This is a genomic window from Bacillus sp. 196mf (assembly GCF_003217275.1).
In the GTDB taxonomy this organism is placed as follows: domain Bacteria; phylum Bacillota; class Bacilli; order Bacillales; family Bacillaceae_G; genus Bacillus_A; species Bacillus_A thuringiensis_S.
Genome location: NZ_QJTG01000015.1, coordinates 57,672 through 115,342, shown reverse-complemented (window position 1 = coordinate 115,342; position 57,671 = coordinate 57,672). Strand labels below are relative to the sequence as shown.

Sequence of the window (57,671 nt, the reverse complement as noted above, 5' to 3'; positions counted from 1 at the left end):
TTGAAAGTAGGTAAGATGTGTGATAGAGTTTCGAAATGTTTCCAAAATGTATCCGAATGGCACAAAGGGATTGAATAATATAAATTTAAAGATTCAAAAAGGTGAGTTTATTGTAATGGTCGGATTATCCGGAGCTGGAAAATCTACACTTCTCAGATCCGTAAATCGTCTTCATGAGATTACCGAAGGAGAAATCATTATTGAAGGTGAGTCTATTACTTCTGCGAAAGGAAAAGGATTAAGGCGTATGCGCCGGGATATCGGTATGATCTTCCAAAGTTTTAACCTTGTAAAGCGATCAACAGTATTAAAAAATGTATTAGCTGGTCGTGTTGGATATCATTCCACATTACGTACAACGTTAGGTTTGTTTCCGAAAGAAGATGTGGAGCTCGCATTTCAAGCGTTAAAAAGAGTGAATATTTTAGAAAAAGCATATGCGCGTGCTGATGAATTATCAGGAGGACAACAGCAACGTGTATCGATAGCTAGAGCATTGGCGCAAGAAGCAAAAATCATATTGGCAGATGAGCCTGTTGCATCGTTAGATCCACTTATGACAAAGCAAGTGCTAGATGATTTGAAAAAAATTAATGAAGATTTTGGAATCACGACAATTGTAAATTTACATTCTATTGATTTGGCTAGACAATATGCGACACGCATTATCGGATTACATGCAGGAGAAATTGTTTTTGACGGTTTAGTAGAAGAAGCAACGGATGAAAAATTTGCTGAAATTTATGGGGACGTTGCTCAGAAAAGCGAATTATTAGAGGTGGCAGTAAAATGAATGACGTGACGATATATTCAAATGAAATACCGAAGCCGCCGAGTAAATTGAAACATATGTTAACGTTTATTTTAGTTATTTTAATGCTGTGGAGTAGTAGTGTACAAGTAGATGCATCATTTTCAAAACTGGTAGACGGTTTTCCCAATATGGTAGATCTATTGAAAGAAATGGTGCCACCTGATTGGAGTTATTTTCAAGTTATTACAACAGCGATGTTAGATACAATACGTATGGCGATTATCGGGACGACCTTAGGAGCGATTTTAGCTATTCCACTTGCATTGTTTGCAGCAAGTAATGTGTTTACTAACACATTTTTATACAGTCTAGCTCGAATGATTTTAAATTTTATACGAACAATACCAGATTTATTATTGGCGGCTATTTTCGTAGCGATTTTTGGAATTGGGCCACTTCCAGGTATTTTGGCTCTTACTTTTTTTTCAATTGGACTTGTAGCGAAATTGTTGTATGAATCAATTGAATCAATTGACCCTGGCCCACTAGAAGCGATGACAGCTGTAGGGGCTACTAAGGTACAATGGATTGTTTATGGAGTCATTCCACAAGTAAAAGCACACTTTGTTTCCTATGTACTATATACATTTGAGGTGAATGTACGTGCAGCGGCTGTCCTAGGTTTAGTAGGAGCAGGTGGTATTGGACTATATTATGATCGTACACTTGGATTTTTACAATATCAACAAACTGCTTCTATAATTATCTATACCCTTATTGTTGTTTTGTTAATTGACTACATTAGTACATTGTTGCGGGAGAAACTATAATGAATAGAACGACGATGATTGTGCCAAAACCGAAGAAACCGAGTATATATCGCTGGATTATTTTAATAGCACTTACAGTTGTATATGTATGGGCCTTTTCAGGAGTACCATTAGAAGGGATAAAGGACACAGCAGGTGAAATCACGAAAGCAATTATGACAGGGATATTAAATCCAGACTGGTCGTATGTATCTTTGCCAGATGGTGAAGATTTATTACATGGATTAATTGATACGTTGGCAATTGCGATATTAGGTACATTTATTTCTGCATTTTTATCTGTTCCGTTTGCCTTTTGGGCGGCAATGAATATGAGTAGTGGAAAATTAACTTCAGGATCTGGGAAATTTGTACTTAGTTTTGTTCGTACGTTTCCTGAATTAGTTATGGCTCTTTTATTTATAAAAGCTGTTGGTCCAGGCTCTTTTGCAGGAGTATTAGCTTTAGGATTACATTCTATTGGAATGTTAGGGAAACTATATTCAGAAGGAATTGAAAACATAGATAAAGGACCGACGGAAGCGTTGCTAGCAACAGGAGCAAACCGTTTTCAAATACTTTGGTATGCAGTGTTACCAGATTTTCTATCGTATACGTTATACAGATTTGAAATTAATGTACGATCCGCTGCGATTTTAGGGGTTATTGGAGCGGGAGGGATTGGTACACCTTTAATTTTTGCGCTGAGTTCACGGAATTGGTCTCGTGTTGGTATTATTTTATTAGGTATTATTTTAATGGTAATTATAATTGATTTGATTTCAAGTTCGATTCGGAAACGGATTGTTTAACTTATTTGAAAAGCATCGAAGTTAGATGCTTTTTTATGTTTTTAAAAACGTATTTAAAAAAGTAAGAATAGAAGGAAATTGTATAAATATACAGATAATTCTCTGTCTTTTTAAAATAAAAATAATGAAAAAGTATGTCATATTGAATGCCCATACATTCCCGGAAACATTGATTTTTTTATAAAAAATCAAAAAAATATCAACATATTTGTCGATACATGTTGTATAATCTTGCGTGGGAAGCTATCATATAAATGTATAAAACGTTTACTAATATAAGCGAAGGGAAGAATAGCATGTCACATTCAATCGAACAACTTTCTATCAACACGATTCGCACATTATCCATCGATGCGATTGAAAAAGCAAACTCTGGTCACCCAGGAATGCCAATGGGTGCAGCACCAATGGCTTATACATTATGGACTCAATTTATGAAACACAATCCAAATAACCCAACGTGGTTTAACCGTGATCGTTTCGTATTATCTGCAGGTCATGGTTCAATGTTATTATACAGCCTACTTCACCTATCTGGTTATGATGTAACAATGGATGACTTAAAGAACTTCCGTCAATGGGGAAGCAAAACTCCAGGACATCCTGAGTACGGTCATACAGCTGGTGTAGATGCAACGACTGGTCCACTTGGACAAGGTATTGCAACTGCTGTAGGTATGGCAATGGCTGAAAGACATTTAGCTGCTAAATATAACCGTGATGCGTATAATGTAGTAGATCATTATACATACGCTATTTGTGGTGATGGAGATTTAATGGAAGGCGTTTCTGCTGAAGCATCTTCATTAGCTGCTCATTTACAATTAGGTCGCCTTGTTGTGCTTTATGATTCAAACGATATTTCATTAGATGGCGATTTAAATCGTTCATTCTCTGAAAGTGTAGAAGATCGTTACAAAGCATACGGATGGCAAGTAATCCGTGTTGAGGATGGAAACGATATTGAAGCAATCGCGAAAGCAATTGAAGAAGCGAAAGCTGACGAAAAACGCCCAACGCTAATTGAAGTAAGAACGACAATTGGTTTCGGTTCTCCAAACAAATCAGGAAAATCAGCTTCACATGGTTCTCCACTTGGTGTAGAAGAAACAAAATTAACGAAAGAAGCATATGCTTGGACTGCTGAGCAAGATTTCCACGTAGCAGAAGAGGTATACGACAACTTCCGTAAAACAGTACAAGATGTTGGTGAAACTACGCAAGCAGAGTGGAACACTATGCTAGGTGAATATGCACAAGCATACCCAGAATTAGCAAACGAATTCCAAGCAGCAATGAATGGTCAACTTCCAGAAGGTTGGGAGCAAAACTTACCAACTTATGAATTAGGATCAAAAGCAGCAACTCGTAATTCTTCTGGTGCTGTAATTAATGCAATTGCAGAGTCTGTACCATCATTCTTCGGTGGATCTGCTGACCTTGCTGGTTCTAACAAAACATACATGAATAACGAAAAAGACTTTACAAGAGATGATTACAGCGGTAAAAACATTTGGTACGGTGTACGTGAGTTCGCAATGGGTGCAGCAATGAACGGTATTGCATTACATGGCGGTTTAAAAACTTACGGTGGTACGTTCTTCGTATTCTCTGATTACTTACGTCCAGCAATTCGCCTTGCAGCATTAATGCAATTGCCAGTAACGTATGTATTCACACATGACAGTATCGCTGTTGGTGAAGATGGTCCAACACATGAACCAGTCGAGCAATTAGCAGCGCTTCGTGCAATGCCGAACGTTTCTGTTATCCGTCCAGCTGATGGTAACGAATCTGTTGCAGCTTGGAGACTGGCTTTAGAATCTACAAACAAACCAACTGCTTTAGTATTAACTCGTCAAGACCTTCCAACATTAGAAGGTGCAAAAGATGATACGTATGAAAAAGTAGCAAAAGGTGCATATGTAGTTTCTGCAAGCAAGAAAGAAACGGCTGATGTTATCTTACTTGCAACTGGATCTGAAGTAAGCCTAGCTGTTGAAGCTCAAAAAGCATTAGCAGCAGACGGTGTTGACGCAGCTGTTGTCAGCATGCCATCTATGGATCGTTTTGAAGCTCAAACTGCAGAGTACAAAGAATCTGTATTACCAAAAGCAGTAACAAAACGTTTCGCAATCGAAATGGGTGCTACATTCGGATGGCACCGTTACGTAGGTCTTGAAGGAGATGTGTTAGGTATCGATACATTCGGTGCTTCTGCTCCTGGTGAGAAGATTATGGAAGAGTATGGATTTACTGTAGAGAACGTTGTTCGTAAAGTAAAAGAAATGCTTTAATGATTTCAGAAAAATCTCTCCGGCATGGAGAGATTTTTCTATGTAAATGAGTTTTTTCGACAGAAAATGTTTTTTATCTCTCCGCAGTCAGACAATCATTGCAAATTTTCTTATATATAATGAAGAGAAAAGGTTGTCCAGATTGGGAGGGGAAAAATGAAAACGTATGAATTGTATTTAATTCAAGAGGATATTGCGAAATCTTATTTTGGTCGTGAATATTTGTTTTTTGATTTATTTGCTCGATTTTCAGAATCTGGGTCCCTTTCGGAGAAAAAAGTGTTATATAAACAAATGATGTATATAACAAAACCATTGCAAGTAATGAAAATTCATCATAAATTAGAACAAGCTTTGCGCGTTCTTGGTAAATATGATAGAACACATCATACACATACACTTTATACGGGAGCGGAGTACGGTGAAATAATGGTGAAACCGCACTATATTCGTATGAATACCTCTGGAAATGTCTCTATGGAAACGACTTTCTTTGAGGTGTTAAGAAAGTGTGAATTAACATTTTTAGCTATGGATTATGAAAATACAAAGTACGGATGGCTGAATCCTCTAAAACAAGTACGAACATATGTGTAAAAATGTCGAATTGTATCTTGTCTTATTGAAAAGGTTTTAGTACACTGTAAGGTAGACAACATGAAGGAGGAAAATATATGCCAATTTGGTTAGGTATTCTAGTGGGCGTAGTAGCACTAGTAGCAGGCGTGGCGTTAGGATTTTTCATTGCCCGCAAATACATGATGAATTACTTACAAAAAAATCCACCAATTAACGAACAAATGTTAAAAATGATGATGATGCAAATGGGACAAAAACCTTCCCAAAAGAAAATCAATCAAATGATGAGCGCAATGAACAAGCAACAAATGAAATAAGCGCTAAAAGACACTCGCTAAGAGTGTCTTTCTTTTTGTTAGTTACAGTTTTTAAAACTTTTAAAAATTCTGTATTTTTGATAAACTGAAAACATCGCTCATTTTAAGGGAGGAGGAAAAAAATGAAAGTGTTTATGAATTTAGCGTGGTTTTTTAAACAAGAAAAACGAGCATACATAATCGGAATTATTTTATTATTCGGCGTTGCACTTTTAGAACTTGTAGCACCAAAAGTAATTGGAATCGTTGTAGATGAAATTAATGATGGAACATTGACGACCAATAAGTTACTAAATTTGGTTGTACTATTAGTAATTGTAGGTATTACGATGTACATATTACGTTACATATGGCGTATTATGATTTTCGGGTCTTCGTTAAAATTAGCTCGCCAATTACGAAAAAATTTATATGAACATTTTACAAAGATGAGTCCATCTTTCTATCAGTCAAATCGAACAGGTGATTTAATGGCACATGCGACCAATGATATTCAAGCGATCCAGCAAACTGCTGGAGCGGGTGTTTTAACGCTTGTTGATTCATTAGCTGTTGGGGGATGCGTACTCGTAGCGATGGGTTTTACAATTAGTTGGAAGTTAACATTGTTAAGTTTAATTCCGATGCCGATTGTAGCCATTTCGACAAATTATTATGGAACGTTATTACATAAAAGGTTTCATAAAGCACAGCAATCGTTTTCGGAAATTAATGATAAAGTGCAAGAGAGTATGAGTGGAATGAAAGTGATTCGATCGCTTGGACAAGAGAAAGAAGATTTGCAGGCGTTTCGAAAAAAATCAGAAGATGTTGTGCATAAAAATGTGTTAGTTGCACGTATTGATTCGTTATTTGATCCGACAATCGCTCTTATCGTTGGATTTTCTTTTTTAATTGCAGTATGTTACGGATCGGTATTAGTTGTAAGAGGTGAATTAACAGTAGGTGATCTCGTTACATTTACGACATATTTAGGTACCCTCGTTTGGCCAATGTTAGCGTTTGGATGGTTGTTCAATATTATGGAGCGTGGGCGTGCTTCATATGACCGTGTAGAAAAAATTCTTTCACAAAAATCAGATGTAGTAAATAGAGAAAATGCTGTACATACGATAGCGAGCGGTAATGTTTCGTTTGCCGTTGATTCATTTTCGTATAAGAAAAATGAACTGTTACATTTAAACGATATTCACTTTGATTTGAAGAAGGGCGAAACGCTAGGAGTTGTAGGACGTACAGGTGCAGGGAAAACGACTTTATTAAAATGTTTAATCCGTGAGTATGATCATTTTAATGGTGAATTAAAAGTTGGGGAGCGAGATATTCGAGATTTAACACTTCATGGTGTCCGTTCTGCTATTTCATATGTGCCACAAGATCATTTTTTATTTTCAGCAAGTATTGGTGAGAATATCGCCTTTGGAAAGGCGGATGCTACATATAATGAAATTACCCAAGCTGCAGATATTGCTTGTATTCATAATGATATCCTCCAATTTTCAGAAGGATATGAAACAGTAGTAGGGGAAAGAGGCGTTTCGTTATCTGGTGGTCAAAAACAGCGAATCTCTATTGCTCGTGCTTTATTAACAAATGCTGAAATTTTAATTTTGGATGATTGTTTATCAGCGGTAGATGCAAAAACAGAAGAGACAATTTTAAGTGCCTTAAAGAGGGAAAGAGCAGGGAAAACGACGATTATTACTGCACACCGATTAAGTGCAATTCAGCATGCCAATCTTATTCTTGTTGTTGATGAAGGTCGAATTGTACAAAGAGGTACACATGAGGAATTAATGAAGGAAAACGGCTGGTATAAAGAAATGTATGAAAGTCAGCAATTAGAAGCTTTAGTTGAGAAAGGAGGCGTATGATGGTAGAGAAGAAGCGAAGTGATTTAAGTAGATTGCTTTCTTATATGAAGCCATATAAAGGGTTGCTATCTTTAGCGTTTATCTTTTTAGTTGGTGCGACAGTAACGGAAATGATGGGGCCTTTTTTAATTAAACAATTCCTCGATGAACACCTAGTACCGCGGGATTTTGAACGATCAGCACTCGTTACTTTATTTGTAATTTACATAGTTGCTCATTTATTAAAAGTATTATTTACGTATTTAAATCTATTGTACTTTCAGAACATTGCTTTTAAGATTGTTCAAGATATGCGAGTTGAAGTATATGAACATGTTCAAAAGCTGTCATTAAGTTTCTTTGATCGTACGCCAATTGGTACGCTCGTATCTCGTATAACGAATGATACGGAAGCGATTAAAGATTTTTATGTCAGTGTATTATCAACATTTGTGAAAAATGTAGTCTTTTTAGTAGGTATTTTAATAGCGATGTTTTTATTAGATGTAAAATTAGCGTTATTTTCTCTCGTATTAATTCCGATAATGTTCGCGATTATGGTATTATATCGCCGGAAAAGTGCAGCTTTTTATTTAGAAGTACGTAATCAACTAAGCGTGTTAAATGCAAAATTGAACGAGTCCATACAAGGAATGAATATTGTTCAAGTGTTCAGACAAGAAAAACGTATGAGAAAAGAGTTTGAAGAAGTGAATAATAAACATTATAGTGCAGGGCGACGTACTTTGAAGTTAGACGCATTACTTTTACGACCAGCTACGGATTTAGTACATATTGTAGCTATTGCGTTAGTACTAGGTTTATTTGGGATTGATGCTTTAAAGAGCCCTGTTGAAGTAGGAGTTTTATATGCTTTTGTTAACTATATACATCGTTTCTTCCAACCTGTAAATGAGATGATGATGAAATTGTCCTTTTTCCAACAGGCACTTGTTTCGTCATCACGTGTATTTCATTTAATGGACGAGAAAGATTTAGCACCGGTTCAAAAAGGCAATGAGAATCCTCAAGTTGTGGATGGAGATATTGAATTTAAAAATGTTACTTTTTCGTATGATGGAAAGCGTGACGTTTTAAAAAATGTATCATTTCACGTGAAACAAGGGCAAACGGTTGCTTTTGTTGGGCATACTGGTAGCGGAAAAAGTACGATTATGAATTTGTTAATGCGATTTTATAATCTTAAGTCAGGAAATATTGTAATAGACGGTGTAGATTTAGAAAAATTTGAAGAACGAGAAATTAGAAAGAAAATAGGACTCGTATTGCAAGATGCATTTTTATTTGCTGGAAATGTAAAGCAAAATATTCGTATGTATAATGAAGAAATTACGGATGAAGAAGTAAAAGAAGCTGCTCGATTTGTGCAAGCGAATACGTTTATTGAAAAGTTACCAGAGCAGTATGAAACAGAAGTAGTAGAAAGAGGTGCAGCATTTTCAAGCGGTCAACGACAATTAATTGCTTTTGCTAGAACTATAGCAACGAATCCGAAAGTATTAGTATTAGATGAAGCAACAGCTAATATCGATACAGAAACAGAAGAGGCTATTCAAACAGCGTTGCAACAAATGCGAAAAGGTAGAACGACGATAGCCATTGCGCATAGGTTATCTACAATTCAAGATGCAGATCAAATTTTTGTGATGCATGATGGAGAGATAGTAGAAAGAGGAACACATCAAGAATTACTAAGTGAGCAAGGTTTGTATTATAATATGTACTTGTTACAAAATAAAGGGAGTTTGCAAAAGGCCTTGTAAATACAAGGTCTTTTTTATTTTGTATACAAAATATATTTACTCTTTGTTTCTATAGCATAAATGTCGTGTCCTCTTATGAAACTTGTACATATTGTATGTATACGAAGTAAAAAAATTGATAGGAGATTTTATATGCAAAACAGATCGAGTTCAAATGTTACGTTTATTGATGTGTCTCATTGGGAAGGGAATATTGATTGGAATGCAGTGAAGGCATCTGGAATTCCAGCAGCGTATGCAAAAGCGACAGAAGGTGTAAATTACATTGATCCTACTTTTACTAAAAATGTACAAGCAGCCCGAAGTGCGAATGTATTAATTGGTGCATACCATTTTGCACGTCCAGAACAAAATGATGCAATTTCAGAGGCGAAATATTTTGTGAGTATATTACAAAGTAACCAGACAGACTTAATGCCAGTTCTGGATTTAGAATCACCAAAAGATCCGAGTAATAGTAATTTAACTGGTAGCGCTATATCGAATTGGGCAAGAAGCTTCATAAATTATGTGAAACAGGCTACTGGAAAAGATGTAATGTTATATACAGGAGTTTGGTATATTAATGAGTTCGGAATTAGCGGATTAAGTGATATTCCACTTTGGATTGCTAAATACTCGAGTACACCGCCTGCTGATGCTGGTGGATGGACAGCGTGGACAGCGTGGCAGTACACAGATTCTGGACAAATTTCAGGCGTAGGAAATTGTGATGTATCAGCTGCAGTTTCATTAGAAGCTTTAAAAGGGAATGGAGCAAGTGGTGGAGGGAATGTTTCTCCGCCTAATAATGCAACTCCAGTGTACGGGGTTGCTATAATTAATGGAGATAATGTGAATTTGAGAAGTGGACCATCTTTGCAGTCTAGTGTAATTCACCAATTGAATCGTGGCGAAACATATGAAGTTTGGGGAGAACAAGATGGATGGCTTTGTTTAGGGACAAATCAGTGGGTATATAATGATCCGAGTTATATTCAGTATAAACATTATGTGGCGACTATTACTGGTGATAATGTAAATTTACGTGACGCTCCATCATTAAAAGGAAATGTTATAAGACAGTTACATCATGGTGAATCGTATCGAGTATGGAGTAAGCAAGATGGATGGCTTTGCTTAGGGACAAATCAATGGATATACTACGATCCAAGTTATATTCAGTATGGTGTACAATAGAGTGAAAATAAAAGGTGCCCCGTCAGAGGTGCCTTTTATTAAAAATATACAACTTTTACAAAGTCTATATCGAAACCATAGTATACTATAGTAGATATATTTTAAAAAAATAATAGAAAATGAAATAAAGGGGTAAAAATATGAATTATGTGCTAATAGGTGCGGTTTTAATATTATTAGCTGTAGTATTTGTGCTGTTTTATAAAAATAAACAGTTAGAATCAGAGAGTCAGCAAGTAGAATTTGAAAAGAAACAAGCAATTGAAACGTATGAAAACGAAATTGCAGCTACGGTGATAGAGCATAAAGAACAACAAAATAATTTAAAAAATATGGAACAGAAAAAATACAATGATTTACAAGTAAGTGTAAATAGAGAAATTGAAAATATGCGTATGATGAAAAATCAATTAGCTATGCAACATAGTAAAGAACGTAGTGAAATACAAAATAAACATAATAACGAAATACATATGTTTCAAAAATTAATTGCAAATTTACGAGAATATACTAAAAACGGCGCTGAAATGAATACGTACGAAACATTACATTATATGAAGCGAGGATTCATAGAGCAAGGCATCATATTAGATGCTGAAATTGAAATCATGCCGAATGTTTTTATTAAAAATAATAGTGAAATAAACGATAATCGAATCCATCATCTCATCTTGTGCAAAACTGGTATTTATCTACTTGAGACGAAAGAATGGGAAGAGAAATTAATTCATGGTTTAACGAAAGAAAATGCTGGTATATATTCATTTATGATTGATGAAATGGGTAAGTATCAACAAGAAGTTGAAAAAGAAGAGACATTTGAATATATAGTAGGTAAAGATTCGTCAACTATACAAGTGAAAAATGAAGGAAATCCAGTATATAAGGCGAAGAAACTATCTCAAATTTTATACAATTGTTTGAAAGAAATGCAGGCTAATAGTATAAAAGAAAAGGTAAAACCAGTTGTATATTTTTATAATGAAAATGGAAAAGAAATAATAGATCTTTCTAGTGAGGAAACACCTAGATTAAAAGATCGGGAGCAAATTGTAACGTTCTTCAGAAATGAAATCTTAGCAGGGAAAGTAGTATATACAGTGCAAGAATTAGAACAGATTCGAGAAATGATTAGCCGGATGAATTATATAGTGAGTTAAAAGGGGAGATCTTTCTGAACGCTATGCTACGTAGCATTTTGTATGTATATTTTTGTTTGTATATAGTAATGTACATTGTATTTATATTCGTCATTGATATGGTCCATATACCCTTAAGTGTAAGGAGCATTTTTGTAGTATTCATACCATTTGTTTTATTAGTCATGATTCAAAGGGCTATTTTATATGTTTCTAAAAATCGTAATGAAGAAAAGAAGCAAATGTTGGGGGTTTTAATAGTAGCACTCATACCATTAATAGTGTGCACTGTACAACTAAGTGTAAATGAATATACATCAAAGTTTAATCAAAATAGATGGTTAAATCATGCAGATAAGCGGGTACATATGGTAGATGATCTATTACAAAAATATAAATTAATAGGGAAATCAAATGAAGAAATTATCCAATTGTTAGGAGCTCCAACGGAAACGAGAAGTGGGGAAGAAGGAGTTACCACTTTGTATTATCTTGGGACTGAACGTGGCTTTATTCCAATAGATAGCGAACAGCTTGTTTTCCAATTTGATAGAGATGGAAAAGTCATGGAATATACGGTGCATAAAGATTAAAGAAACGTAGAGGGAAGCTATATGTTATAGCTTCTTTTTTATTTTTCAATATGTCACGGAAGGGGGAGAAGGTTTTTGAGTGGAATAAGGAATGAAAGCGGAGGTGATGCATATATATAGATGCATTGGGTGATTATTAGTCCGATTGGTGAGGGGTAATAATTAATAAGTACGAACAAAAACCCCACTCATTAAAGTTTCACTTTATCATATTGTATAAATGAAAAGGAGGTAAGACGGTGAAAGCAATCCCGACTGATGTCCTGAGTAAAGAATTGATGGAAAGAGAAGGAGTTATCTCTATTACAGTAAAGGAATTTGAAAAGATAGAAGTAGCTGGAGTGGTGGTCGCTGGTCCAGCAGTTATTTTGATTAATCAAGATTAAGTACATATCATTGAAATAAAAAGCATCCATCTAGGATGCTTTTTATTTGTATGTAAGCATAAATATGATGGATAATTGTGTTACTGGAGGGGAAAGTCTGTGGCAATAATTATAACAATGTTAGTAATGGGTATTTTATTAGGATTTGTTGGAGCTGGAGGAGCTGGGTTTATTATCGCGATACTCACTTTAGTATTCCAAATTCCTATTCATGTTGCTCTTGCAACATCTTTAACTGCAATGGCATTTACGACATTATCAGGTGTTGTAAGTCATTACCGTGAAGGCAATGTTGCACTTATTATAGGCGGGATTGTTGGGGGATTTGGCGCAATTGGCTCTTATATTGGTTCTAAATTTGGTTCACTTATACCAGCACATCTTCTTCATTGGTTTACAGCTGGGATGTTATTTTTATCGGCAATTTTTATGTTTATTAAATTAATTATGTTCCAAAACAAAGAGAAGTCGTCTTTATATAAACATAAAGAGTTTTCCGTGAACTACTTGTTGAAATGTGTATGCCTTGGATTAGTTACTGGAATGATGGCTGGTTCATTTGGGATTGGTTCTGCACCGTTTATTCAACTTGGATTAATGGTTCTATTGGGACTTACGATTCAGCAATCTGTAGGGACAACAATGCTTGTTATATTACCGATTGCAATTGGAGGCGGGATAGGATATAGTTCGGAAGGATATTTAGATTATATATTGTTATTGCAAGTATTGATTGGGACCATGTTAGGGGCATACATTGGCGCGAAGTTTACAAATTATGCACCGCGAACGCTTTTGAGGTTTTCGATGATTATGACACCGGTTTTAGCTGGGTGTATGCTATTGATGGAATAAAGTGAAATTATAATCAGTAGGGGGTTACTGCTTACAAATAGCGGGATAAAATTAATATAGCAAACTATTAATATATTTTACGAATGAATTATATAGGTAATTCATATTTCCCATATAAAAGGATTTGTTTTAATATTATGAGTGTAAAGTTCGAGTATTCGAAGTACTACTTGAATTATATCCCTATCCCTTTTCTAAAAATGCGAACAAGTTTTGCCCTATTCTATTCAATAGTTAATTGCATAGAAATATATTGTTCGATGACCATTATGGAACGTACATAATGGGAAAATCCCGATCCTTAAAGAGGATGCCCCTAATCTTCATGTGAAAATATGATCGGATATGAAAGCTGCCCAATTTATGGTCAGCTTTCTTTTTGTTCGAAAATTATTTCTTCTTTAATTTCTGTTTGCAATAATACAGTTTTTCCGAAGCGACGTTTGCATTCCGCGCGCACTTTTTCAAGGGCTAGTAGCTGAGTAGTGGCGGGAACTGTGACAATAGCTTGGCGAGGTTTTCGATTTTCTTCACAAAAGACACATTCCACAACATAATTAGAAATCATATTTTCATCCTTCCATTTTTAATTTCTAAGAAGGGATTGTCTATGAAGTTGATGTAACTTTTCGTCATTGTTTTATTATTTTCCTCTTTTTTTCAAGGGGAAAATAATAAAGAAGGCGAATTTTAGTAGGGGAGGGATGTTTATGGAGAGATGGATAGGTAGTGCAGCGGTATGTGTAAATGAAAAAAATGAAGTTTTAATGGTACTGCAGGGAAAAGAGGGAGAAGAAAAAAGGTGGTCTGTCCCAAGTGGAGGACTTGAAAAGGGAGAGACACTAGAAGAATGTTGTATCAGGGAAGTTTGGGAAGAAACAGGTTACAATGTGGAAGTTGTAAATAAAATATATGAAAAAGAGGGTATTACATACGGTGTTCCAGTGTATGTCCATTATTATTTTGTTAAACAAATAGGCGGTAATATGAAAATCCAAGATCCTGATGAGTTAATACATGAAATTGCTTGGAAAGGGATACATGAAGTTGAACAATTGTGTTTAGCTTTTCCAGAGGATTATGAATTGCTGTACCAATATATAAATAAAGAAGCAAGTATGTAAATACTTGCTTCTTTAATGTATCCAAGACAAGAAAAGCGGAACGATAACTAAACTAGCGCCTGCTGTTAAAAGCATGGATAAACTTGCAATTGTTCCTTCCACAGGACCGATTTCGAATGCTTTTGATGTACCGGTTCCATTTGCGCTCGTTCCTAACATAATACCTTTTGCGATTGCTGTTTTAATACGGCAAATACGTATGAGAGAAGGACCGAGCAATGCTCCTGTTAAGGCAGTTAAAACGACAAATACAGCAGTTAATTGTGACATACCACCAATCATTTCTGAAATAGCCATTGCGATTGGTGTTGTTACGATATGTGGCGCTAAACTATGTTCTAGTGATGAATCAATTTGAAAATAATTTGCTAGTAGTGCTGAAGTAATGACTGATAAAAACGAACCGACAATGACATTAAGTAAGATAGCCATTCCATGTTTCTTTAATAAATCAAAGTATTTATAGATTGGCCATGCAAAAGCAACTGTTGCGGGTTTTAATAATTCAGTTAACCAGTGACCACCAGATTCATATGTTTCATAAGGTGTATCTAATCCGAGCAATAAAGAAATTAAAATAATGGGACAGACGAGAAGAGGAGAAAGTAGACTCCAATTCCATCGTTGATACATTTTTTTTGATAGCCAATATGTGAATAGTGTTAATAGTAAACAAAGAAATCCGATCATTGCGTTGATCCTTTCCGCTTTAGTAGCAATTCTGTTAAAAGTCCTGTAACTAAGGTAACGCAAAGAGTGCTAATCATAATAATTAAAATGAGATCGATTCCATATTGTGTTAGTGTATCTCTGTAACGTATGACAGCGACTGCAGAAGGGATGAAAAATAAAATAAGTTCTTTTAATAAAAAATCTGCTCCGTCCTGTATCCATTCTTTTTTAACTAGGTTAAATTTTAATGAAATTAATAATAAAAAAATACCGATTATACTTCCTGGAACTGGGAGGTGTGCCTGTTTTGCAATCCATTCACCTGTCCAAGCGAAACAAAATAGTAATAAAATTTGTCCGCTTAACTTCCACCATTTCATACAGTAACCACCTCTTTCTTTTTTTACATAAAAATTGTAAAAAAGAATTAACAATTTCTACTATACGTTCATTCAAAATATTTGTCTAATATATAAATTATATGTTATTAATATATTAGACATATTAATCGAAAGTGAAAAGGGTGTCCAAAAATGGAATTACGGCATTTGCAATATTTTGTTGTTGTGGCAGAAGAGTTACACTTTGGACGGGCGGCTGCTCGTTTACAAATGACACAACCACCACTTAGTCAACAAATACAGCAATTAGAAAAAGAAATGGGAGTTACATTATTTTCAAGAACGAAAAGAAAGGTTGAACTAACAGAAGCAGGAGAAATGTTTTTAAAAGAAGTAAAAAAGGCGTTTGAACAAATTGAAAAAGCAGTAGAAGTTGCACAAAGTGCGCAAAGGGGAGAAGTAGGATCACTTTCAATTGGTTTTGTAGGTGCGGCGATATATGATATTTTACCATCAATTGTTAGGGAATATAGAAAAAAATTTCCGAGAGTGTCTGTTGCATTACATGAATTGTCAACACCAGATCAAGTTCATGCACTTCATGATAACCGTATCGATATTGGCTTTTTACGTCCACCAATTCCAACACAATTATTAGAATTAGAGCCAATTCAAAGGTTATCTTGCACCTTATGTTTACCAAAGGCACATCCACTTGCAGAGAAAGATGAAATACATATAGAAGATTTACGAGATGAGCCGTTTGTATTTATTACGAGACCAGTATGGCCAGCTTTGTATGATACAATTTTATCTCTTTGCAGAGAAGTTGGATTTAGTCCGCGTATTGTACAAGAAGCAACAGAGTATCAAACAGTTATGGGGCTTGTAGCAGCAGGGATTGGAATTACAGTAATACCCGTGTCGGCAAATAAGTTATATAAAACAGAAGTTGTATATAAAGAGTTATATGATTCTAATTTTGTTGCAGAAATGTCAGTGGCTTACAAAAAAATGAATAGTAATCCAGAGCTGCTAGAGTTTTTAAAAATTGCAAGAGAGAAGAAAAGAATAGAAGTAGAAGATGAGCAATAGTAGTAACAGAATATGGATTTAATTCAAATCCATAAAAGTACACCTTATTAAACAATAAAGCGGAAATGCAACTTAAGTTGCATTTCCGCTTTATTGTTCTTTTTTTAGCTCGATACTAAATAGATAAACGTGTTCATTTTCTTTTAAGAGTAGATCAATACCTGTTTCTTCATCAATGGTAGGAACGCTTACAGTTTCTTTACTGCTTTGGATTACAGCAGCTAAAGTTGTTTTTTGATTGTATTTTAAATTTTTTATAGATTGGATTGTAGTAGTTGCAGAGCTATTTACGCTTGGTGGCGCTTCTTCAGGAACAAGTGTTGAACCACCTTCAATATTCAGATACCACTGCCTTTTTTCTTGTATATCTTTATCGAATTGGAAATGTGGTGGTAAAAAAGAAAGCTTTACTTTCTTTTTTGAAAAATGTGAGGTAGCTATATTAGCAATTTCTTTTGTTTTTTTACCATTGTTATAATAATCAATTGTAGCATTTATTTCATCTTTATCATTTTTAAGAGTAACGTTATAAAACATGCTATTTCCTTCTTGAAAAGGAGTCATTTGTAAAATAGAAGCTTGCTCTTTTGTTAATTTGTATGGCTCAACAATGGCAACTTCATTGTTTTTTATTTGGCTACAACTTGTGAGTAATAATAAACACAAGATTGATAGTAATTTTATACGCATGCAATCTCCTCCTTTTTACAATTATATTCTAAATGTGATTTTTTATCATTTCGTTTTCTAGGACTAAAGACTTAGAAAAAATTCCGATTGTAGTGCGATGTTTAAAATGTCATATTTTTATACACTAGTAGTATAGAATGCGTATGTAATAAGGTAGGGGAAGAATTTTATGTCTTTATGTCGGTTAGCGAGAAAAAATATTAGAACATTTGCTACCAAAAGGATGAAGCAATTTATGTGGATTGCTATGAGTACTATGATTTTGTTTTTTATGATATCGTTACAATTTAATGAAGGAGCTATTTTGAAAGTAGGGGATGCATTTGTATTTCAAATGTATTTTTACACACTGTTTATTGTACTAATTTTCATATGTATTTTTACTACATATAAAATGATGTACTCCCTTTTGCTAGTGAGGAGAGAGGAGTTTACATCTTATGTAGCAGAAAATATAAAAAGAAAAGAAGTACTATGTTTATTATGTCAGGAGCAATTATTCATTTATGGAGCAGCATTTGTTTTCGGATTAATTAATGGGATGCTATTTTTGAAATTATTCACGGTTATCTTTATGAAAATCGCAGGGATACAAGGAGTAAATAGTGCGCCAATTACAATATATGCAGTTGTAATTATTAGTATAATTATGATGACTGTCGTTTTAATAACGATGATGCAATGTTATCGATTTGTTCGAAGTTTAAAAGATGAAAATTCGTTGCGATTAAAAGAAAGGGCATGAGAAATCATGCTTTTTTCTATTTTACACATAAAAATAATCATGTTACAGTGAAAAGACCTGACAAAGAATGGGAAGGAAAGGTTGTATAGAATGACAAATGAACAATCAATTGTAAAAGTCGATCGGTTAACGAAGCGAATCGGCTCAAAGACACTTGTACAAAATATTAGTTTTGAAGTGAAAAAAGGCGAGGTTGTCGGTTTACTCGGACCAAACGGTGCTGGAAAAACGACTTTAATGAGAATGATGGTTGGTATGATCCGTATGACAGAAGGTGAAGTATGGATTGATGGTCAATCTGTGAAACAGCAATTTGAAAAAACCGCTGCGAAAATTGGGGCGGTAATTGAGACACCCGAATTTTATCCTTTTTTGAGCGGGTATGAAAATTTAACATATTTCGGACGAATGAATGGTAATGTGACCGAAGAACGTATCGATGAAGTAGTGAAATTGTTAGGAATGGGACAAGTAATTAATCGTAAAGTAAAAGCATATTCACTCGGCATGAGACAACGTTTAGGAATCGCTCAGGCGCTTATTCACGATCCGGATGTGTTGGTACTAGATGAACCGACGAATGGATTAGACCCTAGTGGAATACATGAAATGAGAATGTACATAAAAAAAATTGCACACGAACAAGGAAAAGCTGTACTTGTATCGAGTCACTTACTTTCAGAAGTTGAATTAATGTGTGACAGAGTTATCATTATTCAGCACGGGGAATATGTGGCTACGCAAAATATTCAGCATAGTCAAAGTGAAGAGATGGAGACGATCCGTATACGTGTAGATGATGCGAATAAAGCAGCGGAAATGTTAGGGCATGATGTTTTATTAAAGGATAATGAATTAATTATTAACGTAAAAGATGAAGAAATCCCAAATGTTATTCGTACATTGCTTGAGAAAAATATTCAAGTGTATCGTGTATATGAAGAAAGAAAAACGTTAGAAGAGCAATTTTTAGAATTAACAGGGGGAAAAGATATTGTTTAATTTAGTATATAACGAACTGTATAAAATATTTAAGCGGAAGCGAACGATTATTCCATTTGCGGTTATTGCAGTATTAATAATCGGATTAGGGTGGGTTACGGTAAAGTATTTTGAACCGGAAACAAAAGGATGGAAAGTAGATTATACAGAACGTACTGTAGAAATTGAGAAAAAGCTTGGCATGAAAAAAGAAGCTATTTTAGCAGAAAAATCAGGGGATGAGCTTGTAAAAGAATACCAGCTTAAGATGAAGCATTTAGATACGGATACAGCACCGGCAAGCAGTTCTCCACTTTCTTTCATGAGAGATACAGGTTTTATCGTATTTCCAATTTTGCTCCCATTTATCCTCGTGTATGCAAGTACAATTTTTGCGAATGAATATAGCTGGGGAACATATAAATTTTTAACAATCCGTCCGGCGAGTCGATTTAAAATTTTAACAGCAAAGTTTTTAGCAATCGTTATATTTGCAGCTTTATTGTTTATATTTAATATGATTTTCTCCGCTTTATGTGGACTTGTTATTTATAAATTCCAACAGCCTGCATGGAGTGAGTTTATTTTCCAAGATGGAAATATAATAAAACAAAATATTTTTGTGGAAGCAAGTAAATATTATGTTTTATCGTGGTTACCAACGGTTGTGTATGCATCGTTTGCATTTATGATTTCTGTGTTAACGAGATCTAGTGGAGGTGCAATTGGTATTTCACTATTCCTTGCTTTATCAGGCAATATTGCGTTATTAGCAGCCACTAGATATAACTGGGCGAAATATTTATTGCCAGCAAACACAGATTTATATAGTATTTCAAAGAATGGAAGTTTTATTGATGGAGTAACATTCCCGTTTGCATCATGTATGTTACTACTGTATTTGTTCGTATTTTTATGTATTTCATATACTGTGTTTTTAAAAAGTGATTTAACTTAATAAGAAAAGCCGTTCAGGGTGCTGAGATGCACTTTGAACGGCTTTTTTTATGAGAATTGTTTAAGTGCTCTTTCGGCTAGTAAAGCAAAGTATTCTGCACTTATAGGCAGTGCCTCTTCATTAATTGTAAAAGCAGGATGATGCCATTCATGTGTACCGCTCGTTCCCATAAAGACGAATGAACCTGGTATTTCCTGTTGGTAAAATGAAAAATCTTCTCCAGCCATTGACGGACTAGGTAAGATGATATTAAGATTCATCTTTGTGGCAACTTGAGTAGATAAGTATGTAAGAGCTTTATCGTTGTGAACAGCAGGAGGACCTGAAAAAAAACGGAATTCCGTTTTTACACCTAATGCATCAGATACACCTTTAATAATACGCTCCATGAGTGCTGGGATCTTTTCACGTGTTTCAGCTTGGAACGTGCGAATAGTTCCTTCTAACGTAGCTTTTTCAGGAATCACGTTCCACGTATTTCCTGCATGAATATTTGTAACACTAACAACCGCATTATGAGATGAACTTATATTTCGGCTTACAATTGTTTGCAGTGCCATCACAAGTTGAGAGGATGCGACAATAGGATCTACGCCAGCATCTGGTACAGCCGCGTGTGTACCAACTCCGTGAATTTCAATTTCAAATCGATCAACTCCGGCCATCAGTGGACCATCTTTAATGCCAATTGTACCTACTGGTAAATCAGGTTTATTATGCATGCCGAAAATCGCTTGCACATTACGTAAATGTCCAGCATCAATAACTTTGCAAGCGCCATTACTACTTTCTTCAGCTGGTTGGAATATGAAGCGAATCGTTCCATTTAGGGAAGATTCTCTTTCTTTTAATAAGAAAGCAGTACCTAAAATAGCAGCTGTATGAAAATCGTGTCCACAAGCATGCATTTTCCCTCGTACTTTAGATGCATAGGACAAATGTGTTTCTTCTTGAATAGGAAGGGCATCAATATCAGCACGAACTGCTACAATTGGTCCGTTTTTATTACCAGACACTTCAGCGATAATTCCTGTTTCTAAATTGGAATCAATGATAGTAATATTTTTTTCTTCTAACCAATTTTTTATTGCTTTTGTTGTTTCGAACTCTTCATATGATAGTTCTGGATACTCATGTAAATGTCGACGGATGGAAATAAGTTTTTCTTTTAGTTGATTTGAAATAGATACCATGTAGTATGCCTTCTTTCTTCAGCAAAATATTTATCATAAGTATACAACAATAAAAGAGAGGATTCTCAAATGAAAATCCTCTCTCGTTTATCCCATAAAAGCCCGATTGGTTCAACTAATTAAAGTTTCACTTTATGCTGCGACTTTTTTATGCGTAGGATGTTTACGATAACGTCCACGCATTGCGTATGCAATTTGCGGGATTGCAATCCCAATTAATATAAGTGATACACCGAACCATTGTGAAGATAGTACAGCCTCTTTTAAAACGAATACGGACATAATTGTTGTAACTGGTAGTTCCGCTGCACCAAGAATAGTCGCTAAGCCAGAACCGATTTTTGGAATCCCGATTGTAAAGGCAATAGATGGAATGACGATACTAAATGTTCCTAATCCTAAACCGTATTTCCAAAGACCTTGAGAAATGGCACCATTAAAAATAAATGTTGGTGGGAATACAATCATGACTAAAGTTAAAGCACCAGTCATTAAGAGAACACCGCGCGGTAATGAAGGTACTTCAACAGCAACTTTTCCGCTCACGAAAATGTATGTTGCGAATGTAACAGCAGATAATAGACCTAAAATGATTCCAGTCGTATCGAAAGCACCTGCTGATTGTTCTAGTAAACCACTGGATAAAAATGTCCCTACAAGTAAGAAAATAACAGAAATAACTTTTTCTCTTGAAGGTAATGTTTTTGTTGAGACTGCTTCAATGATAATTCCGACCCAAACGAATTGGAATAAAAGAATAATTGCAATAGAAGCTGGTACAGTTTTTAATGAAGCATAATAAAAAATTCCGGTAAAACTTGCAGATGTTCCTGCAACGAATAAAAGTAATGCTTGCTTTAAAGGAACGCGATGTCTAGAAAATAGAAGTGTAATAGCAAGCAAAATAATCCAACCGAACAAATATTGGCTGCCAATTACCTCTCCAAGTGAAAATCCTTCTGCATATGCAAGTTTAACAAAAATAGCTAAAATTCCATAACTACACGCTCCTAATAAAACTAAAAGAGAATAACGAAGCATGAAAAATTCCTCCCATCTATATGAAGTTGTTCCGTATCGAAAATATATAACTAGAGGGAAGTATACAAAATTAGAAATAAAGGGTCAAATGAAAGAAAAGTATGACATTTTATAGAATAATAATAAAAGTATGATATTTATGCATAATCTTGAAATTATTAATAGTAGAAGTATTATAAAATCAACTTTGTATTGTATAGAGACAGCATTTGAAAAAAATATTTTTTAAACCAATATGTAAATAGGCGTACTAGTAGCGTGCTAATTATTTGAGAAACTATGTTACCTTTGTTATGGTAATAACAATTAAAGGAGTTTCATAATGCATTTGATTTTTTTCTATATAATAGAAGGAAATGAAAACGTTTTATTAGAAACTGTGAGGAAGTATGGTTTTTCTTATTACCACGTTGTAAAAGTGATTTCACGAATTGTTCATAGTATTTTTATGTGTTTTTGTTACAATATTTAGGGAGAGGAGTGGAATGATGCAAGATATTAGTATTTTTTTAGCGTTTGGCGCCGGGTTCTTATCATTTATTTCCCCATGTTGCTTACCGCTTTATCCGGCATTTTTATCGTACATAACAGGTATGTCGGTTTCTGAATTGAAAGAAGAAAATGCAATGCTTCGCAAAAGAAGTATGATACATACAGCGTTTTTCTTACTTGGATTTTCAATTATATTTATTGCAATTGGATTTGGTACAAGTTTTATTGGAGGAATCTTTACTGACTATAAAGATTTAATCAGACAGTTAGGTGGTATCTTTATCATCGTGTTCGGTTTAATTATTGTCGGGGTGTTTAAGCCGAAATTTTTAATGCAAGACCGTAAATTTACATTTAAAAATCGTCCAAGTGGCTATTTTGGATCAGTACTAATTGGATTAGCCTTTGCAGCAGGGTGGACGCCATGTACCGGACCAATTCTAGTGTCCGTAATTGGATTAGCAGCAACAAATCCAGAATCAGCAATGATATATATGATTGCTTACATACTTGGATTTGCAATCCCGTTTTTCGTACTGTCATTCTTTATTACGAAAATGTCTTGGATTAAAAGAAATAGTATGGCCTTCATGAAAGTCGGAGGATATATTATGATTGTTATGGGTGTCTTCCTATACTTTAACTGGATGACGAAAATTATTGTATATTTCTCAAGTTTATTTGGTGGTTTTACTGGTTTTTAGTATTATTCTGCGAAAATGTTGGAAATACTAACGGAAAAGCATATAATGAAAGTATATTTTGCATATAGCCACAAAAAAGGATGAGAAAATATGAACATAGTTCTTTTATCAAGTATCGTTGCTGTTTGTATGGCTGTCGGTGCGATGTTTATTCGTTTAAAAGCAGCTAAGAAACCTGCAACATTGAAAAAAATTATACTTCCACCATTTTTTATGAGTACGGGTGCATTGATGTATGTTTTTCCTGAATTTCGATTAACTCCAGCAGAAATGTTAGAAGCAATTGGTGTCGGTTTGATTTTCTCTATTTTTCTTATTAAAACATCTAAATTTGAAATTAGAGGACAAGAGATTTATTTGAAGCGTTCAAAAGCCTTTGTTTTCATATTAATTGGATTACTTGTAGTGCGGATTGTATTTAAAACATACTTAAGTCAATCTCTTGATTTAGGACAACTTAGTGGCATGTTCTTCTTACTTGCGTTTGCGATGATTGTGTCATGGAGAATTGCAATGTATCGTTCCTTTACGAAATTACAAAAGGAAATGGAAAAAGAAGATGGTTTTTATAATGAAAAAGATATGAAGCTAACTTAAAAACTGTATATGTACCAAATAAAAAGACAGCGTTAAAGGCGCTGTCTTTTTTATCGAAAATAATATGGAGTTACTTTGCGAGTAAAGATTGATAGTTAGAATAATCAATCTTTTTTTCTTGTAGTTTTTTAATTAAAAATTTATGATCACGCTTTGGTGTGGCAATGATATATCCTTTAATAATTAAGTCTTGTGTAATTTGAGAGGCATTTTCTTGTAATGCAAGTTCCCCGATTTTTCCAGCGATCTTTGATTTTGCAACATCGCGAAATAGTTCTGGAACAGGGCTTACAAGCTCTTCTAACAATTGTTTTTGTTCGTCAGCCCATAAATGTCTCGTTTTATTTATGTAGTGTTCTTCCCAATCCAAAATGGACATGCCGTCTTCTTTTGGTAATCGTTTTAAAAATTTTCTGAACATAAAGTATCCACCGATAGACATAAGCCCTAATAAAATAACCGTCCATAATACAATGAACCAACTGAACCATCCTTCGAGCAAGCATATCCCCCCTTAATGATAGCGGTTTTCTTTTATTCATATTATATACAGTGAGATTCATAGAAAGCAAGAACGCTTGGTCATTTTGACCAAGCGTTATAGTTTAAACGAAGTATAGTTGTTCAACACATAAATTATTATTATCGTCTTCAACATACTCAATAATAAGTGTGCCAACTTTACGATCTTTATCTTCAGTTGTGAAAATAGAGTAAGAAGTAAAACGTGTTTTTGATAGGCCGCTTATATGTGTAGGTAAAGAAATGTAGTCGTTATCGCGGAAGAATTCCATCAGTTCAATATCCTCAAATTCTTTTCGGTCAACTTGTTTGTTTGTATAGCGGCGTTGAAGTTGTTTTAAAGACTCATTCCAAGAAATTGCTTTTGTGTCGTATACCATTGTTCTATCTCCTTACTGTATGTAATCATTAAGAACATACGTTCTAATCTAGTATACTCTTTTTATTCGAAAAGGGAAAGCAAAAAATAATGTAAGCTTGGATTTCCAAGCTTACATTATTGATGCGTCCGTCATAATCTCTATTTTTTATTATAAGTTAGATAGGAATAAGAAACAAGATGATATATATAATGTTGAGAGTTTTAAAAATTCTGTATATTATAGGTGTACTAAAGTGTAAGGGAATGAGAGGTATGGTATACGTAATTTCACTGCAAGGGCCGATGGCTAGCGGAAAAACAACATTGGCTAAAAGGTTAGAGAGATGTGGGCTTTCGGTTATATATGAAAATCCTTATCCAATTGTAGAAAAGCGAAAGCGATTAAATTTGGATATGAATTCAAAAGAAGGGTTTATCATAAATCAAAAAATGTTTATCGAAGCAAAAATTAAGGAGTTTCAAAATGTGAAAGGTTCAGTCGTAATTTTTGATCGCGGACCAGAAGACATTGAGTTTTTTACACTCTTTTATCCAACGATTATAGGGGAAGAGTGGGATATAGAAGCTGAATTGAAAGGTGAATTATATAAATTAAGAGAATGTCGTTCAGATGCCATTTTTTATTTAGATGTGACGAAAAAGAATGTATATGATAGAAAAAATAACGATAGGACAAGAAAACGAAGTACATTTGAGGAGCAATTTAAATTAGTAGAAACGGAAAAAGATTGGTATAAAAAATTTCCTGTAACTTATTTGGATACGAATAGATTAACAGTGGACGATCTAGAGGTATATTTTATGGACTGGTTAAAGGAGAGAGGACTATGAAAAAAATACTTTTATTTGTATACCCAACATTTGCGGAGTTTGAAATAACAGTAGCAACGGCATTGCTGAAAACGAAGTATGAAATCATAACAGCGGGCTTAACAAAAGAATTGATTATAAGTGAAACTGGGTTGCAAGTGCAGCCGCATATAGAAGTAAGTGAAGTATGTGTAGATGAGTATGAGGGGATACTTATTCCAGGTGGAGAAGAAGTACAGTTGAAAGATGCAAAATCTCTTTTTTCAGTTATTCGTCAATTTCACGAACAAGAAAAATTAGTAGCTGCTATTTGTGCTGGACCGTATGCGCTAGCAAAAGCGGGCTTATTTAAGGGGATTTCTTATACTGCGACTATAGATTATCAAAAGTTCGATTGTTTTCCAATAGAAAATTTCGTGTATAAAGAAGTTGTGCAACACTCAAATATCATTACAGCACAAGGGCATGCATTTGTACCATTCGGAATAGCAATTGCCTCTTATTTTGGAGTGGCAGACGAACATAATACAGATTTTTATGGTGGTAAAGGCAATGTAGTAATGGAGAAACTTTTACGAGAAAACGTGTAAAAGCTAGCAAATGCTAGCTTTTTTCTTTTTGACATCGATAAATGGCTAACGTTTTTGGATCACGCCATATACCGTTATGAAGTGATAATTCATTTTCTACTTCTTCTTTTAGCCATACCTTCATTTCCGCGTGAAGGTATGTATTATCAGGTATATTTAGCGACGGAAACATGCTAGAAATATAGTTTACAATCGGAGTAGCATGATGAAAAACGAGAGCATTATGAATAACTGCTTCTTCAACAGTTGGAAAAACAGACTGTAATATCTCTTTACCATTTTCCAAACAAAATGGCGTGACTGAAGATGTTGTTTTCGGTAAATCAAATGCGTCTAACATGCGGTTACACATTTCAACTATACGAGGTAATGTAACGTCAGAATTTGTTGTAGCTAAAAGTGAGCCGCCAGGACGTATTACTTTATGGAATCCTTGGATTGTTTTTTCGACGTCTTTCATGTGGTATAACATATGTCTTGCGACGATCCAGTCGTAGCAATTAGCTTCGAAAGGAAGTTTACCAGCGTTACCTAGTCTCCACTCAATTATGCTATTTTTTATTGTAGCTTCAGAAAGCATCGTTTTCGATTGATCCAAACCTGTTAAATGTCCTGTATGACCGTTAGTTTGTAATAGGGAAAGGAAACTCCCGTTAGCGCACCCAACCTCTAATATTTTTTCATCTCCTTGAAGTTGTAAATGATCCATGACGACTTCATCTAAATTCACATGTTTTTCTTCATAATGTTTATGCGTATTAATACGTGTTTGTAAATGGTTACTTACGTTGTATTGGCGTTTTACATCATTCATTTTTTCACATTCCACCTTCGTGCAAAATTGCTGAATCGCATGTGTTAATACGTCGGTTTTCTTTAAACCTTCATAATGGAGTGCAGCTTCAAACCTTTCAAGTAATTTTTCTTCAATTCGAAAATGAATATCTTTTCGCTTCGTCATTGAAATCTCGCCCCTTTGCATCTGTTAGTGAGACTATAGCATGCTTGGAAAAATTGTGTAAATAATTTGTGTACACAATATGGAGGGGATGAAAAAATTGTTTGAATGTGAGTTTAAACTATTGACGATTTAAACGTTTTCATATATTCTTAAATTAAGTAATATTCAAATAATTCAAAAGAAATGAGAGAGTCACATGCTTCTTCAAGGAACACATCGAATTGGTCGTATGGCCATGCTGTTGGCACTTGCGGATGAGAATGAAAGTCCTGTATTATCCATTCCAAAAGGTTGGAAGTATTGTACGGGGAAAGTGGGTTCAATGAATTCGCAAAAGGTTGTCGCAGCAATGGAAACAGCGGCTAAAAGCAACCAAGTTATTGAAACAGACGTTTACAGAGAAACACATGCACTTTATCATGCAATTATGGAAGCTTTGTACGGAGTGACGAGAGGTCAAATTCAGTTAGCAGACGTTCTTCGTACAGTAGGACTTCGTTTTGCGATTGTGCGCGGTACACCATACGACGGAAAAAAAGAAGGCGAATGGGTTGCTGTTGCATTATATGGAACGATTGGTGCACCTGTAAAAGGATCTGAGCATGAGGCGATTGGTTTAGGAATTAATCACATATGATTTGCCCATAGTCTATTAGTTAGAAGGGGGCCTTACTTTTTTAGGACAGAAGTCTGTCTTAAAAAGATAAGGTCCCCTTTTGCCTTTTTAAGGAGGAAAAATGATGATTACGTTAACAGGACATACATTGACAGTTGAAGAAATGAAGAGGTTATTACTGGAAGGAGAAGGTGTAACAGCTTGTCCAACTAGTATGCAAAAGGTAGCGGAGTGCCGCGAAGTAGTTGAGAAAATTGTAGAGGACGGAAAAGTCGTTTACGGAATTACAACTGGATTTGGAAAGTTTAGTGATGTGCTTATCCAAAAAGATGATGTAAAGGCACTTCAGCATAATTTAATTCAGTCACATGCATGCGGGATTGGTGATCCATTCCCTGAAGAAGTATCGCGCGGAATGTTAATTTTACGAGCAAACACGATGCTTAAAGGAGTATCAGGCGTAAGGCCGCTTGTTGTAAATATGCTTCTTGAGTTTGTAAATCGTAAAATTCATCCAGTCGTTCCGCAACAAGGTTCACTTGGTGCGAGTGGAGATTTGGCACCTTTATCTCATCTTGCGCTCGTATTATTAGGCGAAGGTGAAGTGTTCTATAAGGGGAAACGCGTTCATGCAATGGTTGCTCTTACAGAAGAAGGGCTTGAGCCAATTGAACTTGAAGCGAAAGAAGGTCTTGCATTAATTAATGGTACGCAGGCGATGACAGCGCAAGGAGTTCTTTCTTATATAGAAGCAGAAGCAACGGCGTATCAAGCTGAACTAATTGCTTCGATGACAATTGAAGGGTTACAAGGCATTATTGATGCATTTGATGAAAATGTTCATAAAGCACGTGGTTATAAAGAGCAAGTGGATGTAGCAAGCAGAATTCGTGACATTCTTCATGATAGTAAGTTAACAACAAAACAAGGAGAACTACGTGTACAGGATGCCTATTCACTTCGTTGTATCCCGCAAGTACACGGTGCTTCTTGGCAAGTTTTGAATTATGTGAAAGAAAAATTAGAAATTGAAATGAATGCCGCAACAGATAATCCGCTAATCTTTGATGGCGGGGAAAAAGTAATTTCAGGTGGTAACTTCCACGGTCAACCGATTGCGTTTGCGATGGACTTCTTAAAAGTAGGAATGGCGGAACTTGCAAATATTTCGGAGCGCCGTATTGAGCGTTTAGTAAATCCGCAATTAAATGATTTACCACCATTTTTAAGTCCAGAACCAGGACTGCAGTCAGGTGCAATGATTATGCAGTATGCTGCAGCGTCACTTGTTTCTGAAAATAAAACGTTAGCACATCCGGCGAGTGTAGATTCAATTCCGTCTTCTGCTAACCAAGAAGATCATGTAAGTATGGGAACAATTGCTTCACGCCATGCTCATCAGATCATTCAAAATGCAAGACGTGTTCTTTCAATTGAGATGATTTGTGCAATGCAAGCAGCAGAATATCGTGGTATTGAAAACATGAGTACAGTGACGAAGAGCTTCTACCATCAAGGTCGTCAGCAAGTGCCATCTATTAAAAATGACCGTATATTCTCAACGGATATTGAAAATATTGCGCATTGGTTAAAAACGAATTATTCGATAAAAGAAAGATTAGATGTAAACGCAGCACTATAAAATGAGAAAAGGGAGAGATTGAAATGGAAAAAGTACAACAAACAATTCGCGCGCCAAGAGGTACTGAGTTACAAACGAAAGGGTGGGTTCAGGAGGCTGCACTTCGAATGTTAATGAACAATTTAGATCCTGAAGTTGCTGAAAAACCAGAAGAATTAGTTGTATATGGTGGAATTGGCCGTGCAGCTCGTAACTGGGAAAGCTACAATGCAATCGTAGATTCATTAAAAACGTTAGAAAGCGATGAAACGTTACTTGTTCAATCAGGAAAACCAGTTGCCATTTTTAAATCACATGAAGATGCGCCTCGCGTACTGTTAGCCAACTCAAACTTAGTACCAAAATGGGCGAACTGGGATCACTTCCGTGAACTAGAGAAAAAAGGTCTTATGATGTACGGACAAATGACAGCAGGTAGCTGGATTTACATTGGAACACAAGGAATTTTACAAGGAACATATGAAACATTTGGCGAAGCAGCTCGTCAACATTTCGATGGTTCATTAAAAGGTACATTAACACTTACTGCTGGTTTAGGTGGTATGGGTGGTGCACAACCTCTTGCTGTAACGATGAATGGCGGTGTTGTTATTGCTATTGACGTCGATAAGCGTAGCATCGATCGTCGTATTGAAAAGAGATACTGTGATATGTATACAGAATCGTTAGAAGAAGCATTAACGGTTGCAAACGAGTATAAAGAGAAGAAAGAACCAATTTCTATTGGCTTATTAGGAAATGCGGCAGAAATTTTACCAGAACTAGTGAAGCGTAATATTACGCCAGATTTAGTTACGGATCAAACATCAGCTCATGATCCATTAAACGGTTATATTCCAGTAGGCTACACATTAGAAGAAGCGGCGAAACTTCGTGAAGAAGACCCAGAACGTTACGTACAATTATCAAAAGAAAGCATGACAAAACATGTAGAAGCAATGCTTGCAATGCAAGAAAAAGGCGCAATTACATTTGATTATGGAAATAACATTCGCCAAGTTGCTTTCGATGAAGGTTTGAAAAATGCTTTCGATTTCCCAGGATTCGTTCCAGCATTTATCCGTCCATTATTCTGTGAAGGAAAAGGACCGTTCCGCTGGGTAGCACTTTCTGGTGATCCAGAAGATATCTATAAAACAGACGAAGTAATTTTACGCGAATTCGCTGACAATGAGCATTTATGTAACTGGATTCGTATGGCACGTCAACAAGTGGAGTTTCAAGGTCTTCCATCACGTATTTGTTGGTTAGGTTACGGTGAGCGCGCGAAATTTGGTCGCATTATTAATGAAATGGTGGCAAATGGTGAATTATCAGCACCAATCGTAATCGGTCGTGACCATTTAGATTGCGGATCAGTAGCATCTCCAAACCGTGAAACAGAAGCGATGAAAGATGGTAGTGATGCAGTAGCAGACTGGCCAATTTTAAATGCATTAATTAACAGTGTAAACGGTGCAAGCTGGGTATCTGTTCACCACGGTGGCGGCGTTGGTATGGGTTATTCACTTCACGCTGGAATGGTTATCGTTGCAGATGGAACAGAAGCAGCAGCAAAACGTATTGAGCGCGTATTAACTTCTGACCCTGGTATGGGTGTTGTTCGTCACGTGGATGCTGGATATGACTTAGCTGTGGAAACTGCGAAAGAAAAAGGCGTTAACATTCCAATGATGAAATAAGGAGGAGAAAACATGCTGGACACTTTACTAATAAATATTGGTCAATTACTAACAATGGATCAAGAAGATGGCTTGTTAAGACGGGAAGCGATGAACACGCTTCCTGTTATCGAAAACGGTGCGGTTGGAATTGAAAACGATGTAATTACTTTCGTTGGAACAGCGGAAGAAGCGAAAGGATTACAAGCGAAAGAAGTTATTGATTGCGGCGGGAAAATGGTTTCTCCTGGTCTTGTTGACCCGCATACTCATCTTGTATTTGGTGGATCTCGTGAAAATGAAATCGCACTAAAATTACAAGGAGTTCCGTACTTAGAAATTTTAGAACAAGGCGGAGGCATTCTTTCGACTGTAAATGCAACGAAACAAGCATCGAAAGAAGAACTTGTTCAAAAAGCGAAATTCCATTTAGACCGTATGTTATCTTTCGGAGTTACAACTGTAGAAGCGAAGAGTGGTTACGGATTAGATGATGAGACGGAATGGAAACAATTAGAGGCAACTGCACAATTACAAAAAGAGCATCCGATCGATTTAGTTTCCACATTTTTAGGTGCTCATGCAGTTCCGAAAGAATATAAAGGTAGATCGAAAGAATTTTTACAATGGATGTTAGACCTACTACCAGAAATGAAAGAGAAGCAATTAGCGGAATTCGTTGATATTTTCTGTGAAACAGGTGTGTTCTCTGTCGAAGAGTCAAAAGAGTTTTTATTAAAAGCGAAAGAGCTTGGCTTTGATGTGAAAATTCATGCAGATGAAATCGACCCTCTTGGTGGTGCGGAAGCAGCGGCAGAAATCGGTGCAGCATCAGCAGACCATTTAGTTGGCGCTTCTGATAAAGGAATTGAAATGCTTGCAAACTCTAATACAGTAGCCACTTTATTACCAGGAACAACTTTCTATTTAAATAAAGAAAGTTTTGCTCGCGGTCGTAAAATGATTGATGAAGGTGTTGCAGTTGCGTTAGCTACAGACTTTAACCCAGGTAGCTGTCCAACTGAAAATATTCAGCTTATTATGAGCATTGCGATGCTAAAACTGAAAATGACACCAGAAGAAGTTTGGAATGCTGTAACGGTTAACTCATCATATGCCATTAACCGTGGTGATGTAGCTGGGAAAATTAGAGTTGGTCGTAAGGCAGATTTAGTTTTATGGGATGCTTACAATTATGCTTACGTACCGTATCATTACGGCGTAAGTCATGTGAATACAGTATGGAAGAATGGTAATATTGCATATACAAGAGGTGAACAATCGTGGAGCACGGCCACTATTTAAAGAAAAATGCAAAGTTTATTGATCGTGAAGTGACAAAATGGAGTGAGATGATTAAAGATTGGGAGGAAGGCGTAGAAATATTCGGTGCTGCTTTAATTGGAGCACCCCTTTCTAAACCATCTATTAGTCATTCAGGAGCAAGTTTTGCTCCAAAAACAATTCGAGCGATGTTAGATGCATACAGCACATATGCAATTACAGAAGAACACGATATGAAAGAAAGTGTCTTATATGATTGCGGCGATATTACGATGCATGTGACGGATATAAAAGAAAGTCATAACCGAATTGCGAAAACAGTTGGTCATGTAACGAAAGTAAATCCGAACATGATACCAATCGTTCTTGGTGGTGACCACTCGATTAGTTTTCCGAGTATAACAGGCTTTGCAAACAGTAAAGGAAAGGTCGGGATTATTCAATTTGATGCTCATCATGATTTGCGTAATTTAGATGATGGAGGCCCGTCAAATGGTACACCATTCCGTAGTTTACTAGAAAATGATGTCATTACAGGGAAACAACTTGTTCAAATTGGAATTCGTAATTTTTCTAACGCACATACGTACCATGAATATGCAATAGAGCATGGCGTAACAGTGTATACAATGAAAGACGTACGAGAACGAGAAATAAAAGATATTATCACGGAAAGTATTGAAGTGTTAAGAAAACAAGGTGTGACTTCTATTTATATTTCTCTTGATATGGATGTACTAGACCAAGCGTTTGCACCAGGTTGTCCAGCAATTGGGCCAGGTGGAATGGATAGTACGACTTTACTAGATGCGATTGAATTCCTTGGTAAAGAACCGCTCGTTCAAGGGATGGATATAGTAGAGATTGATCCAACTCTTGATTTCAGGGATATGACGAGTAGAGTAGCAGCGCAAGTGATTATGAGTTTTCTTTTAGCGAGGGAAATAGTTAGTAAGCAGGTTAGTATATAGACGGAAAAGTAGATCTTTATCTATGCCTTATCAAAAACACATTACTACTCAAATGTAGTAATGTGTTTTTATGTTAAAAGAGAATGAATGTGGGTGGAACCGTTAATAAAATTGCGGGTTTTTATAGTGTGTTATGTAAATTTAATTTCTTGCTTTTGAAGTATTGACGTGTAAAATAATTTTATGATAAAATAAAAATTTTGCTAAAAAACTAAAAGTGTGTTAAGCTTGAGAAGGTTACCATATATGGAGGTGGATTATTTGTTTCAAATTGGCGATAACATTGTTTATCCAATGCAGGGAGCAGGTATAATTAAAGCCATAGAAGAGAAGGAAGTCTCAGGAGAAAAACAACAGTATTATGTTATAAAAATGTCGGCTAGTAATATGGAACTAATGATTCCAGCAGGGAGAATATTGAATTCGAATATACGACCAGTGACGGATATAACCGCATTAGCACACATAATGGATATTTTTCAACATGGGGAATCAGATAGATTACTTACGTGGAAACAAAGGTATAAATTGAACACTGATAAAATAAAGACGGGTAAAATGCAAGAAGGTGCTGAAGTTGTGCGCGATTTAATGCGTATACAGAAAGAAAAAGCACTTAATGCAAGCGAAAAGAAGATGTTAGATAACGCATATGAATTTTTGATTAGTGAACTGGGATTAATTGAAGGTATCACAGAAAATCAGATAAAAAGCTTTTGTTAAGGTTCATTACAAATAATGTATTATATCCCAAAAAAGATCTTGAATTTTTTGGGAACATAATTATAGAAATTTTATCATTTCAAAGACATTCAACTCTTTCAAACCACTTTTAGAGCATTACCTCTATTGTTATTACTACAATCAAATCCATTTTTATTTTTTAATTTCATTTATGAATGTTCGAAGTTTAATTGAATACTTCGATAAAATAGTTACTTGATTTTTGCAATCCTGATTCACACTGGCACGGACGAGGAGCCGTAAGGATGAAAGAGAGGTAGGGCTTTCATTGTTTTAGGTATATAAGTTATTATTTTTAGAAGAATACTGAACCATATTCACTTCTATTGATAAGGTATTTTTTATATTAAAGAGATAAACGAATTGACAGCCATATATGGTCAACAAAAAAGGTTTCCTTCTAAGGAAACCTTTTTAATATTATTTATAGTATTTTATTTTTTTTGATATTCGAATTTTTTATTGTAAAGTCGTAAAAATTGACGTTACTATCTAAAAGTAAGTATGATGCGATTATAGTAAGATTTTTTAGGGGGAAGAAAAATGACAAGTTCAAGTAATAAAGCAGCGAGTATTTATGAAGGAACAAATGTAAACGCTGGTGGATCTTTTGAAAACGTTGAAGAAACAAAGTTGTTTGATCCAATTCAAATTGGAGCTTGGTCTCTTCGTAATCGTATAGCGATGGCACCGATGACAAGATGCTTTGCAGATAATGAAACTGGAGTAGTTGGTGCTGATGTAGTGGAGTACTACAGAAAACGTGCTGCGGATGGAATTGGACTAATTATTACAGAAGGAATTGTCATTAGTCCGAGAGCAAAAGGGAACCCGGGAGTACCAGGTATTTATACACAAGAACAAATCGATTCTTGGAAACCTGTTACAGAGGCAGTACATAAAGAAGGCGGGACGATTATTGCTCAAATATGGCATGTTGGGCGTATGAGTCATCATGAAATAATTGGTGGTCAAATGCCACAAGCACCATCTGCTATCGCTGCAGAGGGAAATGTTCCACGCTTTCGTAAACCGTTTGATACGCCAGAAGCAATGACGTTAGAAGAAATACAAGAAGTAATCGGTCAATACGCACAAGCTGCGAAAAATGCGATTGAAGCTGGATTTGATGGAGTAGAAATTCACGGTGCACACGGATATTTAATCGATCAATTTACGTATGAGTTTGCGAATAAGCGAACAGATAAATATGGCGGTAATTTAAAACAAAGGTTAACGTTTATGAAAGAAGTAACGGCGGCTGTAGTAGAAGCTGTTGGAGCTAATAAAACACTTCTTCGCTTCTCTGCTTTCAAAGGCGATAATCCTACTTATATGTGGGAAAACCCTGAGCTTGCAATTGAAACGTTCGTAAATATGTTCAAAGAAGTTGGATTAACGATGATCCATCCCTCAACGATGAATTATACGCAAGAGATTGCTGACGGAAAGAATTTTCATCAACTAGTAAGAAAATATTGGGATGGTACGATTGTTGGGGTTGGTAATTTAAATCCGAAAGAGGCCGAAGAAGCGTTGCAAGAAGGAACAATTGATGTAGTGGCATTCGGCAGACCGTTAATTGCTAATCCAGACTTTGTTCATCGAATTAAACATGCTGAAAGTTTAGTTGAATATGACGCGAAAGAGCATCTTGCTACGTTAGTATGAATAAAGATAAAAGGAGAGCACACCGAGTGTTCTCCTTTTATTATGGGATTTCATAGGGGGAAGCGGGATGAGTGAAACGCTACTCGTTATTATTAGTATATTACTATTTTTAATGTTGCTTTTAATCATCTTTTTTATCATTACATTTTTTATAAAAAAACGAACACATCATTCTATTTTAAAGTTACATCCGTACTTAGGAAGAATGCGCTACTTACTGGAAAAGATAGGGCCTGAATTTCGACAATATTGGTTTGATCATGATACGGATGGAAAGCCTTTCTCACGTTATGATTTTCAAAGTGTTATGTTTTTAGCGAAATATCGCTCTGAAATACTTGGTTTTGGATCAAAACGAGATTTTGAAGCTTCTGGCTATTATATTGCTAATACATTATTTCCGATATTAACTGAGGAATTAAGTGTGAATCTTTCGCAAGAGCGGGAAGGTAAAAAGTACATGATTCATAAAGAAGGGTTATTTTCAAGAAGAGAAAAATTGACAGCGGATACAACGAATCTTTGGCTGTACGAAGAAGATGATGCAATTATAGTCGGTGAAAACCGTAAATATCCGTGGAAACTACATGGCATGTTTGGAGCATCTGCGACTTCTTACGGCGCGATTGGAGAAAATTATATTTTAGCGAGTGGTTTTGGAGCGAAAATGGCAGGCGGATCGTGGATTAATACTGGTGAAGGTGGCGTTATTCCAGAACATTTACATACAGGAGCGAATATCGTTGCGCAAATTGGTCCAGGGTTATTTGGGTACCGTGATGAGGACGGTAATTTTTCAATGGGAAAATTCATGGAGAAAGCGAAAGAAAGTAATATTAGAGCATTCGAATTGAAATTTGGGCAAGGTGCTAAAATACGTGGTGGTCATCTAGAGGGACAAAAAGTAAATGAGAAAATTGCTTTTGTTCGCAACGTCCGAAAGGGAGAGACGATTAATTCACCGAATCGATTTTCATTTTTAAAGAATGCAGTGGATACACTTTGTTTTATTCAACAGTTGCAAGAAAGCGGCGGTAAACCAGTTGGAATGAAAATTGTAATTGGTCAGCAGGAGCCTTTGGAAGATTTAATAAAAACAATGAAAGAACTAAATATTTACCCAGATTTTATTACAATAGACGGTTCAGAAGGCGGATCAGGGGCAACGTATAAATCGATGGCAGATTGTATGGGACTGCCGCTTATTCCAGCATTACTTACATTTATCGATACAGCAAATTATTATGGTGTCCGTAACAAGTTTAAAGTATTTGCATCGGGTAAATTAATCACACCAGATAAAGTGGCGATTGCTTTAGCGATTGGAGCGGATGCTGTAAGTTCAGCCCGCGGATTTATGATGGCAAGCGGCTGTATTATGGCCCTTCAATGTAATTCTGGCCAATGTCCATCTGGTGTAGCCACGACGAATCCGCATTATCAAAAAGCGTTAGATCCGTATGAGAAGAAGTGGCGAGTCATGAATTATATTATTAGTATGAGATATAGTTTATTTTCATTAGCAGCGGCAGCGGGAGTGAAGAGCCCGCGCCATTTAACTAGAGAGCATATTGTGTTTAAAGACGAGGTGGGGAGAGTAGTTCCTCTTTTGGAATTGTTTCCTATAGTAAATCAAACCTAAAAGTATATTTGATGTGTAAGATTTTTTAGAGGAATAATTATATTTTTGGAAAAATTAGGAGTATAATAGGGGAGTATTTTTGAAAATGACTATTTTTAGGGAGAGATTCACTTGCAGCAAGGTTCGTACAGTATTACAATTTTTTTACTCGTCATAGGGCTCGTTATATTTAGACGCATGCGCTCTATGAATCGACCAATTAATAATAAAGGAAGACGACTACTATTGCCATTATTCTTCTTATTACCAGGTTTTTCTTTATACGCAGCACCGATACAACTTGCTGGTTGGCAAATTGGTATAGCTGCTGGGATCGGACTGTTATTGTCAATTCCACTTATTATTTTAAGTGGGTATGAAGTCAGAGAAGATGGTCAAATTTATGCAAAAAAAGTATCGCTTTTATTGCTACATTTTTAGTTATCGTTCTTTTACGTGCTTATTTTAGAAGACATTTACAAGGTCTAGATCCAAAGTCAATCGGCATTCTTTTCTACACTCTTGCGGTTTGTTATATAGTACCTTGGCGTATTGGATGCTATATGAAATTTCGTAAAGTATATGTAGAGAAAGCGAAATTTGAGACGTCAATAAGCTAAAAGTCATACATTTGTATGGCTTTTAGTTTTTAAAATTTATCGGGTAAAGGAATGAAAATAAGGTGTGAAAAAACACTCTTTAATTTTCTGGATATTATTACTTTAATTTCTTGAAAAATCATTGTAATCCACTGGGATAAAGGCGTTTATAAAGGTTTTCACATGTAATGAAAAGTGCTCGTTCACTTGAAAGAACAAAAAATGTTTGTTAAGGTAGGGAACCATAAGCGAAAACAAGAAAATAGAAAAAGTCATTTTTCGAAATTTTGAATGGCTTATGGAATAAGGGAGAGATTTGGTGAAGATTGAAATTATGGTTTCGCTTGCTATTTATATGGCAGGTATGTTGTATATCGGATATTGGTCTTATAAGAAGACATCCGATTTATCAGATTATATGTTAGGTGGAAGGGGACTCGGTCCAGCAGTTACAGCTTTATCAGCTGGTGCTTCTGACATGAGTGGTTGGATGCTAATGGGATTACCTGGTGCGATGTATGCAACAGGATTATCAAGTATATGGATTGCGATAGGTTTATTAATAGGTGCTTATGCAAACTATTTAATCATTGCCCCACGTTTACGAACGTATACAGAAGTGGCAAATGATTCAATTACGATTCCAGACTTTTTAGAGAATCGGTTTAAAGATCGTACGAAAATACTTCGTTTTGTCTCCGCTATCGTCATTTTAGTATTTTTCACATTCTATGCGTCGGCTGGTTTAGTTTCAGGTGGACGTTTGTTTGAAAATTCTTTCAACCTAGATTATAAAATTGGTTTATTTGTAACAGTGGGTGTCGTTGTTGCGTATACACTATTCGGTGGCTTTCTAGCCGTAAGCTGGACGGACTTTGTACAAGGTTGTATTATGTTTATTGCGCTTGTACTAGTGCCAATTGTTGCTTTTACGGATGTCGGTGGTGTAACAGAAACATTTAATACGATTAAACAAGTCGATGCATCGCATTTAGATATGTTTAAAGGGACCACAATACTTGGCATTATTTCATTTTTAGCATGGGGACTTGGGTATTTTGGTCAACCGCATATTATTGTCCGTTTTATGGCAATTACCTCTATTAAAGATTTAAAGACTTCTCGTAGAATCGGTATCGGTTGGATGACGATTTCAATTATAGGTGCAATGCTTACTGGTCTAATTGGTATCGCTTATTATGCTAAAAATAATGCGACATTACAAGACCCAGAAATGGTCTTTGTAACATTCTCCAATATTTTATTCCATCCGTACATTACAGGATTTTTATTATCAGCTATTTTGGCTTCGATTATGAGTAGTATTTCCTCACAATTACTTGTTATTTCAAGTGCAGTAACGGAAGACTTCTATAAAACATTTTTCCGTCGTAATGCAAGTGACAAAGAACTTGTATTTATCGGTAGATTGTCAGTATTAGTAGTAGCTATGATCGCAGTTGTTTTAGCGTATCATCCAAGTGATACAATTTTAACACTTGTAGGTTATGCTTGGGCTGGATTTGGTTCAGCGTTCGGACCAGCCATTTTATTAAGTTTATATTGGAAAAGAACGAATAAATGGGGCGTTCTTGCAGGTATGATTGTTGGTGCAGTAGTTGTTATAGCATGGGTAAAAATTCCAAGTTTAAAAGCAATTATGTATGAAATGGTACCTGGATTTTTCTGTAGTTTATTAACTGTTATCGTTGTAAGTTTATTAACGAAAGAACCCGTTAAGGCAGTTCATCGTGAATTTAATGAGATGGAAGCAATATTGGAAGAAGAAACGAAATGATTAGCGAAGAGAGTAAACGAAACTGGCGTTTACTCTCTTTTTATTTAAAATGAAAATAAGGAACTTATTGACAACTAAAAGTAAGTAACTTATAATAAATTTGAGTTCAAGTTAATTTGTACTTTGAATAAAGATTTTAAATGGAGTAAATATTTTTTAAAAACTATCTCGAATTTGAGATGAATTGACAAGCTGGAAGTTAATGTGTATTTTTATAATCGATATCTCGAATTCGAGATAAAATTATAATGACGGATTTTACTTTGTAGCATGGACAAAATGAATAATGAATTTAAATGTAAAAGAATTTTTATAATGAAATAAAAAAGGAGTGGAAGAAATGGAAAAGAAAACAATGGGAATCCATCACATTACAGCGATTGTAGGGCATCCACAAGAAAATGTAGACTTTTATGCTGGTGTATTAGGGTTACGTTTAGTGAAACAAACAGTGAATTTTGATGATCCAGGTACGTACCACCTTTATTTTGGAAATGAAGGAGGAAAACCTGGAACAATTATTACGTTTTTCCCATGGGCAGGTGCTCGTCAAGGTATTATTGGGGATGGTCAAGTAGGAATTACGTCTTACGTTGTACCAAAAGGTGCAATGGAGTTTTGGGAAAATAGATTAGAAAAATTCGATGTTTCGTATACGAAAATGACTCGTTTTGGAGAGGAGTATTTAGAATTTGATGATCCGCATGGTTTGCATATAGAATTAGTTGAAAGAGAAGCAGGCGAATTAAATAATTGGAGTTTTGGAGAAGTTACACCAGAAGTAGCAATTAAAGGGTTTGGAGGTGCTGTTCTTTTATCTGCACAGCCTCAAAAAACAGCTGAATTGTTAGAACATATTATGGGTCTTGAGAAAATTGGAGAAGAGGGTGAATTTGTTCGATTCCGTTCTTCTGCTGATATTGGAAATATTATTGATTTGAAATTATCAACAATCGGTCGTGGCCAAATGGGCGTTGGTACAGTTCATCATATAGCTTGGAGAGCGATTGACGATGCTGATCAGCTAGACTGGAAAGAGCATGTGTCGCGTTTTGGATATCACGTAACTCCTGTACAAGATCGAAATTATTTTAACGCGATTTATTTTAGAGAACATGGTGAAATCTTATTTGAAATTGCAACAGATCCTCCTGGTTTCGCTCATGATGAATCGTTAGAGACGATGGGTGAGGAATTAAAGTTACCGGAACAATATGAACAACATAGAAAACAGATTGAACAAACGCTTTTACCATTTGAAGTGAGAAATTTAGATTAAAGTGATTGAAGGGGGAACAGGATTATGATGAAACATGTTTTTCAAAAAGGAAAAGATACGTCAAAACCAGTGTTGTTATTACTTCATGGCACAGGTGGTAATGAATTAGATTTACTACCACTTGCAGAAATAATTGATCCGGAAGCGTCGGTATTAAGCGTTAGGGGAAATGTGTTAGAGAATGGGATGCCGCGTTTCTTCCGCCGATTAGCAGAGGGCATTTTTGATGAAGAGGATTTAATTTTCCGTACGAAGGAATTAAATGAATTTTTAGATGAATCGGCTAAAGAATATAAATTCGATAGAAATAACATTGTAGCTATCGGTTATTCGAATGGGGCAAATATCGCAGCAAGCTTATTATTCCATTACGAAAATGCATTAAAAGGTGCTGTGCTTCATCACCCAATGGTACCTAGAAGAGGAATGCAATTAGCAAATTTAGCAGGGAAATCTGTGTTTATTACTGCTGGGACAAATGACCCAATTTGTTCATCAGCAGAGTCAGAGGAATTGAAGGTACTATTAGAAAATGCAAATGCGAATGTAACAATGCATTGGGAAAATCGAGGGCATCAATTAACGATGGGTGAAGTAGAAAAAGCAAAAGAGTGGTATGACAAAGCATTTTAAAAAAAGAAGCATCTGCTAACGATTAGTAGATGCTTCTTTTTTATTTAAGACTGGATTGCGAGATGAGATGAAGAAAGTGGTAGCTCAATATCAACAATCGTACCTTTATTTAATTCGCTTGAAATGTGTAATCTACCATGATGTTCTTCAATTATTTTGTAACACATCATTAATCCTAGTCCTGTGCCTTTTTCTTTTAAACTATAAAAAGGTTCGCCTAGACGGGAGATACGATCTTCAGGAATGCCGCAACCTTCATCGATAATTCGTATTAAGATGAAATTATCCTCTAATGGTTTTGTTTGGATGAAAATATTTCCGCCATTTGGCATTGCTTCTATCGCATTTTTTAATATGTTTATAAACACTTGTTTTAATTGGTTACCGTCACATTGAATATCATATACGTAATCAAAATGATCCATGATGATATGAACGCTATGCATAATTGCAGTCGGTAAAATAAATGTAACTACCTCTTCAATTAAAGTTTGTATGTTACAAGTTTGGATAGATAATACTTGTGGCTTAGACATCGCCATAAATTGACTCGTGATGGATTCCATTTGTGAAATCTCACTTAACATAACATCGATATACCATTTCTGCTCCTCACTTATTTCAGGGAGGAGCAACGTTAGAAAACCTTTTAGAGAAGTGAGTGGATTTCGAATTTCATGGGCAATTCCAGCTGTCAGTTGTCCGACTACTGCGAGCTTCTCTGATTTTCGTAGTAACTTTTCAGTTTCTTTTAGCTCAGTAACATCTCTCCCCATCACGATAAGACCTTTGCGAGAACCATCAGGATGATAAAGCGGAACTTTTGATATACTTAAGATTAGATCGAAATCATCTCTATGTATAATAAATTCCTCGCCATGAAGAATTTGTCTTTGTTGCCATGCTAGTTCATCGATTTCTTCACAATGTAAAAAAGCTTCTCGGTATGCTTCATTATATTGAATGAGTTCGCTATCTTTTTTCCCGTGGTAAGGTACATGATGGAAATTGAAGCAAGAAAGTGCGTAATCATTTGCCTCAAGCCAGCGCCCTTCATGATCTTTAAATATAACAAACGCAGGCATGGAGTTTACTAATGTACGTAATCTCTTCTCACTTTCTTTTAGCATATTCTCAATTCTTTCTGATTTTTCAAGTGGCTTCATAATAGCATATACGCCAGTAAGACGATTTTGAACAAAAATAGGAACTAGTTTTGTCACAACATCTAATAAGAATCCATTTTTATGATAAATAGATAAGATATACTCTTGTTGATTATCCGCTTCAGTATTCTTTATATTTTGTAATACTTGCTCAGAAATATGGGCTTCTAAAATAGAGGTAATATTTTTCTGTTCTAATTCTAAAGAAGTGTAACCTAATATTCTTTCGGCAGAAGGATTTATATGTAGAATAACTCCTTCTAAATTTAATGAAATAATACTATCAGGATTGTGTTCGAACAGAGATGCGTACATTTCTGTTAATGAACGATCTTGTATATGGTTTCGCAAACGTCTAGAAATGTTCGGATGACGTTTTTTTTGAGTTGGTGAATATTTTTTACGACTCATAATAGTTCCTCCGTACAAATAGCATCTAAAAAGATTTGTCTATTCATAACTATAATATAGATGTAATGTGTATTTCTATAAAAAATGGAAGTTATAGAATAAATTTTGTTTTTTTTATTTTTTGCAAGGTGAATGCAGGATGGTAATAAGGGGAGCTTATATTGTTTTATAAACCTTTTGTAAGTTACAGACGGCTGTTTTCCGTATAACATTAGGGTAGAGGAGGGGGAGAGAAAATGAAAAATTATATTCAAGGGATTGATCACGTGCAAGTAGCTGCACCTGTAGGGTGTGAAGAAGAGGCGCGTGATTTTTATGGGAATACGATTGGTATGGAAGAAATTCCAAAGCCAGAAGAGTTGAAAAAACGAGGTGGATGTTGGTTTAAATGCGGAAATCAAGAAATCCATATTGGTGTCGAGCGGAACTTTACACCAGCTAAAAAGGCTCATCCAGCTTTTTATGTGAATGAAATTAATGAATTTAAGCAAACACTTATAGAGCAAGGTGTTAAAGTGATTGATGATTATGCACGGCCAGATGTAATTCGATTTTACGTGTCAGATCCATTTGGAAACCGAATTGAATTTATGCAAAATAAAGACTAGGTGGATTCCCACCTAGTCTTTAACTTCTTCTGAAAAGTCCTAATACTTCTACAGTTTCTGTAATATTAACGAAAGCATTCGGGTCGATTTCAGAAATTGTTAGTTTCATACTTGCTAATTCTTCACGAGAAACGACGGTCATAAGTACACGCTTTTTCTCGCTTGAATAAGCACCTTCGCCATCAAGTAACGTTATTCCACGTACAACAGTTGAAAGAAGTTGTTTTTTCATTTTTTCTGCTTCATTTGTTACAATCATAAGTGTAACTTTACGATGTTTTGTATGAACAGCATCAATTACTTTACCAGTTACATAAATTGAAAGTAAGCTTGTAAGTGCAACATCCCAGGTGAAGAAGAATCCTGCGATTATTACAACGACTGCATTTAAAATAATAAGGAATCCGCCAAGTTTAATGTCTCGCTTGCGGGATAAAAGCATACCGATAATATCAAATCCACCAGTGGATCCATTACAGTTAAAAACAAGACCAATACCAGCTCCGGCGATGACACCTCCGAAGATAGAAGATAACAATGGGTCTGTTGCTACGACTTTTACTGGAACGTAGTATAATGCAACAGATAATACAACTACAGAGACAACTGTGTTAAAAATTACTTTTTTTCCAAGACCTATGTACCCTAAAATAATGATAGGTAAGTTTAATACAAAGTTAATAATGCCTGTGTTTACAGGGGTTACAATCCCTAAAATAATAGCAATTCCGCCAATTCCACTACTTAAAATTTTGTGGGGGATAAGGAAAAGATTAAAGGCAACCGCAATAATAATAGAACCGATAATAACACCAAGGAATCTGACCATTTCTTTCCCGTCCTTCACTGAAAAATTCATATTATTTCAAGATTATATATGATATTGAAAGTTTTGGGTAAAAACAGTTTATTTAGGTAAATTAGATTAATCAAAAGAATTTGAGTATTTTATCATTTGAAAGGGGATACAGTTGTGAAGATAAAAACATATCAACAGAAAAGCCCGTTGAAGCAAGAATGTGAGGATTCTTATTTTTTTAATAAAGAAAAAAAGATTTATGGTGTATGTGACGGTGCAACACCACTTGTCCCGTTTCGTGATGAAAAGGGACATAATGGAGCATACATCGCTTCGCATTTATTTGCAAGTTATTTTACTGCATTACGAGAGAATCATAGTTTACAATTTGCAGTTGCCAAAGCAAATGAAGCATTGCAAAGCAAAATGTTAGAATATGAAGTAGACACGAGAAAAAAAGAGCATTTGTGGTGCACATGTATCGCGGCAGTCCAAATAGTTGGTGAGAAAATTGAATATGCGCAGCTTGGGGACTGTATGATTGTCGCAACTTTTCAAAATGGAACGATGCAAGTATTAACGAAAGACACAGTTGAAGGAATTAGTAAAAGAGCAAAAAAGAAGAGGGAAGAAGATCGTAAAAAAGGGTTATCTGTACCAGAAGAATATGTTTTTCAAGATGTTCGAGAACAGTTAAAATACAATCGTTATCTTGCAAATATGCCAAATGGTTATTCAGTTGCAAATGGAATGAAAGAAGCGATACATTATTTACAACATGGTGAATTACATACAGATGAAGTGAGTGGGATTTTTATTTGTTCAGACGGGTTATTTCACCCAGATTGGTCATTAGAACAAACTGTTGCATATATAAGAAAGAATAGTATAAACGAATATATAGCAATTATTGAAGAGCTAGAAGCGGAAAAGAGAATAAGGCCAGATGATAAAACGATTATTATGATTGATTTTTAAGAGGAGGCAGTTCAAATGGAAATTAAACGTGTTAATCTAACATTTCAAGATGAATTAGTTCCTTTAGAAAAAGTAAACAAACTGATTATTCACCATACAGCTGAAGATGGATGGGACGTGTATAAAACGCATGAATTTCATCAAACTGTAAGGGGGTGGAGCGGAATTGGTTACAACTATTTTATCGAAAAGGATGGAACTGTAGTGGAAGGACGAGGTTTACATATTGGAGCGCACGCGAAAGACCATAACCGCCATACAATTGGAATATGTATGACGGGAAATTTCGATAAATACGATCCAACTCCTGCACAAGTGAATGCATTATATTCTTTATGTAAACTGTTTATGAAGCAATTTGCTATAAAGAAAGAAAATATACTCGGTCATAGAGAGTTAGAAGGAGTTAAAAAAAGCTGTCCTGGTAATCGTTTTTCTATGGTAGAGTTAAGGAAGATACTATCTTAAATATAGAGGAGTAACAACGATGATGAATATAAAAATACCAAATGATAAAAAAGAAGAACTTGTAGCACAAATTCAGCAATTTTTTATGGAAGAAGATTTAGATGAAATTGGACGTTTCCAAGCAGAGCGTTTAATAGAAGAAATGATTAAATTAGTTGGACCGTTTGCATATAATCAAGCAATTGGAGATGCAAGAAAGCTTGTAAGTGAGAAATTAACGAATATGGAAGAAGATTTATACGTGCTAGAGAAGAATGAAGGAAAATAAAAAAAGAGCCGATGGGCTCTTTTTTTATTTTTCTTTCTTGTGTTCTTTATATTCATGTACTTTTTCTTTTACATTACCAACTGTATCTTTAGCAGTGCCTTTCACCTTATCCCATTTTCCTTCAGCTTGTAATTTCTTATTGTCAGTTACTTTCCCAACAACTTCTTTTACTTCACCTTTTACCTTATCAATGGCACCTTCTACTTTTTCTTTTAAACCATGATCATGTTTAGTCATACATTTCTCCTCCTTGTAGTTTGATTAGAATTCTCTTTTCATATTGCAAGTTGAATGATGTATCTAGTAATATCGTAACAAATCTAGTTTGAATATTCAAATGATTAATAGGATAGAAAAGGATTTGTCATAAAATGTTTAAAAATGTAACGGAAGGAGAAATAAAGTAAATTATATGTCTTTTGCGGTCCATATTGATTTTGTATAAGCAATTTTCATGTGGGCACGTTCCATGTTATTTTGACTGCCGCTACCGAACCTTGCTTGTCCAACTATTAAAGTACAATTGGATTCAATAGCTGTCTTAATTCGTTTTTGAATTAATGCAGTATGACAGCCTTTACGCTGAAATTCTGGCAAAGTAGCAGAAGCAGCTAATGATGCGACACCCTTATTTATATACAGGACACCAATACCAGCAGGGATATTTTGAACTTCAGCTATGAAAAAATGCCATCCTGGTTCATTGTAAAGAATTTCATTATTTTGGCGCACGCTATCTTTTGTAAAGGATGGCATATTAAATCCATGTACATAAATGTTTGCAAAAATATCAAACTCATTTTCTTTTAGTTTTCGTATTGTAATATTAGAAGGAAGAAGTGATGAACCCTCTCTCGGTATACTATACAAAGCAGTATGGAAGCTAGATTGATAAAACCCTTTTTGAGATAAGTATTGAAATAATTTAGTTGTACCTTGTGCTGGGGTAATTTCAAAACGACAAGGGATTTGTAGTGATTCATAATAAGAAATGATTGCATCAATCGCATCTGCATTTGTAATACCTTTTACCGTATTAAAAGCAGGACCAGCAATTATTTTTGATGAAAAGGCAGTGGCGCTACCGAATTTTTTCATTTGCACTTGCATTGGGTTTCCGCTTATTGTTTGTAGTCTCTCTAATCTAGAAGAGAGCATATCAATTTCTGCATTTTCAATTTCTGTTGCTATATCGAGTGTCATAACAGTAGTCATAAAATTCCTCCGTTAATAAATATATTTTATAGTACATATACGATTTTTGTTTTGAGATTCCTGTTGAAATGTGAGAGAATAAGAGGTTTTTTGGAAGGGAAATGGAAGTGAGCTGTCGAAGGGAGTGGAAACAGATTAAAGGTGGTGCTCTCATGAAACAAAAAACCGTGCAGACATGCTCTAATTGTGGTTCTCAAAACATAGGAGAAGGTGAGTTTGTCGGATATGCACAAATACGGAAAAAGGAAACGATGTTCACATCTTCACCGGTGGATGCTTATATTTGTACAGATTGCGGGAATATCCTTTCATTAAAAGTACGACATTATGAAAAGTTTAAGCAGAAGCCGTTATGATTATTGAGTAGTGACTTTATTAGAAAAGTTAATAAGAGTAATATTTTACATATATATATATATGAGTATGCCTCAGATAAAGAGATGAAAACATATACTGTACATAGTTCGTTATATGACACATAAAAATATATAGAAGAAATTGTGAGGCAGTAGGAGGAAGAAAAAACAGCTCCTCTTGGAATATTTCATATTTAAAACTCCTTTAAATAAATAAAGGAGTTTTTTGTTTTTTTATAACAATAATTACCTTTAATTGTTATAAATGTTTATTAGGAGAGGGTGGTTTATTAACGCCATAATCATAGAAGAATAATAGCTAAATCGTATACAAAACCACTATATAACACATTCGCAACCGTAAGTTGACAAAGTGCAACCGCGGGAAGATAGAGATAAAGGCAATGTTTACATACAATTTAGGTAAGAAAACAAAGGGGGGACACACATATGGGATTTGGTGAAAAGCTTTTTAAATTAAGAAAAGAAAAGGGCCTTTCTCAAGAAGCATTAGCTGAAAAATTAAACACAACAAGGCAAGCGGTTAGTAAATGGGAAAACGGTCAAGGTTTTCCTGAAACTGAAAAGTTAATAATGATTGGAAATGTATTTGAAGTATCACTTGACTATTTATTAAAAGAAACTGCTGAGCAAAGTAACGAAAAGGAAAATAGTTATTATGTAAGTAAGGAAATGGCAGAAGGGTATGTAGTGTATGGACAAAAAATTTCTAAATATATTGCATTAGGATTTAGCTTGCTTATTTTATCTACAATACCGTACTTATTATTTAAAGAAAATGCAACAATGTCTACGTTTCTTGTCATTATCATTGCAGTGCTTGGAATCGGAGCAATGATGGCACCTGTAACGATAGAAGAGAGTCGATACAATGTATTGAAAAAGGAAGAACTACTATTTGATCAAAACTTTCTAAAAGAATTGACCAAAAGATATGCGACTATTAAGAAGAAGTATACGGCAGTAGTGATCGTTGGATTTTGTTTTATTGCAGCAGGAGCGATACCGTTTTTATTTGAGAAAAAACGAATTACTTCAGGAGAACTCGTACAGTATTATCCTTATTGTGTTGTACTTATTGCTATTGGAGTTTATCTTTTTGTTCGTGTGTTAGGGGTGTTAGAGACGTATCGGATTTTAGTAGAAAATAAGGAATACAGTAATCGTTTTATTTTTAAATTGAAAAAGAAAGTAAGGAAAATGGTAGATAGTTTATAAAAAATAAAAAACATGTTTCGAATCAATGTATTCAAAACATGTTTTTTATCGTTCTGAATTATTTCCAAAGAAATAATTCAGAAAATACAGAAAAATATCGTAATCATTTGTAGAAGTCTGTTATAATAAACGGAAAATGAAAACGTTTTAAAGGGGGACATAACCAATATGATGATGAATGTACCGCTAACAATTAGTTCTATGATGGAAAGAGCAGAAAAGTTATTCTCAAAGAAAGAAATTGTTTCTCGCACACATGATACCATTACGACATTAACGTATAAGCAGCTAGGAGAAAGGACGAGAAGACTTTCTAGTGCGTTAAAAAAGCTTGGGATTAAGGAAGGCGAACGTGTAGGAACGTTAGCGTGGAATCATCATCGACATGTGGAGGCGTATTTTGCTATTCCTGGTATTGCTTCCGTTTTACACACAATTAATATTCGTTTATCTCCTCAACATATTTCATACATTATTCAGCACGCAGAAGACCGAATTGTACTTATAGATGAAGATCTCGTACCGCTTGTTGAAAATATTCAATCACAATTATCAACTGTACAAGCTTACATTATTATGACTGATAAAGATGAACTCCCGAACACTACGCTGAAGCCTGTATATCATTATGAAAAGCTATTAGAAGAAGGCGATCCCAATTTCCAATTTGTAAAAGATATTGATGAAAATACACCAGCTGGTATGTGTTATACGTCAGCGACTACAGGAAATCCGAAAGGTGTTGTATATACGCATCGTAGTACTGTATTACACTGTATGGCACTCGGTTTAGCTGATACAGCTGCTTTATCGGAAAGTGATGCAGCAATGGCAATCGTCCCGATGTTTCATGTGAACGCTTGGGGACTTCCTTTTGCAGCTACTTGGTTTGGATCAAAACAAGTTCTTCCAGGACCGATGTTTACGCCAAAAATTTTATTAGAAATGATCCAATCTGAAAAAGTGACGTTAGCTGCCGGTGTGCCGACAATTTGGCTTGGTGTATTACAAGAGTTAGAAAATAATAGTTACGATTTATCTAGTATGACGAGAATACTATGCGGTGGTGCAGCTGCACCGAAAAGTGTTATTAAAGCATTTGAACAGAAACATAATGTTCCGTTCATACATGCATATGGTATGACTGAAACGAGTCCACTCGTAACACTTGCACGTTTAAAAAGTTATGAAACGGAATTATCGTATGAAGAGCAACTAGAAATTCGCTCCAAACAAGGATATCTTGTACCTGGTGTCGAGATGAAAGTAGTCGGTACAAATGGTGAAGTGAAGTGGGATGGTACTGAGATGGGAGAATTATGTTTACGAGCACCTTGGATCGCTGAAAGCTATTATAACGATGATCGTACTGTCGAAGGGTTTCGCGATGGATGGTTATATACTGGTGATGTTGTCACAGTGGATGAGGAAGGTTGCGTGAAAATTGTTGACCGTACGAAGGATGTTATTAAAAGCGGGGGAGAATGGATTTCTTCGGTCGATCTTGAAAATGCTTTAATGGCACATGATGCTATATTTGAAGCGGCTGTCGTTGCAGTTCCTCACCCTCAGTGGCAAGAGCGACCAATTGCCTGCGTTGTTCAAAAGAAAAATAGTACGGTTACAAAAGAAGAAATATATGAGTTTTTAAAACCACAGTTTGCGAAGTGGTGGTTGCCAGACGATATTGTCTTTATGGAAGAAATACCGAAAACATCTGTTGGGAAGTTTTTAAAACAGGCGCTTCGGAAAGAACTGGAGCATTTGCATAGAGAGAAATAAGTGAACTTCTGTTTGTAAACTCTAATACATTAACGGTTGACAAAAGAGGAGTGGAAAGATAATATAATTTTTGTGATATGTTATCTAAGATAAATTTTAAGTTTACAAATAGGAGAAGCAAATATGAATACAAAAAACTTAGTTTTCGTCGCTTTATTTAGTTCTATTATGGGAGTGTTAGGGTTAATACCTCCGATTGCTCTTTCTATTACACCAGTTCCAATTACATTGCAATCACTCGGTGTTATGCTTGCGGGTGGGTTGTTAGGATCACGTCTAGGTGCGTTAAGTCAGCTTATTTTCTTACTTATTGTAGGAGTTGGAGCACCATTGCTTGCTGGTGGACGCGGTGGCCTTGGTGTATTTGTTGGACCAAGTGCAGGATATTTACTTGGTTACATCATTGGGGCGTTTGTTATTGGTTATTTAATTGAGCGTTTACGTGAAGTTTCTATTATAAAAGTATTATGTATTAATATAATTGGTGGTATTTTCGTAGTTTATGTATTTGGTGTTACTGTACAAGCGTTCTTAATGGAAGTTTCTGTATGGGAGACAATGAAAGTGAGTGCTGTGTTTTTACCAGGGGATTGTATAAAAGCAATTATTGCGGCAGTTCTCGTAACAAAATTACATCGTTCATTGAAACATATTATTACGCCCGCTTTAAAGAATGGAAAATATACAAATGCGGGATGATAAAGGGAAGAAACACGTTAATTGCGTGTTTCTTTTTATTATTATTGTAAAGAAAGGACGTCTCATATGGGGATTACAAAAGAATATAAAAAGCATGCCTCTTTACAAACAAATAAAATAGCGATAAAGGAAAATGATAGAGTTTTAACATATAAAGAGTGGTTTGAATCAGTTTGTAAAGTAGCAAGCTGGTTAAATGAAAAAAAATCGAAGAATAAAACGATAGCAATCCTATTAGAAAATCGTATAGAGTTTTTACAACTATTTTCTGGTGCCGCTATGGCCGGGTGGGTTTGTGTTCCGTTAGATATAAAGTGGAAACAAGATGAGCTCAGAGAAAGAATTGAAATTAGTAATCCGGATATGATTGTGACAGAACGATATAAGGTGAAGGATCTATTGGATGAAGAAGGAAGAGTAATTGAAATTGATGAGTGGAAAAGAATGATAGAGAAATATCTTCCTACATATTCCACTGTAGAAAGTGTACAACATGCTCCTTTTTATATGGGGTTTACATCAGGATCAACAGGAACAGCAAAAGCATTTTTACGTGCACAACAATCGTGGGTTCATAGTTTTGATTGTAATGTACATGATTTTCATATGAAAAGGGAGGATTCGATTTTAATAGCTGGGACGCTCGTTCATTCTCTTTTCTTATACGGGGCAATAAGTGCATTATATGTAGGACAAACAGTGCACATTATGAGAAAGTTCTTTCCAAATCAAGTATTAGATAAGTTAGAAACTGAAAATGTATCAGTTATGTATACAGTTCCGACAATGCTTGAATCTTTATATAAAGAAAGTAGATTAATAGAAAATAAAGTGAAAATTATTTCGTCAGGAGCGAAATGGGAAGCTGAAGCGAAAGAAAAAATAAAGAATATATTTCCTTATGCGAAAAGATATGAATTTTATGGTGCATCAGAGTTAAGTTTTGTAACAGCACTAGTCGATGCAGAAAGCGAAAGAAGGCCAAATTCAGTAGGAAAACCTTGTCATAATGTGCAAGTTCGAATATGTAATGAAGCAGGCGAAGAAGTACAAAAAGGTGAAATAGGAACTGTTTATGTGAAAAGTGATCAGTTTTTTATGGGATACATAATAGATGGGGTTTTAACACGGGAGTTGAATGCAGAAGGTTGGATGACAGTGCGAGATGTAGGCTATGAAGATGAAGAAGGCTTTATATATATTGTTGGTAGAGAGAAGAATATGATTTTATTTGGAGGAATCAATATTTATCCAGAAGAAATAGAAAGTGTATTACATGAACACCCAGCTGTTGATGAAATAGTTGTAATTGGTGTGAAAGATAGTTACTGGGGTGAAAAGCCCGTCGCGATCGTAAAAGGAAGTGCTACGAAACAACAATTAAAGAGTTTTTGCTTACAGAGATTATCCTCTTTTAAAATACCGAAAGAATGGCATTTTGTAGATGGAATACCTTATACAAATAGTGGGAAAATCGCTCGTATGGAAGCAAAAAGTATGATTGAAAACCGGGAGAAAATATATGAATAGAGCAGTTATTGTAGAGGCGAAAAGAACACCTATTGGTAAGAAGAATGGGATGTTAAAAGAGTATGAAGTTCAGCAATTAACAACGCCGCTTCTTACGTTTTTAAGTAAAGGGATTGAGAGGGAAATAGATGATGTCATATTAGGTAATGTTGTTGGGCCAGGAGGGAATGTTGCGAGACTATCTGCTTTAGAGGTGGGACTTGGCTATCATATTCCTGGTGTAACGATTGATCGGCAATGTGGTTCTGGTTTAGAAGCAATTCGAACTGCGTGTCATCTCATTCAAGGCGGGGCAGGTAAGTGTTATATCGCCGGGGGAGTAGAGAGTACAAGTACGTCACCTTTTCAAAAAAGAGCAAGATTTTCACCTGAAACAATTGGTGATCCTGACATGGGAGTAGCGGCTGAATATGTTGCGGAGCGTTATAATATAACGAGAGAAATGCAAGACGAGTATGCTTGTCTTAGTTATAAGCGGACACTGCAAGCGTTAGAAAAAGGATATATACATGATGAAATATTTTCTTTTAATGGATTATTAGATGAATCTATAAAGCCAGAAATGAATTATGAACGAATCATTAAAAGAACAAAGCCCGCATTTTTACAAAATGGAACAGTAACGGCAGGTAATTCGTGCGGTGTAAATGATGGGGCATGTGCTGTTCTTGTAATGGAAGAGGGACAAGCCCGAAAGTTAGGATACAAGCCTGTACTTCGTTTCGTTCGTAGTGCTGTAGTGGGAGTGGATCCCAAGCTTCCAGGGACTGGTCCGATATTTGCGGTGAACAAATTATTAAACGAAATGAATGTAAAAGTAGAGGACATCGATTATTTTGAAATAAATGAAGCATTCGCCTCAAAAGTTGTTGCTTGCGCAAAAGAGTTACAAATTCCGTACGAAAAAGTAAATGTAAATGGTGGAGCAATTGCGCTCGGTCATCCGTACGGTGCATCTGGTGCTATGCTTGTAACACGTTTGTTTTATCAGGCACAAAGAGAGTCTATGAAATATGGAATTGCTACATTAGGAATTGGAGGCGGGATAGGGATTGCGCTATTATTTGAGAAAGTAGAAGACTAGCGAGGTAACTAGTTTTCTACTTTTTGAGGAACATAAATATTGCTACCAGGCTTCGCTTTCATTTCGTTCCAAGCAGCAATCGCATCAGCTTTTGCTTTCCCTTTATTATTTGGATCTTCGAAAAAGTCACGAGTAAAGCGATTGTATTCAAATTGTGTACCGATAGTTGTTTTGTATGTAGGGTCTTTTTTTCGTTCGTTTTCTTCATGCCAAAAAGCTATCGCGTCTTCATATGTTTTTCCAACATTCTCTTTGAAAAATTTTTGAAGAGCTACTGTAAAGCGGAAGTTTGTTCCGATTTTTTCTTTGAAAAAAGCACGAACATCTTCGCTACAGCGGTGATTGTTAGTAATAATCGTTTGAAGAGAAAGGTCTTTATAGGATAGGGAAGCTTTACTCACCTTTTGAACAGAGCTGTTTTTTAATATTTTACCAGTAGTTAAATAATGTGAGATACGCTCGGTTATTTCGATCTTAGAGCCACTAACTGGCAACCCATTCTCACGACAAAATGTTTGGAGTTCTGCTTTTAACCAATAATAGTTTTGGAAATCTTCAAGTGATATAGACTTTGTTAAAGTTGGACGCATGAATGTAACAACTACTTTCTTCCATAATTTTCTTCAATTATAAAACGTATGTTCTTTTTATGGAAGGCTTAATTTGTAAATATAATGGGAAGAGGAGATTACATATGGAAAATGTAATGCAAGTTCGAGTTACGGGAATTTTAATTGAAGATGAAAAAGTATTGCTAGTAAAGCAAAAAGTTGCTAATAGGAATTGGTCTTTACCTGGAGGAAGAGTGGAGAATGGTGAAATGTTAGAAGAGGCGATGATTAGAGAAATGAGAGAAGAAACGGGATTAGAAGTTAAAATTAAGAAGCTACTCTATGTTTGTGATAAACCGGATGCCAGTCCATCTTTATTACATATTACATTTCTACTTGAAAAGCTTACAGGGGAAATTATGTTACCCTCTAATGAATTTGATCATAATCCAATTCATGATGTGCAAATGGTGCCGATTAAAGATTTAAGTCATTATGGTTTTTCGGAAACTTTTATAACTCTCATAAGTGAAGGTTTTTCAAATGCAGGGAGTTACCAAGGATTGAAACAAAATATTGGTTTGTAAGTATAGAGTAAGGATAGCTGTTAGCTATCCTTACTAAAAATGCTTTACACCGCCGACTGTAAAGAAGAAACAAGCTGATTTAAAAATTCATCTCCGCTCATAATTGCTTTCCCGCCACCGCGAGCACTCTTCTTATTTCCGCCACCTTTTCCTTCGATTGTAGGAAGAGCGTCTTTTAAAAGAGCATTCATATCGAGTGATACTGATTTTCCGCAAGCGAGAATACATTGTAGTTTGTCATCATTTTCGATGACGAAATACGTAATTGCATGCTCTTGTTGTTCTGTAATAATAGCGGAAAGCTTTGCGATTTCTTGCATAGAACGATTTGTAAATACTTTAGAAATAAGTATGTCAGCATGAATTTTTATAGGCTGTAGAAGTAGTTCATTTGCCTCTGCAAATAATAATTTTTCATTCATTGTTTGTATTGCTTTTTCGTTTTCTTTTTGAGAAGTAAGCAGTTGCGCCACTTTTGCTGGAATATCAGTTTCGCTACTGTTTAATTGTTTAGAAACATCTTTCATAATTTGTTGCTGTTGTTCCATTAATTTAAGTGTACGCCAACCAGCGATAAACGTTAAGCGTATACCACCTTTATTGCGCTCCCATCCTAGTACTTGAATAGGACCAACTTCACCAGTTCGTTTCGGATGCGTTCCACCACAGCCGTTGTAGTCAAAGTTTTCGATAATAACAACCCGTATATTTTCTGTCATAGTCGGTTCTTTACGAAGGGGCAACGTTTTCGCTTCTTCTAAGTTCATCCACTGGATGCGGATTGGATGGTTTTCAAAAACAATTTTGTTTGCAATTTGTATTGCTTTTTCAACCGTTTCTGCATGAAGATTTTCTGTTTCTAAATCAATTGTTACTGTTTCTTTACCAAGATGGAATCCAATTGTAGGCATGTTAAAATGGTCCCAAAAAGCAGCAGATAAAATGTGCTGAGCTGCATGTTGTTGCATATGATCAAAACGGCGCCCCCAATTGATTTTACCTTCTACGTCTTCTGTATGTAATTGTTCTGCAATGTAGTGACGAATTTCTCCGTTTATCTCTTCTACATTGATTACATTGATATCATTTAATGTACCAGTATCATATGGTTGTCCGCCACCTGTCGGATAAAATGCTGTTTCATTCAAAATAACGTATAAGTTACCGTCTTTATCATAATCTTGCTTTATAATTTTAGTAGTAAAGTCCTGCTTATAAGCGTCAGTGTAATATAATTTGTGCTCCAATTTTCTTTCTCCTCTCGCATTAACTAGTTTCATTGTAATGCAATTGAAATTAGTTTCCTAATATTTCAGAAGAAAGAAACTATTTTTAGAATTTTCTTGCTATAATAAGGGAAAGAAAATGCGGGGGTGGAATAAATATGTTATATGAAAACGGCGTAGATAAACTGCTTAGTTTAAGTAGAAATATTTCCGAATTATATCGAGAATTAAACGAAATGACCCGGATTTTAACGGATTGTAATCGAGAAAGTGTGAAGTTTGATCGATTATATGTAAAAGAGTTACTTTGGAAGAAAGAAGATGTAATAGAGAAATATGACCAGCTACTTGTACAACTTTGTATTAACGAATGCTTTGATCTAAAAAGTGTCATTACAGGGGAATATAAGTATACATATGAAGAAGTAGAAAACATAGTTTTACAATTTAATGAAAAGTATAATGTCGCAATCTTAATTAAAGATGTGTGTAAAGAATTACAGTTCACATATGGAATTGATATGGACATAACGAGAACAACTCGGGTATCAACAGCTCAAGTATAGAAAAAGGAAAAGAAAGCAGATCCTTTGCTTTCTTTTTTTTGTGAAAATAGAGAGAGTAGGTTTAACGATGAAGGGGAAGTTACAGCATATTCATCCGCTTGGAATGAGTATTATTTTAGGGACATTGTTTGCTAGGTTTGCAACTTCAATGAGTATCCCTTTTTTAGCGATTTATTTAACGACTGTTAAAGGTGTATCAGCTGGAATGACTGGTGCTATTATCGGAACGAGTGCACTTGTTGGTGTTTTTGCTAGTTTTATCGGAGGGAATTTATCAGATCGATTTGGCCGGAAAACGATTATGCTCTGGTCCATGATCGTTTGGATTTTTGTGTTTATAGGTTTTTCACTTGCGGATCATGTT

General features: G+C 35.4%; 62 protein-coding genes and 1 pseudogene (1 of these 63 only partly in view). 48 read left to right on the top strand and 15 right to left on the bottom strand.

All coding sequences use genetic code 11. The annotated features are described in order from the left end of the window. The first annotated feature begins 19 nt into the window (after positions 1-19). The 13 genes from phnC to ATL10_RS19960 all read left to right on the top strand — a co-directional run bounded on the left by phnC (position 20) and on the right by ATL10_RS19960 (position 13,357). Positions 20-793 carry a phosphonate ABC transporter ATP-binding protein gene (phnC, locus tag ATL10_RS20020; protein ID WP_098284270.1) on the top strand — a complete coding sequence of 258 codons (774 nt, stop codon included), beginning with the start codon at positions 20-22 and terminating at the stop codon, positions 791-793. After that, the gene (phnE, locus tag ATL10_RS20015) at positions 790-1,584 is read left to right on the top strand and encodes a phosphonate ABC transporter, permease protein PhnE (protein WP_001000774.1); all 795 of its coding nucleotides are present in this window, start codon (positions 790-792) and stop codon (positions 1,582-1,584) included. Before phnC ends, phnE (ATL10_RS20015) begins: the two co-directional genes overlap by 4 nt. Beyond that, positions 1,584-2,375, top strand: coding sequence for a phosphonate ABC transporter, permease protein PhnE (phnE, locus tag ATL10_RS20010; RefSeq protein WP_110497381.1), 792 nt, complete (start codon positions 1,584-1,586; stop codon positions 2,373-2,375). The genes phnE (ATL10_RS20015) and phnE (ATL10_RS20010) overlap by 1 nt, the downstream gene beginning before the upstream one ends. A gap of 296 nt (positions 2,376-2,671) precedes the next feature. Beyond that, on the top strand, positions 2,672-4,672 hold the full coding sequence (gene tkt / locus ATL10_RS20005) for a transketolase (RefSeq protein ID WP_016512442.1): 2,001 nt from the start codon (positions 2,672-2,674) through the stop codon (positions 4,670-4,672). 156 nt (positions 4,673-4,828) lie between these two features. After that, positions 4,829-5,269 carry a sporulation inhibitor of replication protein SirA gene (gene sirA, locus ATL10_RS20000; RefSeq protein ID WP_000860652.1) on the top strand — a complete coding sequence of 147 codons (441 nt, stop codon included), beginning with the start codon at positions 4,829-4,831 and terminating at the stop codon, positions 5,267-5,269. Positions 5,270-5,346: 77 nt separating this feature from the next. Next, on the top strand, positions 5,347-5,568 hold the full coding sequence (locus tag ATL10_RS19995) for a YneF family protein (RefSeq protein WP_001123317.1): 222 nt from the start codon (positions 5,347-5,349) through the stop codon (positions 5,566-5,568). A 122-nt stretch (positions 5,569-5,690) separates the two neighbouring features. After that, positions 5,691-7,442, top strand: coding sequence for an ABC transporter ATP-binding protein (locus ATL10_RS19990; RefSeq protein WP_000862446.1), 1,752 nt, complete (start codon positions 5,691-5,693; stop codon positions 7,440-7,442). Next, positions 7,442-9,205: an ABC transporter ATP-binding protein gene (locus ATL10_RS19985; protein ID WP_000229518.1), complete on the top strand. Its 1,764-nt coding sequence runs from the start codon at positions 7,442-7,444 to the stop codon at positions 9,203-9,205. Before ATL10_RS19990 ends, ATL10_RS19985 begins: the two co-directional genes overlap by 1 nt. Positions 9,206-9,337: 132 nt before the next feature. After that, entirely contained in the window at positions 9,338-10,384 is a 1,047-nt protein-coding gene (locus tag ATL10_RS19980; protein ID WP_110497379.1) for a GH25 family lysozyme, read from the top strand. 140 nt (positions 10,385-10,524) lie between these two features. Continuing rightward, positions 10,525-11,544, top strand: coding sequence for an NERD domain-containing protein (locus tag ATL10_RS19975; RefSeq protein WP_098329666.1), 1,020 nt, complete (start codon positions 10,525-10,527; stop codon positions 11,542-11,544). A 23-nt stretch (positions 11,545-11,567) separates the two neighbouring features. Beyond that, complete coding sequence (locus ATL10_RS19970) at positions 11,568-12,116, top strand: hypothetical protein (RefSeq protein WP_098329667.1); 549 nt, start codon at positions 11,568-11,570, stop codon at positions 12,114-12,116. 239 nt (positions 12,117-12,355) lie between these two features. Next, a complete protein-coding gene (locus ATL10_RS19965; protein WP_000644411.1) occupies positions 12,356-12,502 on the top strand; it encodes a BC1881 family protein in 147 nt (48 codons plus the stop codon). 99 nt (positions 12,503-12,601) lie between these two features. Then, the gene (locus tag ATL10_RS19960) at positions 12,602-13,357 is read left to right on the top strand and encodes a sulfite exporter TauE/SafE family protein (protein ID WP_000974667.1); all 756 of its coding nucleotides are present in this window, start codon (positions 12,602-12,604) and stop codon (positions 13,355-13,357) included. Between the two features lie 367 nt (positions 13,358-13,724). Here ATL10_RS19960 and ATL10_RS19955 read toward each other — a convergent pair whose 3' ends face one another. Beyond that, the gene (locus ATL10_RS19955) at positions 13,725-13,925 is read right to left on the bottom strand and encodes a DUF3903 domain-containing protein (RefSeq protein ID WP_000625226.1); all 201 of its coding nucleotides are present in this window, start codon (positions 13,923-13,925) and stop codon (positions 13,725-13,727) included. A 142-nt stretch (positions 13,926-14,067) separates the two neighbouring features. On the opposite strand from ATL10_RS19955, the gene ATL10_RS19950 reads away from it, so the two are divergent. Continuing rightward, a complete protein-coding gene (locus ATL10_RS19950; protein ID WP_053563807.1) occupies positions 14,068-14,481 on the top strand; it encodes an NUDIX hydrolase in 414 nt (137 codons plus the stop codon). 12 nt (positions 14,482-14,493) lie between these two features. On the opposite strand, the gene ATL10_RS19945 is transcribed toward ATL10_RS19950, so the two are convergent. Together ATL10_RS19945 and ATL10_RS19940 are read right to left on the bottom strand one after the other, a co-directional pair. Further along, entirely contained in the window at positions 14,494-15,171 is a 678-nt protein-coding gene (locus ATL10_RS19945; RefSeq protein WP_053563808.1) for an LrgB family protein, read from the bottom strand. Further along, positions 15,168-15,533, bottom strand: a complete 366-nt coding sequence (locus ATL10_RS19940; RefSeq protein ID WP_000872365.1) for a CidA/LrgA family holin-like protein — start codon at positions 15,531-15,533, stop codon at positions 15,168-15,170. The genes ATL10_RS19945 and ATL10_RS19940 overlap by 4 nt, the downstream gene beginning before the upstream one ends. A gap of 153 nt (positions 15,534-15,686) precedes the next feature. On the opposite strand from ATL10_RS19940, the gene alsR reads away from it, so the two are divergent. Continuing rightward, entirely contained in the window at positions 15,687-16,589 is a 903-nt protein-coding gene (gene alsR / locus ATL10_RS19935; protein WP_000423235.1) for an acetoin biosynthesis transcriptional regulator AlsR, read from the top strand. Between the two features lie 90 nt (positions 16,590-16,679). Here the strand turns inward: alsR and ATL10_RS19930 are convergent, their stop codons facing one another. Then, a complete protein-coding gene (locus ATL10_RS19930) occupies positions 16,680-17,279 on the bottom strand; it encodes a hypothetical protein (protein ID WP_001220605.1) in 600 nt (199 codons plus the stop codon). Between the two features lie 169 nt (positions 17,280-17,448). On the opposite strand from ATL10_RS19930, the gene ATL10_RS19925 reads away from it, so the two are divergent. The 3 genes from ATL10_RS19925 to ATL10_RS19915 all read left to right on the top strand — a co-directional run bounded on the left by ATL10_RS19925 (position 17,449) and on the right by ATL10_RS19915 (position 19,963). After that, a complete protein-coding gene (locus ATL10_RS19925) occupies positions 17,449-18,024 on the top strand; it encodes a hypothetical protein (RefSeq protein WP_000050626.1) in 576 nt (191 codons plus the stop codon). Between the two features lie 90 nt (positions 18,025-18,114). Continuing rightward, entirely contained in the window at positions 18,115-19,026 is a 912-nt protein-coding gene (locus ATL10_RS19920) for an ABC transporter ATP-binding protein (RefSeq protein WP_063548379.1), read from the top strand. Beyond that, a complete protein-coding gene (locus ATL10_RS19915) occupies positions 19,019-19,963 on the top strand; it encodes an ABC transporter permease (RefSeq protein WP_110497377.1) in 945 nt (314 codons plus the stop codon). Before ATL10_RS19920 ends, ATL10_RS19915 begins: the two co-directional genes overlap by 8 nt. A gap of 47 nt (positions 19,964-20,010) precedes the next feature. Here the strand turns inward: ATL10_RS19915 and ATL10_RS19910 are convergent, their stop codons facing one another. Both ATL10_RS19910 and ATL10_RS19905 read right to left on the bottom strand, forming a co-directional pair. Beyond that, positions 20,011-21,156, bottom strand: a complete 1,146-nt coding sequence (locus ATL10_RS19910; protein WP_110497375.1) for a M20 peptidase aminoacylase family protein — start codon at positions 21,154-21,156, stop codon at positions 20,011-20,013. Positions 21,157-21,288: 132 nt separating this feature from the next. After that, complete coding sequence (locus ATL10_RS19905; RefSeq protein ID WP_090977347.1) at positions 21,289-22,197, bottom strand: EamA family transporter; 909 nt, start codon at positions 22,195-22,197, stop codon at positions 21,289-21,291. A gap of 322 nt (positions 22,198-22,519) precedes the next feature. On the opposite strand from ATL10_RS19905, the gene ATL10_RS32215 reads away from it, so the two are divergent. From ATL10_RS32215 to ATL10_RS19890, 3 genes are all read left to right on the top strand, one after another. Further along, positions 22,520-22,669 carry a peptidase T gene (locus ATL10_RS32215; protein WP_071731654.1) on the top strand — a complete coding sequence of 50 codons (150 nt, stop codon included), beginning with the start codon at positions 22,520-22,522 and terminating at the stop codon, positions 22,667-22,669. Positions 22,670-22,685: 16 nt separating this feature from the next. Continuing rightward, positions 22,686-23,393 (top strand): cytochrome c-type biogenesis protein CcdA, encoded by a 708-nt coding sequence (gene ccdA, locus ATL10_RS19895; RefSeq protein WP_001152676.1) that lies wholly within the window; start codon positions 22,686-22,688, stop codon positions 23,391-23,393. A gap of 90 nt (positions 23,394-23,483) precedes the next feature. Next, positions 23,484-23,990, top strand: coding sequence for a CcdC family protein (locus ATL10_RS19890; RefSeq protein WP_001028440.1), 507 nt, complete (start codon positions 23,484-23,486; stop codon positions 23,988-23,990). Positions 23,991-24,060: 70 nt separating this feature from the next. On the opposite strand, the gene ATL10_RS19885 is transcribed toward ATL10_RS19890, so the two are convergent. Together ATL10_RS19885 and ATL10_RS19880 are read right to left on the bottom strand one after the other, a co-directional pair. After that, positions 24,061-24,492 carry a DUF2621 domain-containing protein gene (locus tag ATL10_RS19885; protein ID WP_000889371.1) on the bottom strand — a complete coding sequence of 144 codons (432 nt, stop codon included), beginning with the start codon at positions 24,490-24,492 and terminating at the stop codon, positions 24,061-24,063. A 103-nt stretch (positions 24,493-24,595) separates the two neighbouring features. Continuing rightward, positions 24,596-24,892: a hypothetical protein gene (locus ATL10_RS19880; RefSeq protein ID WP_000262400.1), complete on the bottom strand. Its 297-nt coding sequence runs from the start codon at positions 24,890-24,892 to the stop codon at positions 24,596-24,598. Between the two features lie 245 nt (positions 24,893-25,137). Here ATL10_RS19880 and ATL10_RS19870 point away from each other — a divergent pair, with 245 nt between their 5' ends. Further along, the gene (locus ATL10_RS19870; RefSeq protein ID WP_100910068.1) at positions 25,138-25,725 is read left to right on the top strand and encodes an AAA family ATPase; all 588 of its coding nucleotides are present in this window, start codon (positions 25,138-25,140) and stop codon (positions 25,723-25,725) included. After that, positions 25,722-26,294: a DJ-1/PfpI family protein gene (locus tag ATL10_RS19865; protein WP_090977357.1), complete on the top strand. Its 573-nt coding sequence runs from the start codon at positions 25,722-25,724 to the stop codon at positions 26,292-26,294. The genes ATL10_RS19870 and ATL10_RS19865 overlap by 4 nt, the downstream gene beginning before the upstream one ends. Positions 26,295-26,307: 13 nt before the next feature. Here ATL10_RS19865 and ATL10_RS19860 read toward each other — a convergent pair whose 3' ends face one another. Further along, complete coding sequence (locus tag ATL10_RS19860) at positions 26,308-27,255, bottom strand: class I SAM-dependent methyltransferase (RefSeq protein WP_142669980.1); 948 nt, start codon at positions 27,253-27,255, stop codon at positions 26,308-26,310. Positions 27,256-27,451: 196 nt separating this feature from the next. On the opposite strand from ATL10_RS19860, the gene hutP reads away from it, so the two are divergent. The 12 genes and pseudogenes from hutP to ATL10_RS19800 all read left to right on the top strand — a co-directional run bounded on the left by hutP (position 27,452) and on the right by ATL10_RS19800 (position 41,774). Next, entirely contained in the window at positions 27,452-27,892 is a 441-nt protein-coding gene (hutP, locus tag ATL10_RS19855; protein ID WP_000926516.1) for a hut operon transcriptional regulator HutP, read from the top strand. A gap of 103 nt (positions 27,893-27,995) precedes the next feature. Next, complete coding sequence (gene hutH, locus ATL10_RS19850) at positions 27,996-29,513, top strand: histidine ammonia-lyase (protein ID WP_100910069.1); 1,518 nt, start codon at positions 27,996-27,998, stop codon at positions 29,511-29,513. Positions 29,514-29,536: 23 nt separating this feature from the next. After that, positions 29,537-31,195, top strand: coding sequence for a urocanate hydratase (gene hutU / locus ATL10_RS19845; protein ID WP_065229204.1), 1,659 nt, complete (start codon positions 29,537-29,539; stop codon positions 31,193-31,195). A gap of 12 nt (positions 31,196-31,207) precedes the next feature. Next, positions 31,208-32,479 carry an imidazolonepropionase gene (gene hutI, locus ATL10_RS19840; RefSeq protein WP_071714694.1) on the top strand — a complete coding sequence of 424 codons (1,272 nt, stop codon included), beginning with the start codon at positions 31,208-31,210 and terminating at the stop codon, positions 32,477-32,479. Further along, positions 32,458-33,429: a formimidoylglutamase gene (gene hutG / locus ATL10_RS19835; protein WP_000399837.1), complete on the top strand. Its 972-nt coding sequence runs from the start codon at positions 32,458-32,460 to the stop codon at positions 33,427-33,429. Before hutI ends, hutG begins: the two co-directional genes overlap by 22 nt. Positions 33,430-33,690: 261 nt before the next feature. Then, the gene (locus ATL10_RS19830) at positions 33,691-34,152 is read left to right on the top strand and encodes a CarD family transcriptional regulator (RefSeq protein ID WP_014482101.1); all 462 of its coding nucleotides are present in this window, start codon (positions 33,691-33,693) and stop codon (positions 34,150-34,152) included. A gap of 564 nt (positions 34,153-34,716) precedes the next feature. Further along, complete coding sequence (locus ATL10_RS19825) at positions 34,717-35,844, top strand: alkene reductase (RefSeq protein WP_110497371.1); 1,128 nt, start codon at positions 34,717-34,719, stop codon at positions 35,842-35,844. A gap of 67 nt (positions 35,845-35,911) precedes the next feature. Next, entirely contained in the window at positions 35,912-37,486 is a 1,575-nt protein-coding gene (locus tag ATL10_RS19820) for an FMN-binding glutamate synthase family protein (protein WP_090977360.1), read from the top strand. 111 nt (positions 37,487-37,597) lie between these two features. Then, positions 37,598-38,085 (top strand): annotated as a pseudogene (locus ATL10_RS19815) (CcdC protein domain-containing protein). A gap of 298 nt (positions 38,086-38,383) precedes the next feature. Continuing rightward, positions 38,384-39,862 carry a sodium/proline symporter PutP gene (gene putP / locus ATL10_RS19810; RefSeq protein ID WP_139213270.1) on the top strand — a complete coding sequence of 493 codons (1,479 nt, stop codon included), beginning with the start codon at positions 38,384-38,386 and terminating at the stop codon, positions 39,860-39,862. 340 nt (positions 39,863-40,202) lie between these two features. Then, positions 40,203-41,141 carry a ring-cleaving dioxygenase gene (locus tag ATL10_RS19805; protein ID WP_000412726.1) on the top strand — a complete coding sequence of 313 codons (939 nt, stop codon included), beginning with the start codon at positions 40,203-40,205 and terminating at the stop codon, positions 41,139-41,141. 24 nt (positions 41,142-41,165) lie between these two features. Further along, entirely contained in the window at positions 41,166-41,774 is a 609-nt protein-coding gene (locus tag ATL10_RS19800) for an alpha/beta hydrolase (RefSeq protein WP_110497369.1), read from the top strand. Between the two features lie 44 nt (positions 41,775-41,818). Here the strand turns inward: ATL10_RS19800 and ATL10_RS19795 are convergent, their stop codons facing one another. Further along, a complete protein-coding gene (locus ATL10_RS19795) occupies positions 41,819-43,351 on the bottom strand; it encodes a BA3702 family sensor histidine kinase (protein ID WP_000087652.1) in 1,533 nt (510 codons plus the stop codon). A gap of 236 nt (positions 43,352-43,587) precedes the next feature. Between ATL10_RS19795 and ATL10_RS19785 the strand changes: the two genes are divergently transcribed. After that, positions 43,588-43,959, top strand: a complete 372-nt coding sequence (locus ATL10_RS19785) for a VOC family protein (protein WP_000800772.1) — start codon at positions 43,588-43,590, stop codon at positions 43,957-43,959. A 19-nt stretch (positions 43,960-43,978) separates the two neighbouring features. On the opposite strand, the gene ATL10_RS19780 is transcribed toward ATL10_RS19785, so the two are convergent. Further along, positions 43,979-44,788: a YitT family protein gene (locus tag ATL10_RS19780; RefSeq protein WP_110497367.1), complete on the bottom strand. Its 810-nt coding sequence runs from the start codon at positions 44,786-44,788 to the stop codon at positions 43,979-43,981. Positions 44,789-44,914: 126 nt separating this feature from the next. On the opposite strand from ATL10_RS19780, the gene ATL10_RS19775 reads away from it, so the two are divergent. Genes ATL10_RS19775 through ATL10_RS19765 form a run of 3 tightly spaced genes read left to right on the top strand, consistent with a single transcriptional unit; the run spans position 44,915 to position 46,472 of the window. After that, on the top strand, positions 44,915-45,736 hold the full coding sequence (locus tag ATL10_RS19775) for a protein phosphatase 2C domain-containing protein (RefSeq protein ID WP_139213271.1): 822 nt from the start codon (positions 44,915-44,917) through the stop codon (positions 45,734-45,736). 15 nt (positions 45,737-45,751) lie between these two features. Next, positions 45,752-46,204 carry a peptidoglycan recognition protein family protein gene (locus ATL10_RS19770; protein ID WP_090977373.1) on the top strand — a complete coding sequence of 151 codons (453 nt, stop codon included), beginning with the start codon at positions 45,752-45,754 and terminating at the stop codon, positions 46,202-46,204. A gap of 19 nt (positions 46,205-46,223) precedes the next feature. Then, the gene (locus ATL10_RS19765) at positions 46,224-46,472 is read left to right on the top strand and encodes a DUF2164 domain-containing protein (protein ID WP_000981066.1); all 249 of its coding nucleotides are present in this window, start codon (positions 46,224-46,226) and stop codon (positions 46,470-46,472) included. Between the two features lie 24 nt (positions 46,473-46,496). Here the strand turns inward: ATL10_RS19765 and ATL10_RS19760 are convergent, their stop codons facing one another. After that, complete coding sequence (locus ATL10_RS19760) at positions 46,497-46,709, bottom strand: CsbD family protein (protein ID WP_000160410.1); 213 nt, start codon at positions 46,707-46,709, stop codon at positions 46,497-46,499. Between the two features lie 171 nt (positions 46,710-46,880). Further along, a complete protein-coding gene (locus tag ATL10_RS19755) occupies positions 46,881-47,687 on the bottom strand; it encodes a GNAT family N-acetyltransferase (RefSeq protein WP_000214344.1) in 807 nt (268 codons plus the stop codon). 152 nt (positions 47,688-47,839) lie between these two features. On the opposite strand from ATL10_RS19755, the gene ATL10_RS19750 reads away from it, so the two are divergent. The 6 genes from ATL10_RS19750 to ATL10_RS19720 all read left to right on the top strand — a co-directional run bounded on the left by ATL10_RS19750 (position 47,840) and on the right by ATL10_RS19720 (position 54,377). Next, the gene (locus ATL10_RS19750) at positions 47,840-48,043 is read left to right on the top strand and encodes a hypothetical protein (RefSeq protein WP_033693195.1); all 204 of its coding nucleotides are present in this window, start codon (positions 47,840-47,842) and stop codon (positions 48,041-48,043) included. Between the two features lie 450 nt (positions 48,044-48,493). Then, positions 48,494-49,282: a helix-turn-helix domain-containing protein gene (locus ATL10_RS19740; RefSeq protein ID WP_090977375.1), complete on the top strand. Its 789-nt coding sequence runs from the start codon at positions 48,494-48,496 to the stop codon at positions 49,280-49,282. Between the two features lie 168 nt (positions 49,283-49,450). Continuing rightward, positions 49,451-51,064: a long-chain fatty acid--CoA ligase gene (locus tag ATL10_RS19735; protein WP_090977377.1), complete on the top strand. Its 1,614-nt coding sequence runs from the start codon at positions 49,451-49,453 to the stop codon at positions 51,062-51,064. Positions 51,065-51,187: 123 nt separating this feature from the next. Then, positions 51,188-51,763, top strand: a complete 576-nt coding sequence (locus tag ATL10_RS19730) for a biotin transporter BioY (RefSeq protein ID WP_090977379.1) — start codon at positions 51,188-51,190, stop codon at positions 51,761-51,763. 66 nt (positions 51,764-51,829) lie between these two features. Continuing rightward, positions 51,830-53,293: an acyl-CoA synthetase gene (locus tag ATL10_RS19725; protein ID WP_098835025.1), complete on the top strand. Its 1,464-nt coding sequence runs from the start codon at positions 51,830-51,832 to the stop codon at positions 53,291-53,293. Continuing rightward, positions 53,286-54,377, top strand: a complete 1,092-nt coding sequence (locus ATL10_RS19720) for an acetyl-CoA C-acyltransferase (protein WP_001078010.1) — start codon at positions 53,286-53,288, stop codon at positions 54,375-54,377. The genes ATL10_RS19725 and ATL10_RS19720 overlap by 8 nt, the downstream gene beginning before the upstream one ends. A gap of 8 nt (positions 54,378-54,385) precedes the next feature. On the opposite strand, the gene ATL10_RS19715 is transcribed toward ATL10_RS19720, so the two are convergent. Further along, positions 54,386-54,967: a DUF6434 domain-containing protein gene (locus ATL10_RS19715; protein WP_110497365.1), complete on the bottom strand. Its 582-nt coding sequence runs from the start codon at positions 54,965-54,967 to the stop codon at positions 54,386-54,388. A gap of 104 nt (positions 54,968-55,071) precedes the next feature. On the opposite strand from ATL10_RS19715, the gene ATL10_RS19710 reads away from it, so the two are divergent. Further along, entirely contained in the window at positions 55,072-55,515 is a 444-nt protein-coding gene (locus tag ATL10_RS19710) for an NUDIX hydrolase (protein WP_000432571.1), read from the top strand. Positions 55,516-55,559: 44 nt separating this feature from the next. Here the strand turns inward: ATL10_RS19710 and ATL10_RS19705 are convergent, their stop codons facing one another. After that, the gene (locus ATL10_RS19705) at positions 55,560-56,762 is read right to left on the bottom strand and encodes an alanyl-tRNA editing protein (protein ID WP_181419334.1); all 1,203 of its coding nucleotides are present in this window, start codon (positions 56,760-56,762) and stop codon (positions 55,560-55,562) included. A 137-nt stretch (positions 56,763-56,899) separates the two neighbouring features. Between ATL10_RS19705 and ATL10_RS19700 the strand changes: the two genes are divergently transcribed. Beyond that, positions 56,900-57,307, top strand: coding sequence for a hypothetical protein (locus ATL10_RS19700; protein WP_000965149.1), 408 nt, complete (start codon positions 56,900-56,902; stop codon positions 57,305-57,307). Positions 57,308-57,374: 67 nt separating this feature from the next. Next, on the top strand, positions 57,375-57,671 hold the beginning of the coding sequence (locus ATL10_RS19695) for an MDR family MFS transporter (protein ID WP_090977385.1). The gene runs 942 nt beyond the window's last position; 297 of the gene's 1,239 nt are visible here — the first part of the coding sequence; its start codon is at positions 57,375-57,377; its stop codon lies beyond the right edge, outside the window.

Coding starts and splice junctions, on each gene's coding strand:
- phnE (WP_001000774.1), top strand. CDS start 790: ATGAATGACGTGACGATATATTCAAATGAAATACCGAAGCCGCCGAGT.
- phnE (WP_110497381.1), top strand. CDS start 1,584: ATGAATAGAACGACGATGATTGTGCCAAAACCGAAGAAACCGAGTATA.
- tkt (WP_016512442.1), top strand. CDS start 2,672: ATGTCACATTCAATCGAACAACTTTCTATCAACACGATTCGCACATTA.
- sirA (WP_000860652.1), top strand. CDS start 4,829: ATGAAAACGTATGAATTGTATTTAATTCAAGAGGATATTGCGAAATCT.
- ATL10_RS19995 (WP_001123317.1), top strand. CDS start 5,347: ATGCCAATTTGGTTAGGTATTCTAGTGGGCGTAGTAGCACTAGTAGCA.
- ATL10_RS19990 (WP_000862446.1), top strand. CDS start 5,691: ATGAAAGTGTTTATGAATTTAGCGTGGTTTTTTAAACAAGAAAAACGA.
- ATL10_RS19985 (WP_000229518.1), top strand. CDS start 7,442: ATGGTAGAGAAGAAGCGAAGTGATTTAAGTAGATTGCTTTCTTATATG.
- ATL10_RS19980 (WP_110497379.1), top strand. CDS start 9,338: ATGCAAAACAGATCGAGTTCAAATGTTACGTTTATTGATGTGTCTCAT.
- ATL10_RS19975 (WP_098329666.1), top strand. CDS start 10,525: ATGAATTATGTGCTAATAGGTGCGGTTTTAATATTATTAGCTGTAGTA.
- ATL10_RS19970 (WP_098329667.1), top strand. CDS start 11,568: ATGCTACGTAGCATTTTGTATGTATATTTTTGTTTGTATATAGTAATG.
- ATL10_RS19955 (WP_000625226.1), bottom strand. CDS start 13,925: ATGATTTCTAATTATGTTGTGGAATGTGTCTTTTGTGAAGAAAATCGA.
- ATL10_RS19950 (WP_053563807.1), top strand. CDS start 14,068: ATGGAGAGATGGATAGGTAGTGCAGCGGTATGTGTAAATGAAAAAAAT.
- ATL10_RS19945 (WP_053563808.1), bottom strand. CDS start 15,171: ATGATCGGATTTCTTTGTTTACTATTAACACTATTCACATATTGGCTA.
- ATL10_RS19940 (WP_000872365.1), bottom strand. CDS start 15,533: ATGAAATGGTGGAAGTTAAGCGGACAAATTTTATTACTATTTTGTTTC.
- alsR (WP_000423235.1), top strand. CDS start 15,687: ATGGAATTACGGCATTTGCAATATTTTGTTGTTGTGGCAGAAGAGTTA.
- ATL10_RS19930 (WP_001220605.1), bottom strand. CDS start 17,279: ATGCGTATAAAATTACTATCAATCTTGTGTTTATTATTACTCACAAGT.
- ATL10_RS19925 (WP_000050626.1), top strand. CDS start 17,449: ATGTCTTTATGTCGGTTAGCGAGAAAAAATATTAGAACATTTGCTACC.
- ATL10_RS19920 (WP_063548379.1), top strand. CDS start 18,115: ATGACAAATGAACAATCAATTGTAAAAGTCGATCGGTTAACGAAGCGA.
- ATL10_RS19910 (WP_110497375.1), bottom strand. CDS start 21,156: ATGGTATCTATTTCAAATCAACTAAAAGAAAAACTTATTTCCATCCGT.
- ATL10_RS19905 (WP_090977347.1), bottom strand. CDS start 22,197: ATGCTTCGTTATTCTCTTTTAGTTTTATTAGGAGCGTGTAGTTATGGA.
- ATL10_RS32215 (WP_071731654.1), top strand. CDS start 22,520: ATGCATTTGATTTTTTTCTATATAATAGAAGGAAATGAAAACGTTTTA.
- ccdA (WP_001152676.1), top strand. CDS start 22,686: ATGCAAGATATTAGTATTTTTTTAGCGTTTGGCGCCGGGTTCTTATCA.
- ATL10_RS19890 (WP_001028440.1), top strand. CDS start 23,484: ATGAACATAGTTCTTTTATCAAGTATCGTTGCTGTTTGTATGGCTGTC.
- ATL10_RS19880 (WP_000262400.1), bottom strand. CDS start 24,892: ATGGTATACGACACAAAAGCAATTTCTTGGAATGAGTCTTTAAAACAA.
- ATL10_RS19870 (WP_100910068.1), top strand. CDS start 25,138: ATGAGAGGTATGGTATACGTAATTTCACTGCAAGGGCCGATGGCTAGC.
- ATL10_RS19865 (WP_090977357.1), top strand. CDS start 25,722: ATGAAAAAAATACTTTTATTTGTATACCCAACATTTGCGGAGTTTGAA.
- ATL10_RS19860 (WP_142669980.1), bottom strand. CDS start 27,255: ATGACGAAGCGAAAAGATATTCATTTTCGAATTGAAGAAAAATTACTT.
- hutP (WP_000926516.1), top strand. CDS start 27,452: ATGCTTCTTCAAGGAACACATCGAATTGGTCGTATGGCCATGCTGTTG.
- hutH (WP_100910069.1), top strand. CDS start 27,996: ATGATTACGTTAACAGGACATACATTGACAGTTGAAGAAATGAAGAGG.
- hutU (WP_065229204.1), top strand. CDS start 29,537: ATGGAAAAAGTACAACAAACAATTCGCGCGCCAAGAGGTACTGAGTTA.
- hutI (WP_071714694.1), top strand. CDS start 31,208: ATGCTGGACACTTTACTAATAAATATTGGTCAATTACTAACAATGGAT.
- ATL10_RS19825 (WP_110497371.1), top strand. CDS start 34,717: ATGACAAGTTCAAGTAATAAAGCAGCGAGTATTTATGAAGGAACAAAT.
- ATL10_RS19820 (WP_090977360.1), top strand. CDS start 35,912: ATGAGTGAAACGCTACTCGTTATTATTAGTATATTACTATTTTTAATG.
- ATL10_RS19805 (WP_000412726.1), top strand. CDS start 40,203: ATGGAAAAGAAAACAATGGGAATCCATCACATTACAGCGATTGTAGGG.
- ATL10_RS19800 (WP_110497369.1), top strand. CDS start 41,166: ATGATGAAACATGTTTTTCAAAAAGGAAAAGATACGTCAAAACCAGTG.
- ATL10_RS19795 (WP_000087652.1), bottom strand. CDS start 43,351: ATGAGTCGTAAAAAATATTCACCAACTCAAAAAAAACGTCATCCGAAC.
- ATL10_RS19785 (WP_000800772.1), top strand. CDS start 43,588: ATGAAAAATTATATTCAAGGGATTGATCACGTGCAAGTAGCTGCACCT.
- ATL10_RS19780 (WP_110497367.1), bottom strand. CDS start 44,788: ATGGTCAGATTCCTTGGTGTTATTATCGGTTCTATTATTATTGCGGTT.
- ATL10_RS19770 (WP_090977373.1), top strand. CDS start 45,752: ATGGAAATTAAACGTGTTAATCTAACATTTCAAGATGAATTAGTTCCT.
- ATL10_RS19765 (WP_000981066.1), top strand. CDS start 46,224: ATGATGAATATAAAAATACCAAATGATAAAAAAGAAGAACTTGTAGCA.
- ATL10_RS19760 (WP_000160410.1), bottom strand. CDS start 46,709: ATGACTAAACATGATCATGGTTTAAAAGAAAAAGTAGAAGGTGCCATT.
- ATL10_RS19755 (WP_000214344.1), bottom strand. CDS start 47,687: ATGACTACTGTTATGACACTCGATATAGCAACAGAAATTGAAAATGCA.
- ATL10_RS19750 (WP_033693195.1), top strand. CDS start 47,840: ATGAAACAAAAAACCGTGCAGACATGCTCTAATTGTGGTTCTCAAAAC.
- ATL10_RS19740 (WP_090977375.1), top strand. CDS start 48,494: ATGGGATTTGGTGAAAAGCTTTTTAAATTAAGAAAAGAAAAGGGCCTT.
- ATL10_RS19735 (WP_090977377.1), top strand. CDS start 49,451: ATGATGATGAATGTACCGCTAACAATTAGTTCTATGATGGAAAGAGCA.
- ATL10_RS19730 (WP_090977379.1), top strand. CDS start 51,188: ATGAATACAAAAAACTTAGTTTTCGTCGCTTTATTTAGTTCTATTATG.
- ATL10_RS19725 (WP_098835025.1), top strand. CDS start 51,830: ATGGGGATTACAAAAGAATATAAAAAGCATGCCTCTTTACAAACAAAT.
- ATL10_RS19720 (WP_001078010.1), top strand. CDS start 53,286: ATGAATAGAGCAGTTATTGTAGAGGCGAAAAGAACACCTATTGGTAAG.
- ATL10_RS19715 (WP_110497365.1), bottom strand. CDS start 54,967: ATGCGTCCAACTTTAACAAAGTCTATATCACTTGAAGATTTCCAAAAC.
- ATL10_RS19710 (WP_000432571.1), top strand. CDS start 55,072: ATGGAAAATGTAATGCAAGTTCGAGTTACGGGAATTTTAATTGAAGAT.
- ATL10_RS19700 (WP_000965149.1), top strand. CDS start 56,900: ATGTTATATGAAAACGGCGTAGATAAACTGCTTAGTTTAAGTAGAAAT.